Annotated in this window: 61 protein-coding genes, 1 tRNA gene, 1 CRISPR repeat array and 1 other annotated feature (2 of these 64 running past the window's edge); of the genes, 9 read left to right on the top strand and 53 right to left on the bottom strand. The window is 38.2% G+C overall.

Annotation, left to right across the window (positions count from 1 at the left end; translation table 11 throughout):
• The 5 genes from dprA to gyrA all read right to left on the bottom strand — a co-directional run.
• Positions 1-764: the 5' portion of a DNA-processing protein DprA gene (dprA, locus tag QM857_RS05780; RefSeq protein ID WP_414264209.1), read on the bottom strand. Its footprint begins 94 nt before the window's first position; 764 of the gene's 858 nt are visible here — the first part of the coding sequence; its start codon is at positions 762-764; the stop codon falls past the left edge of the window.
• A 109-nt stretch (positions 765-873) separates the two neighbouring features.
• Positions 874-1809, bottom strand: a complete 936-nt coding sequence (gene dapA, locus QM857_RS05775) for a 4-hydroxy-tetrahydrodipicolinate synthase (RefSeq protein WP_414275345.1) — start codon at positions 1807-1809, stop codon at positions 874-876.
• Positions 1810-2043: 234 nt separating this feature from the next.
• On the bottom strand, positions 2044-3120 hold the full coding sequence (locus QM857_RS05770; protein ID WP_414275344.1) for an aspartate-semialdehyde dehydrogenase: 1077 nt from the start codon (positions 3118-3120) through the stop codon (positions 2044-2046).
• Between the two features lie 155 nt (positions 3121-3275).
• Complete coding sequence (locus QM857_RS05765) at positions 3276-4022, bottom strand: class A sortase (protein WP_414275343.1); 747 nt, start codon at positions 4020-4022, stop codon at positions 3276-3278.
• Positions 4022-6490, bottom strand: coding sequence for a DNA gyrase subunit A (gyrA, locus tag QM857_RS05760; protein WP_414275342.1), 2469 nt, complete (start codon positions 6488-6490; stop codon positions 4022-4024). Before gyrA ends, QM857_RS05765 begins: the two co-directional genes overlap by 1 nt.
• Positions 6491-6685: 195 nt before the next feature.
• Here gyrA and QM857_RS05755 point away from each other — a divergent pair, with 195 nt between their 5' ends.
• Positions 6686-7672, top strand: a complete 987-nt coding sequence (locus QM857_RS05755; RefSeq protein ID WP_247921451.1) for an L-lactate dehydrogenase — start codon at positions 6686-6688, stop codon at positions 7670-7672.
• A gap of 61 nt (positions 7673-7733) precedes the next feature.
• On the opposite strand, the gene sdbB is transcribed toward QM857_RS05755, so the two are convergent.
• The 10 genes from sdbB to QM857_RS05705 all read right to left on the bottom strand — a co-directional run bounded on the left by sdbB (position 7734) and on the right by QM857_RS05705 (position 15200).
• On the bottom strand, positions 7734-8297 hold the full coding sequence (sdbB, locus tag QM857_RS05750) for a thiol-disulfide oxidoreductase-associated lipoprotein SdbB (protein ID WP_414275341.1): 564 nt from the start codon (positions 8295-8297) through the stop codon (positions 7734-7736).
• Positions 8298-8309: 12 nt separating this feature from the next.
• Positions 8310-9017 carry a thiol-disulfide oxidoreductase-associated membrane protein CcdA2 gene (ccdA2, locus tag QM857_RS05745; protein ID WP_414275340.1) on the bottom strand — a complete coding sequence of 236 codons (708 nt, stop codon included), beginning with the start codon at positions 9015-9017 and terminating at the stop codon, positions 8310-8312.
• 126 nt (positions 9018-9143) lie between these two features.
• Positions 9144-10004, bottom strand: coding sequence for a methionyl aminopeptidase (locus tag QM857_RS05740; RefSeq protein WP_414275339.1), 861 nt, complete (start codon positions 10002-10004; stop codon positions 9144-9146).
• Positions 10005-10019: 15 nt separating this feature from the next.
• Complete coding sequence (gene spxR / locus QM857_RS05735; protein ID WP_006148632.1) at positions 10020-11297, bottom strand: CBS-HotDog domain-containing transcription factor SpxR; 1278 nt, start codon at positions 11295-11297, stop codon at positions 10020-10022.
• On the bottom strand, positions 11290-11841 hold the full coding sequence (locus QM857_RS05730; RefSeq protein WP_414275338.1) for a GNAT family N-acetyltransferase: 552 nt from the start codon (positions 11839-11841) through the stop codon (positions 11290-11292). Before QM857_RS05730 ends, spxR begins: the two co-directional genes overlap by 8 nt.
• A gap of 17 nt (positions 11842-11858) precedes the next feature.
• Entirely contained in the window at positions 11859-13118 is a 1260-nt protein-coding gene (locus tag QM857_RS05725; protein WP_049496536.1) for a UDP-N-acetylglucosamine 1-carboxyvinyltransferase, read from the bottom strand.
• Between the two features lie 225 nt (positions 13119-13343).
• On the bottom strand, positions 13344-13637 hold the full coding sequence (gene rpmA / locus QM857_RS05720; RefSeq protein ID WP_000916509.1) for a 50S ribosomal protein L27: 294 nt from the start codon (positions 13635-13637) through the stop codon (positions 13344-13346).
• A 16-nt stretch (positions 13638-13653) separates the two neighbouring features.
• Entirely contained in the window at positions 13654-13998 is a 345-nt protein-coding gene (locus QM857_RS05715) for a ribosomal-processing cysteine protease Prp (protein WP_000613699.1), read from the bottom strand.
• A 15-nt stretch (positions 13999-14013) separates the two neighbouring features.
• Complete coding sequence (gene rplU, locus QM857_RS05710) at positions 14014-14328, bottom strand: 50S ribosomal protein L21 (protein ID WP_000109141.1); 315 nt, start codon at positions 14326-14328, stop codon at positions 14014-14016.
• 34 nt (positions 14329-14362) lie between these two features.
• Positions 14363-14450, bottom strand: a sequence feature (ribosomal protein L21 leader region).
• A 54-nt stretch (positions 14451-14504) separates the two neighbouring features.
• On the bottom strand, positions 14505-15200 hold the full coding sequence (locus tag QM857_RS05705) for a YoaK family protein (protein WP_414275337.1): 696 nt from the start codon (positions 15198-15200) through the stop codon (positions 14505-14507).
• A gap of 146 nt (positions 15201-15346) precedes the next feature.
• On the opposite strand from QM857_RS05705, the gene QM857_RS05700 reads away from it, so the two are divergent.
• Both QM857_RS05700 and QM857_RS05695 read left to right on the top strand, forming a co-directional pair.
• Entirely contained in the window at positions 15347-16324 is a 978-nt protein-coding gene (locus QM857_RS05700) for a Gfo/Idh/MocA family protein (RefSeq protein WP_414275336.1), read from the top strand.
• Positions 16321-17403: a DEAD/DEAH box helicase gene (locus QM857_RS05695; RefSeq protein ID WP_414275335.1), complete on the top strand. Its 1083-nt coding sequence runs from the start codon at positions 16321-16323 to the stop codon at positions 17401-17403. Before QM857_RS05700 ends, QM857_RS05695 begins: the two co-directional genes overlap by 4 nt.
• Positions 17404-17582: 179 nt before the next feature.
• Here the strand turns inward: QM857_RS05695 and QM857_RS05690 are convergent, their stop codons facing one another.
• Complete coding sequence (locus QM857_RS05690) at positions 17583-17960, bottom strand: DUF1934 domain-containing protein (protein WP_414275334.1); 378 nt, start codon at positions 17958-17960, stop codon at positions 17583-17585.
• A 72-nt stretch (positions 17961-18032) separates the two neighbouring features.
• Here QM857_RS05690 and QM857_RS05685 point away from each other — a divergent pair, with 72 nt between their 5' ends.
• Both QM857_RS05685 and yidA read left to right on the top strand, forming a co-directional pair.
• Positions 18033-19337: an HD domain-containing protein gene (locus tag QM857_RS05685; RefSeq protein ID WP_414275333.1), complete on the top strand. Its 1305-nt coding sequence runs from the start codon at positions 18033-18035 to the stop codon at positions 19335-19337.
• Between the two features lie 12 nt (positions 19338-19349).
• Positions 19350-20156 carry a sugar-phosphatase gene (yidA, locus tag QM857_RS05680; protein ID WP_414275332.1) on the top strand — a complete coding sequence of 269 codons (807 nt, stop codon included), beginning with the start codon at positions 19350-19352 and terminating at the stop codon, positions 20154-20156.
• A 141-nt stretch (positions 20157-20297) separates the two neighbouring features.
• Positions 20298-21586: a CRISPR direct-repeat array (repeat unit 36 nt; unit sequence GTTGTACAGTTACTTAAATCTTGAGAGTACAAAAAC).
• A 69-nt stretch (positions 21587-21655) separates the two neighbouring features.
• Here the strand turns inward: yidA and csn2-St are convergent.
• The 11 genes from csn2-St to QM857_RS05625 all read right to left on the bottom strand — a co-directional run bounded on the left by csn2-St (position 21656) and on the right by QM857_RS05625 (position 30937).
• Positions 21656-22699, bottom strand: a complete 1044-nt coding sequence (gene csn2-St, locus QM857_RS05675; protein WP_414275331.1) for a CRISPR-associated protein Csn2-St — start codon at positions 22697-22699, stop codon at positions 21656-21658.
• Entirely contained in the window at positions 22696-23019 is a 324-nt protein-coding gene (cas2, locus tag QM857_RS05670; protein WP_135782170.1) for a CRISPR-associated endonuclease Cas2, read from the bottom strand. Before cas2 ends, csn2-St begins: the two co-directional genes overlap by 4 nt.
• A gap of 4 nt (positions 23020-23023) precedes the next feature.
• Positions 23024-23932 (bottom strand): type II CRISPR-associated endonuclease Cas1, encoded by a 909-nt coding sequence (cas1, locus tag QM857_RS05665; RefSeq protein ID WP_414275330.1) that lies wholly within the window; start codon positions 23930-23932, stop codon positions 23024-23026.
• Positions 23933-24111: 179 nt separating this feature from the next.
• Positions 24112-27495: a type II CRISPR RNA-guided endonuclease Cas9 gene (gene cas9, locus QM857_RS05660; RefSeq protein ID WP_414275329.1), complete on the bottom strand. Its 3384-nt coding sequence runs from the start codon at positions 27493-27495 to the stop codon at positions 24112-24114.
• 336 nt (positions 27496-27831) lie between these two features.
• A complete protein-coding gene (locus tag QM857_RS05655) occupies positions 27832-28722 on the bottom strand; it encodes a hypothetical protein (RefSeq protein ID WP_414275328.1) in 891 nt (296 codons plus the stop codon).
• Positions 28723-28836: 114 nt separating this feature from the next.
• Positions 28837-28908: transfer RNA gene (locus QM857_RS05650), tRNA-Arg, on the bottom strand.
• Positions 28909-28952: 44 nt separating this feature from the next.
• Positions 28953-29300, bottom strand: a complete 348-nt coding sequence (gene rplS / locus QM857_RS05645; protein WP_001068669.1) for a 50S ribosomal protein L19 — start codon at positions 29298-29300, stop codon at positions 28953-28955.
• A 118-nt stretch (positions 29301-29418) separates the two neighbouring features.
• Positions 29419-29748 carry a fluoride efflux transporter CrcB gene (gene crcB, locus QM857_RS05640; RefSeq protein WP_247921436.1) on the bottom strand — a complete coding sequence of 110 codons (330 nt, stop codon included), beginning with the start codon at positions 29746-29748 and terminating at the stop codon, positions 29419-29421.
• On the bottom strand, positions 29742-30116 hold the full coding sequence (gene crcB, locus QM857_RS05635; protein WP_414275327.1) for a fluoride efflux transporter CrcB: 375 nt from the start codon (positions 30114-30116) through the stop codon (positions 29742-29744). Before crcB (QM857_RS05635) ends, crcB (QM857_RS05640) begins: the two co-directional genes overlap by 7 nt.
• The gene (locus QM857_RS05630; protein WP_006148651.1) at positions 30113-30379 is read right to left on the bottom strand and encodes a chorismate mutase; all 267 of its coding nucleotides are present in this window, start codon (positions 30377-30379) and stop codon (positions 30113-30115) included. Before QM857_RS05630 ends, crcB (QM857_RS05635) begins: the two co-directional genes overlap by 4 nt.
• A gap of 114 nt (positions 30380-30493) precedes the next feature.
• A complete protein-coding gene (locus QM857_RS05625; protein WP_414275326.1) occupies positions 30494-30937 on the bottom strand; it encodes a flavodoxin in 444 nt (147 codons plus the stop codon).
• Between the two features lie 103 nt (positions 30938-31040).
• Between QM857_RS05625 and QM857_RS05620 the strand changes: the two genes are divergently transcribed.
• On the top strand, positions 31041-31979 hold the full coding sequence (locus tag QM857_RS05620) for a DHH family phosphoesterase (RefSeq protein ID WP_414275325.1): 939 nt from the start codon (positions 31041-31043) through the stop codon (positions 31977-31979).
• A 92-nt stretch (positions 31980-32071) separates the two neighbouring features.
• On the top strand, positions 32072-32314 hold the full coding sequence (locus tag QM857_RS05615) for a type B 50S ribosomal protein L31 (RefSeq protein WP_414275324.1): 243 nt from the start codon (positions 32072-32074) through the stop codon (positions 32312-32314).
• A gap of 212 nt (positions 32315-32526) precedes the next feature.
• On the opposite strand, the gene QM857_RS05610 is transcribed toward QM857_RS05615, so the two are convergent.
• From QM857_RS05610 to QM857_RS05595, 4 genes are all read right to left on the bottom strand, one after another.
• A complete protein-coding gene (locus tag QM857_RS05610; RefSeq protein ID WP_004253345.1) occupies positions 32527-32802 on the bottom strand; it encodes an HU family DNA-binding protein in 276 nt (91 codons plus the stop codon).
• A 107-nt stretch (positions 32803-32909) separates the two neighbouring features.
• Entirely contained in the window at positions 32910-33746 is an 837-nt protein-coding gene (locus tag QM857_RS05605) for a DegV family protein (protein ID WP_414275323.1), read from the bottom strand.
• A gap of 170 nt (positions 33747-33916) precedes the next feature.
• Complete coding sequence (locus QM857_RS05600; protein WP_414275322.1) at positions 33917-35149, bottom strand: tetratricopeptide repeat protein; 1233 nt, start codon at positions 35147-35149, stop codon at positions 33917-33919.
• Positions 35139-36302, bottom strand: coding sequence for an AI-2E family transporter (locus QM857_RS05595; RefSeq protein ID WP_414275321.1), 1164 nt, complete (start codon positions 36300-36302; stop codon positions 35139-35141). Before QM857_RS05595 ends, QM857_RS05600 begins: the two co-directional genes overlap by 11 nt.
• Before the next feature lie 188 nt (positions 36303-36490).
• Between QM857_RS05595 and QM857_RS05590 the strand changes: the two genes are divergently transcribed.
• Positions 36491-37504, top strand: coding sequence for a lactonase family protein (locus tag QM857_RS05590; protein WP_414275320.1), 1014 nt, complete (start codon positions 36491-36493; stop codon positions 37502-37504).
• Between the two features lie 45 nt (positions 37505-37549).
• On the opposite strand, the gene QM857_RS05585 is transcribed toward QM857_RS05590, so the two are convergent.
• The 12 genes from QM857_RS05585 to QM857_RS05530 all read right to left on the bottom strand — a co-directional run bounded on the left by QM857_RS05585 (position 37550) and on the right by QM857_RS05530 (position 48789).
• Positions 37550-37969: a F0F1 ATP synthase subunit epsilon gene (locus tag QM857_RS05585; RefSeq protein ID WP_006148659.1), complete on the bottom strand. Its 420-nt coding sequence runs from the start codon at positions 37967-37969 to the stop codon at positions 37550-37552.
• A gap of 10 nt (positions 37970-37979) precedes the next feature.
• A complete protein-coding gene (gene atpD / locus QM857_RS05580; protein WP_036757320.1) occupies positions 37980-39386 on the bottom strand; it encodes a F0F1 ATP synthase subunit beta in 1407 nt (468 codons plus the stop codon).
• Between the two features lie 191 nt (positions 39387-39577).
• Complete coding sequence (locus tag QM857_RS05575; RefSeq protein ID WP_178894906.1) at positions 39578-40456, bottom strand: F0F1 ATP synthase subunit gamma; 879 nt, start codon at positions 40454-40456, stop codon at positions 39578-39580.
• Positions 40457-40471: 15 nt separating this feature from the next.
• Positions 40472-41977: a F0F1 ATP synthase subunit alpha gene (gene atpA / locus QM857_RS05570; RefSeq protein ID WP_214261797.1), complete on the bottom strand. Its 1506-nt coding sequence runs from the start codon at positions 41975-41977 to the stop codon at positions 40472-40474.
• A gap of 14 nt (positions 41978-41991) precedes the next feature.
• Positions 41992-42528, bottom strand: a complete 537-nt coding sequence (locus tag QM857_RS05565) for a F0F1 ATP synthase subunit delta (protein WP_263393481.1) — start codon at positions 42526-42528, stop codon at positions 41992-41994.
• Positions 42528-43022: a F0F1 ATP synthase subunit B gene (atpF, locus tag QM857_RS05560; protein WP_254729863.1), complete on the bottom strand. Its 495-nt coding sequence runs from the start codon at positions 43020-43022 to the stop codon at positions 42528-42530. The genes QM857_RS05565 and atpF overlap by 1 nt, the downstream gene beginning before the upstream one ends.
• 18 nt (positions 43023-43040) lie before the next feature.
• Positions 43041-43757 (bottom strand): F0F1 ATP synthase subunit A, encoded by a 717-nt coding sequence (gene atpB, locus QM857_RS05555; RefSeq protein ID WP_178894902.1) that lies wholly within the window; start codon positions 43755-43757, stop codon positions 43041-43043.
• Positions 43758-43789: 32 nt separating this feature from the next.
• Positions 43790-43990: a F0F1 ATP synthase subunit C gene (locus QM857_RS05550; RefSeq protein ID WP_001054551.1), complete on the bottom strand. Its 201-nt coding sequence runs from the start codon at positions 43988-43990 to the stop codon at positions 43790-43792.
• A 229-nt stretch (positions 43991-44219) separates the two neighbouring features.
• Positions 44220-44531, bottom strand: coding sequence for a CHY zinc finger protein (locus QM857_RS05545; protein WP_178894901.1), 312 nt, complete (start codon positions 44529-44531; stop codon positions 44220-44222).
• Positions 44532-44544: 13 nt separating this feature from the next.
• Positions 44545-45831 (bottom strand): peptidase U32 family protein, encoded by a 1287-nt coding sequence (locus QM857_RS05540; protein ID WP_075228700.1) that lies wholly within the window; start codon positions 45829-45831, stop codon positions 44545-44547.
• 122 nt (positions 45832-45953) lie between these two features.
• Positions 45954-48164 carry a ComEC/Rec2 family competence protein gene (locus tag QM857_RS05535; RefSeq protein ID WP_414275319.1) on the bottom strand — a complete coding sequence of 737 codons (2211 nt, stop codon included), beginning with the start codon at positions 48162-48164 and terminating at the stop codon, positions 45954-45956.
• Positions 48148-48789: a helix-hairpin-helix domain-containing protein gene (locus QM857_RS05530; protein WP_414275318.1), complete on the bottom strand. Its 642-nt coding sequence runs from the start codon at positions 48787-48789 to the stop codon at positions 48148-48150. The genes QM857_RS05535 and QM857_RS05530 overlap by 17 nt, the downstream gene beginning before the upstream one ends.
• Positions 48790-49030: 241 nt before the next feature.
• On the opposite strand from QM857_RS05530, the gene ald reads away from it, so the two are divergent.
• The gene (ald, locus tag QM857_RS05525; RefSeq protein ID WP_414275317.1) at positions 49031-50143 is read left to right on the top strand and encodes an alanine dehydrogenase; all 1113 of its coding nucleotides are present in this window, start codon (positions 49031-49033) and stop codon (positions 50141-50143) included.
• Between the two features lie 50 nt (positions 50144-50193).
• Here ald and QM857_RS05520 read toward each other — a convergent pair whose 3' ends face one another.
• From QM857_RS05520 to tmk, 10 genes are all read right to left on the bottom strand, one after another.
• On the bottom strand, positions 50194-51180 hold the full coding sequence (locus tag QM857_RS05520; RefSeq protein WP_036752940.1) for a PhoH family protein: 987 nt from the start codon (positions 51178-51180) through the stop codon (positions 50194-50196).
• A gap of 84 nt (positions 51181-51264) precedes the next feature.
• A complete protein-coding gene (locus QM857_RS05515) occupies positions 51265-51480 on the bottom strand; it encodes a YozE family protein (RefSeq protein WP_006154472.1) in 216 nt (71 codons plus the stop codon).
• Positions 51481-51488: 8 nt separating this feature from the next.
• Entirely contained in the window at positions 51489-52343 is an 855-nt protein-coding gene (gene cvfB, locus QM857_RS05510; protein ID WP_414275316.1) for an RNA-binding virulence regulatory protein CvfB, read from the bottom strand.
• 60 nt (positions 52344-52403) lie between these two features.
• Positions 52404-52961 (bottom strand): ribosome recycling factor, encoded by a 558-nt coding sequence (gene frr, locus QM857_RS05505; RefSeq protein ID WP_006152642.1) that lies wholly within the window; start codon positions 52959-52961, stop codon positions 52404-52406.
• Between the two features lie 8 nt (positions 52962-52969).
• Positions 52970-53707, bottom strand: coding sequence for a UMP kinase (pyrH, locus tag QM857_RS05500; RefSeq protein WP_004253279.1), 738 nt, complete (start codon positions 53705-53707; stop codon positions 52970-52972).
• Between the two features lie 83 nt (positions 53708-53790).
• Positions 53791-55125 (bottom strand): methylenetetrahydrofolate--tRNA-(uracil(54)-C(5))-methyltransferase (FADH(2)-oxidizing) TrmFO, encoded by a 1335-nt coding sequence (gene trmFO, locus QM857_RS05495; protein WP_414275315.1) that lies wholly within the window; start codon positions 55123-55125, stop codon positions 53791-53793.
• 133 nt (positions 55126-55258) lie between these two features.
• Positions 55259-56137, bottom strand: coding sequence for a 16S rRNA (cytidine(1402)-2'-O)-methyltransferase (gene rsmI, locus QM857_RS05490; protein ID WP_414275314.1), 879 nt, complete (start codon positions 56135-56137; stop codon positions 55259-55261).
• A 2-nt stretch (positions 56138-56139) separates the two neighbouring features.
• A complete protein-coding gene (gene yabA, locus QM857_RS05485; protein WP_223332880.1) occupies positions 56140-56457 on the bottom strand; it encodes a DNA replication initiation control protein YabA in 318 nt (105 codons plus the stop codon).
• Positions 56458-56492: 35 nt separating this feature from the next.
• Positions 56493-57377, bottom strand: coding sequence for a DNA polymerase III subunit delta' (locus QM857_RS05480; RefSeq protein ID WP_414275313.1), 885 nt, complete (start codon positions 57375-57377; stop codon positions 56493-56495).
• A protein-coding gene (gene tmk / locus QM857_RS05475) for a dTMP kinase (protein WP_195183324.1) crosses the window boundary here: on the bottom strand, positions 57374-57444 show its 3' end. 568 nt of this gene lie beyond the right edge of the window; 71 of the gene's 639 nt are visible here — the last part of the coding sequence; the start codon falls outside the window, past its right edge — the gene reads right to left on this strand; it ends in the stop codon at positions 57374-57376. Before tmk ends, QM857_RS05480 begins: the two co-directional genes overlap by 4 nt.

The raw sequence follows: 57444 nt of genomic DNA, 5'->3' as shown, positions 1-57444 counted from the left end.
AAAATGGAACCTGGAATAGCAAAGACATCTCTACCTTCCTCCATGGCACGCTCACAAGTGATTAAACTACCAGATCTCATTTTAGCTTCTGCAACGATGACTCCTCGACACAATCCCGCAATAATTCGATTTCTGGCAGGAAAGTGATATTTCAAAGGTTCTTCTCCTGGACCGTACTCGCTTAGAAGCAAATGATGTTCTCCAATATATTCTTGAAGGCGTTTATTGGAGCGTGGATAATAGACATCTAAACCAGTCCCAATAATGCCAATCGTTTTGCCTCCAGTTTGTAGAACAGACATGTGGGCTGCTGTATCAATTCCTCTAGCAAGTCCACTCACCACAACTAATTCATTTTCCAATTCTTCAATGATTTTACGGACTGATTTGGTTCCTATTTGACTACAAGAGCGACTACCTACAACTGCTATCTTGGGTAATTTCAAGAGATTTAAATCTCCTTTATAAAAAAGCAATACAGGTGCATCATAAATTTCACTGAGTGAAATCGGATAAACATCATCCAAAATTGAAAATGATGGGAACTTTTCAAAATCTTTCTTCAAGCGTTCCATGCTTTCAAAAGTCAGTTTATGATACCGCTCCATAAAAACGACTGGATTACGACACTCCGATGCTTCAGCGATTTTCTCTAAACTCAATTCCTGATCATAAATTTCTCCATATTGAAGTACTTTCAGAACCTGCTGATTACTTAAACCTGCTTGCTTTAACTTATAAATCTCAAAATTATCAATCTTAATCTTCATTATTAACTCCTTGTCATCCTCTCTCTATTTATATATTCGTAGAAAAAGAAAAAAACTTCCAACAATTTTACTTGTTAGGAAGTTTCTATTTATCTTTGTTATGTTAGTAATCAGGTCGAAGAACTCCAGTGACAGTCGCTTTAGTTGCTTCGTAGTCTCCGTCAATAACAACCTTGATAATGCGTTTAGCATCCTCTTCAGGCGCAGGAACCAATGGGAGGCGAGTTGGACCAGCTTCAAATCCCATATAGTTGAGGACTGCCTTAACAGGTGCAGGACTTGGGTATGAGAAGAGAGCATTAACCTTGGGAATAAACTTACGTTGAATAGCAGCCGCTTTCTTCATATCACTATCTTTAATCGCAGTGAACATTTCATACATTTCATCACCATTGGTATGAGAAGCAACAGAGATAACCCCGTCAGCACCAAGGTTCATAGCATGGAAAGCATCTCCATCTTCACCAGTGTAGATCAAGAATTCTTCAGGTTTGTGCTCAATCAAATAAGCCATATTTGCAAGGCTAGTACATTCCTTGACACCAATGATATTTGGATGTTCCGCTAAGCGAAGCATGGTTTCTGGAGTCAATTCTACTACTACACGACCTGGAATATTATAGATAATAATGGGTAAATCAGAGGCATCTGCAATAGCTTTAAAGTGTTGGTACATACCTTCTTGAGATGGTTTATTGTAGTAAGGAACAATAGCAAGACCAGCCGCAAAGCCTCCAAATTCTGCTACTTCTTTGACGAACTCAATAGAGTCGCGTGTATCATTAGTACCAACACCAGCAATTAAAGGAACACGTCCATTAACAACCTTCTGAACAGCTGCAAATAGCTGTAACTCCTCATCGTGAGTAAGAGTCGGACTCTCAGCAGTCGTCCCAGCCAAGAGAATACCATCAGTATGGTGTGCCAATAAATGTTCAATCAACTTTGGAATCGCGTCGAAATTTATTGACCCATCTTCATGAAAAGGGGTAATAAAAGCAGTGATAATTTTACAATCTTTTAAATCTTGATAAGACATAGAAAAAACCTTTCTCTATATAAGAAAGAGGCTGGGGCTTACTTGCCTTTGCCTCCTGTTCTGTACATAAAATAAGAGGAAGAAATCAAACACTTCGAGTTACTGATTTCTGTTTCATAACGCAGTGGTTGATTGGAACTACTCATGTTTGCAACATTCGTACTTACTAATCAACTGTGCGGGGGCAAAACTACGAAATCAAACTCTTCGAGTTACTGATTTCTGTTTTGCTCCCTATTTCAATTCAAACTTCAACTCAGCTGTTGGGTGTACTAGACCACGTTCATGAAGGGTTTCTGCAATTTGAACTGAGTTCCATGCAGCACCCTTGAGAAGGTTATCAGATACTACCCACATGTGGATCCCTTTTTCAGCATCTAAGTCTTTACGGATACGTCCGACAAATGTATCACGTGAACCGACAGCATTGACTGCTTGAGGATAGATTTGGTGAGCAACATCGTCTTCAAGAACTGTACCTGGGAAGGCAGCAATAGCAGCTTTGACTTCATCGATTGGTGCTACTTCTTTAGTTTCAATATAGACTGACTCAGAGTGGGCGGACAAGACAGGAATACGCACGCAAGTTGCTGAAACAGCAATGCTATCGTCTTCCATGATTTTCTTAGTTTCGTTTGTCATCTTCATTTCTTCATAAGTGTAGTCATTATCAGTGAAGACGTCAATTTGAGGAAGGGCATTAAAAGCAATTGGATAGTGTTTCTTATCACCACCTGATGGCAAGATTTCCGCATGCAAATCACGTGGATTTACACCATCATTCAATACTTCACGCAATTCACGTTGTGTCTCAAGAATGGCTCCCATACCTGCACCTGAAACAGCTTGATAAGTTGAAACGATGATACGGTCTAAGCCCCATTTTTGACGAACTGGTTCAAGAGCTACCATCATTTGAATAGTTGAACAGTTAGGACATGAAATGATCCCGTTGTGAGCATCAAGAGCATGGGCGTTTACTTCAGGAACGACTAATGGCACATCTGGATTTTGACGGAAATAAGAAGTGTTATCTACTACTACTGCCCCCGCTTTAACAGCATAAGGTGCGTATTTTGCAGAAGTTGAACCACCAGCTGAGAAGAGAGCAATATCAACTCCTTCAAAAGCTTCTTCTGTTGTTTCTTCAATAGTCACATCTTGACCCTTGAATTTCAAGACCTTTCCTGCAGAACGTGCAGAAGCAAGGTAGCGAATCTTATCAATTGGAAGAGTTGATTCTTCCAACATTTTGATCATTTGAGCACCAACGGCACCTGTAGCACCGACAACAGCAACTGTGTATCCCATAACAAACCTCTTTTGGAATTTTCTAAAAATTTCTATAATAGAAATATTATACTACTTTTTAGAAAAATTGAAAAGTCTTTACCTTATCTATTTTCTGAAATTAACAAGAAAAAAGGTCGCTATCATTAGCGAACCTTTTTCCAAAAATTTACAAATTAATATCTTTGTTTATACGGTTTATTAAATGCTGCCAAGACATCTGACGGAGTTTCTGAATAAGATTTGATTTCTTTTAAATCTCCCTTTACGATAATCCGTTCGGTTGCATCATAGTCTACACAAGTCACCAAGGTAATTTCATTGATACCTTCACGATCATCAATTTCATCAACTCGATCTGGGGTTACGTGTTTCACTTCCCGAATTTCGTAGGTATAAACTTTATCCTTATCAGTCAGATAAATCTTCATACCTTCTTTAGCATTAACCAAAGGAGAAAATAGCATTTGGCTAGCATTCTCAGCTGTAAAGATATGGTGACTAGCTAAAGAATAATTTCCTTCACCCATTTTTTGATTTGGTTTCATGGTTCCTGCTCCGTAGAACAAGTTTACATTGTCCAAACCTTTAAAGATAGGCAGGTTGATTTCTACTTCGGGAACTGCAATTCCACCTATAACAGGCAACTGTTGTGCATCCCATTGGGATGATAAAACAGCCTCCGAAGAAATAGCTTTCACGGAATTAAAATCAAAATTTCCTTCTGCACCATTGTTCTCTTCAAGTTTCTCTTTAGAGACTTGACTAACTTGATACTTGTTAGTATTCCAAACCATAAAGATATTACGAATCTTTGAGTTAAAAATCAAAGCTAGAGACAAAAGGATTAGAAAACTAGCTAAAATATTAATCAGCAGATTCTTACGTTTATTTTTTTTACTCTTAGTTCTTTTTTGAGACATTATTCTTCACTTTCTGTTTCGTTTTCTGCCCCAACTTCTTCTTTCTCAGCTGCCGCAACTGTTGTAAAGGTTACAATCTTAGCGTTCTCATCTAGACGCATAACCTTAACTCCCATGGTTGAACGTCCAGTTTGAGAAATATTGGCAACATTTGTACGAATCATGACACCGGTATCTGTGATAACCATCAAATCTTCGTCACCTTTTACTGTGAGAAGACCTGCAAGTTGACCGTTTTTATCAGTAATATTAGCGGTTTTCATACCTTTACCAGCACGACCTTTAGTTGGATATTCAGTGGCAACTGTACGCTTACCATATCCTTTTTCGGTGATAATGAGGACCTCATCTTGGTCAGTGATTACTCTAGCTCCAACTACAGCATCTCCTTCACGAAGATTTACCCCTTTAACACCAGTAGCACTACGACTCATGCTACGAACGGAAGACTGGTTGAAACGAACTGCATAACCTAATTTAGTACCGATAATGATGTCAGTATCTTCTTGAGTAAGAAGAACATTAATTAATTCATCCCCATCTTTCAAATTCAAGGCTTTTAGACCATTTTGACGAATGTTGGCAAATTCTTTAACTCTAGTTCTCTTAACAATACCTGCTCGAGTCGTAAAGAAGATGTATGCATCATCACTACGTTCTGATTCGACATTAATGATGGTTTGAATGCTTTCTCCCTCATCCAGTTTCAAGAGGTTAACTACTGGCAATCCCTTGGCTGTACGACCATATTCTGGGATTTCATAACCTTTCAAACGATAGACACGACCTTTGTTGGTAAAGAAGAGCAAGTGATCATGGGTGCTAGTAGAAACCAACTCACGGACAAAGTCATCATCCTTGACTCCTGTTCCCTGTACGCCACGTCCACCACGTTTTTGAGCTGTGAATTCATCTTGATCCAAACGTTTGATGTAGCCTTTGTTCGATAGTGTGATGAGAACATCAGATTCTTCAATTAAGTCTTCATCTTCGAGCGTCAAAACCTCTCCCACCATCAACTCTGTGCGACGTTTATCAGCAAATTTACGCTTCACTTCATCAAGTTCTTCTTTGATAATTTGCGCAACACGTTCTGGTTTTGCAAGAATATCTGCTAAGTCGGCAATCAAAGCAATGAGGTCATCATATTCAGATTGAATCTTATCACGCTCCAAACCTGTCAAACGACGGAGACGCATGTCAAGAATTGCTTGACTTTGACGTTCAGAAAGCTTGAACTTGCTCATCAATTCTGCTTGAGCTTCTTCATCAGTCTCGCTTGCACGAATGATACGAATAACTTCATCAATATGATCCAGAGCAATTAGCAAACCTTCCAAGATATGCGCGCGTGCCTCAGCTTTTTCTTTATCAAATTGAGTGCGACGAGTCACAACTTCTTTTTGGTGCTCAATGTATGCATCCAAGATTTGGCGAAGCGATAAAATCTTTGGAACACCATTTTGGATAGCAAGCATGTTAAAACCAAAGCTAGTCTGCATCTGAGTCATCTTGAATAAGTTGTTCAAAATAACATTAGCTGATGCGTCGCGTCTAACTTCAATAACAAAGCGAACACCCTCACGGTTAGATTCATCACGAACAGCTGTAATTCCTTCAATACGTTTCTCTTGAACAAGACGCACAATATGTTCATGTACTTTGGTTTTGTTGACCATATATGGGAATTCAGTAACAACGATACGTTCGCGACCTGTTTTAGTTTCTTCAATTTCCGTACGAGAACGAAGAACAATAGATCCCTTACCAGTCTCATACGCCTTATGAATACCTGATTTACCCATAACTAGGGCACCAGTTGGGAAGTCTGGACCAGGTAAAACTTCCATCAAATCTTTAGTTGTAACTTCAGGATTATCCATGACGAGTTTAACAGCATCAATGGTTTCACCTAAATTATGAGGTGGAATATTGGTCGCCATACCAACGGCGATACCTGTAGCACCATTGACCAATAGATTTGGGAAACGAGCTGGTAAAACAACCGGTTCGCGCTCATTGGCATCATAGTTATCAACAAAATCAACAGTATTTTTATTGATGTCTCGAAGCATTTCAAGAGCAATCTTGCTCATACGTGCTTCGGTATAACGTTGCGCGGCAGCACCATCACCGTCCATAGAACCAAAGTTACCATGCCCATCTACAAGCATGTAGCGGTAACTCCACCATTGTGCCATACGAACCATAGCCTCGTAAATAGATGAGTCTCCGTGTGGGTGGTATTTACCCATTACGTCCCCTGTAATACGGGCAGATTTTTTATGAGGTTTATCAGGCGTAACTCCTAATTCGTTCATTCCGTACAAAATACGACGATGAACAGGTTTCAACCCATCACGAACATCAGGAAGAGCACGCGATACGATTACACTCATGGCGTAGTCGATAAAGCTAGTCTTCATCTCCTTGGTCAGATTGACATTCACTAGATTTTTATCTTGCATTAAAAAATGCCTCATTTCCCTATTAGTAACTAGATATATTATACCATAGTTTAGCTTATATTTCAGTCTCTGGACACACCTAAAACGTTTACATTGATAACTGGATGTTATATCCGTGACAAAGCTATTTAAAAGTGATAGAATGAAATCAGACAGGGTATTACCCTTAAAAAAACAAAGGAGATGTTTAGACTAATGACAGCAACTAAACAACACAAAAAAGTTATCCTCGTTGGTGATGGTGCCGTAGGTTCATCTTACGCTTTCGCTCTTGTTAACCAAGGAATTGCCCAAGAACTTGGTATCATTGAAATTCCTCAATTACACGAAAAAGCTGTTGGTGACGCTCTTGACCTTAGCCATGCCCTTGCTTTCACTTCACCTAAAAAAATCTATGCTGCTGAATACGCTGACTGTGCGGACGCTGACCTTGTAGTTATCACTGCTGGTGCTCCTCAAAAACCAGGTGAAACTCGTCTTGATCTTGTTGGTAAAAACCTTGCAATCAACAAATCAATCGTAACACAAGTTGTTGAATCAGGATTTAACGGTATCTTCCTTGTAGCTGCTAACCCAGTTGACGTTTTGACATACTCTACATGGAAATTCTCAGGATTCCCTAAAGAACGTGTTATCGGTTCAGGTACTTCTCTTGACTCAGCTCGTTTCCGTCAAGCCCTTGCTGAAAAATTGGATGTAGACGCTCGTTCAGTTCACGCCTACATCATGGGTGAACACGGTGACTCAGAATTTGCCGTTTGGTCACACGCTAACATTGCTGGTGTTAACCTTGAAGAATTCCTTAAGGACACTCAAAACGTTCAAGAAACTGAATTGATCGAATTGTTCGAAGGTGTTCGTGACGCTGCTTACACAATCATCAACAAAAAAGGTGCTACATACTATGGTATCGCCGTTGCCCTTGCTCGTATCACTAAAGCAATCCTTGATGATGAAAATGCAGTACTTCCACTTTCTGTATTCCAAGAAGGCCAATACGGAATCAAAGACGTCTTCATCGGTCAACCAGCTGTTGTTGGAGCACACGGTATTGTACGTCCAGTGAACATCCCATTGAACGACGCTGAAACTCAAAAAATGCAAGCTTCTGCTAAAGAATTGAAAGCTATCATTGATGAAGCTTGGAAAAACCCTGAATTCCAAGAAGCTTCTAAAAACTAATTATATTCAATTTTAAAAAAAGAAATGTCTAGACAAAACAGTCTAGACATTTTTTATAACTCTAATCCATTTGAGCAAAAGCTGCTTCCGCGTCTGCATTGCTAATCGCACCTAACTGAATCTTAGCAATTTTACCGTTTGAATCAATTAGATATTCTGTTGGGATACTTCGAATCTGATAAGCTTGGAAGGTTGTTCCCTGGGTGTCATACAAGACAGGTATATCCTTATATCCTTGTTCCTCAAACCATTTTGGAAATTGGTCTATGGTTTTTTCACCTTGAAGGCCTGGTGCAATAACAGATAATATTTCAAAATCACGATCTTCTTTTGCAGCAAGTTCCATTAGTTCTGGCATACTTTTTTTACATGGTCCGCACCAAGAAGCCCAGAATTTTAGATAAACTTTTTTACCTTTATAATCAGATAATTTGACTTCTTTTCCATCCATCGATTGGAGGGTAAAATCTGGTGCTTCGAATCCTACAGCTATTTGCTTAACCGTTGCTTGTTGCTGTGTTTGAGTCTTTTGATTTTCCTGACTTGATTCCTTCTCTTCCTTGCCACAAGCAATCAAAAGAAAGATAGATAAGAAACTAAGTCCAAAATAGATTGTTTTTTTCATAGATAACTCCTTTTATCCTAATATTCCAGATAAGACATTTAACTGTCCCAACATTAATAAAATTCCCATGAGAATAATTAGTAAACCACCAATTCTTTTCAGTAAGAGTAGGTGAGATTTAATTCTACTAAAATAAGGCATGATCAGACCTGATGCCAAAGCCAATACTAAAAATGGAAGCGCCATTCCAAGAGTATAAACTAGGGTTAATAAAGCACCTTGAAGAGCTCCATTTCCTCCTGAGGCAGCTAATGCTAAAACTGAACTTAAAACTGGACCAATACATGGAGTCCAACCAAAGCTGAAGCTGATACCTAATAGAAAGGCTGATAGATATTTACTCGGCTGTTTTTGATCAAATCTTACTGTTTTTTGGAACTCTAATTTTCGTAAATGAAGAATTTCCATCTGATGTAAGCCTAGTATGATAATAATACCACCCATAACATAACGAAACCAATCAGCATAGAGTAAGTTCCCGAGAAATCCTGCTCCAAACCCTAGAATAAAGAAAATCAGAGAGATACCTGCGATAAAACAGAATGTCCGAATTAATCCTGACCAGGCAACATTTTTACCTAAAAACCGAAATGTCTTTGACTGCTCTTGATCATCTAACAAAACACCTGCATAGACTGGTAACAAAGGAAATATGCAGGGAGAAAAAAATGACAAGATACCAGCTAAAAATACAGAGATAAAAAATATAATACTTTCCAATTAAGAACCTTCTTTCATATAGTCATCTTTTATTTTACTATAAAAGAAAACGTTTGTAAGATATCTGCTACGCAAATTTGATTTCAACTTTAACGAATAAAAAAAGGAGCTCAGCTCCCTTTTTGATTAATAAGTTCCCTCTTCACCTTGACTTGTCAAGATTACAGGTCCATCCTTGGTAATAACAAACTGGTGTTCATACTGACATGATAGACCACCGTCGATAGTTTTGTGAGCCCAGCCTGTTTTCATGTCTGTATCGATTTCCCAATCACCTGTATTAATCATAGGTTCGATTGTCAAAACCATACCTTCACGAAGGCGAAGGCCACGACCTGCGATACCATAGTTTGGAACCATTGGTTCTTCATGCATGGTTGGTCCAACACCGTGTCCTACAAGCTCACGAACAACGCCATATCCACGACTTTCAGCATATTCCTGAATAGCTGCACCAATATCACCAATACGGTTTCCTACAACAGCTTTTTCAATACCGATGTACATAGCTTCTTTGGTCACGTCCATCAAGTTTTTAACTTCTTCTGATGGTTTACCAACTGCGTATGCCCAACAAGAATCGGCTAATCCACCCGTAAAGTTTTGAGTATATTTTTTCATCTGCTCAACGTTGTTAAAATTGAGTTTAGAAACATTGAGGTCAGACTTCGCGATTGGCCCACCAAGGACCATATCAACCTTGAGAAGGTCACCCTCTTTGAGGATATAATGACGAGGGAAGGCGTGTGCTACTTCGTCATTGAGCGAGCAGCAGGTTGCATATGGATAGTCCATCATTGCCCCATCAACACCAATCTGTAGTGGAAGGAAATTCTCTTCTTTACAACGACGGCGAACATACTCTTCTACTTCCCACATATCAACACCTGGCTTGATGATATCACGCAAGCCAATGTGGATGCTTGCAAGAAAATCACCAGCCTTATCCATAGCTTCGATTTCTCTAGCTGATTTTAATGTAATCATGTTTACTCCTAGATTCTAATTAATTTTTACAGTTACATTTGCTTTTGATACAATTTGATGATTGAGATAAATGTCATAATCAATAATAGCCGATCGTCTCGTATGATGAATAATTCTAGCTTGAATCCGTAGAACATCATCAATCTGAACAGCCTGTAAGAAGTAAATCAACATTTGTTCAATGATGAGGTTACGCCCGCTATTAACGACCAAGTCTTGCGTCATATGAGTCAAGATTTCTGAAAGAACTCCATTAGCCAGAACACCATTTTTTTCTAACATAAAGGGTTCGACTGTAATAACAACTTCATCATGATGATAAGATAACTTCTGTCCAATCTGTTCTGAAAAGGTTGGTAAAGTTGAGACCTGAGAACGACTCATTTTTTCCATGACATCACGTCTAGTAATGACACCAAGCAAGGTTTGGTTGCTCCGTACAACAGGTACCATTTCAAAATCTTCAGCAATCATTCTCTGGCTCACGTTAGCAATATTTGTGGCTAAACCGGTCATGTAGACAGTTCTTGTCATGACCTTATCTATGGTAGTCCCTGGTGATTTATCTCCAGCATCACGCATGGTCACGACACCCACAACAACCTTATGCTGATTGATAACAGGGAATCGACTACTTCTATTCTTACGAACTAAATCTAAATAATCTTTTACAGTATCCGTTTCTTGTAAAAAACCATATTCATGACAAGTGCGATAGATTTTTTCAACTGTTAAAATATCTGTCTTTATTTGGACATTTGACAAAGCTCGGTTAATCATGGTCGCAACGGTAAATGTGTCATGTTTACTGCGTAACACTGGGATATTTTTCTTATTAGCAGCATCCAAAACATCTTTATGAACTTCAAATCCACCTGTTACCAAGACAGCATTTTCATTTTCAAGTGCCAATAATTGGATCCGTGTTCTATCTCCGACAATAAGTAGACCGCCATCATGAAGATAAGAAAGAATATTCTTTTCTGTCATGGCTCCAATGGAGAATTTACTGAATTCTCTCTCCAAACCAGCTTGGCCAGCTAAAACTTCTGAACCAGTGACTTCTGCAATTTCTGCAAAGGTTAATCTCTCAATGGCAACTTTTTTGGACTTGACACGGACAGTTCCACTTCGAGGACGTGTTTCAACTAAGCCTCTATTTTCAGCTTCTTTGATAGCACGATAGGCTGTCCCATCGCTTACTCCCAGCCGATTTGAAATACTTCGAACGCTAACCCGTTTTCCGACCGGTAATTCTTCTAAATAAGCTAAAATTTCTTGGTGTTTACTCATTTAGCTCTCCTTTTGTATAGCGAAATTCTAGATAATCCCGCATCTTACGAGTATAGCGGTCACTACCTTTAAACCTACGATATAGAACGAAGCCTGATTTTTGTGCAACCTTTTGACTAGCACTATTTTCTAAATGCGTCACAATAGAAAGTTGCTTTAATTCAAACTGATCCATAGACAAATCGCGTAATTTGGTAACTGCTTCCGTCATATATCCCTGAGACCAATAGTCTTTCCTTAAAAAATAGCCAATTTCTGCTTCTTTACGGATTTCATCCAACTTTTCAAACTTGATGGCTCCAATCATTTTTTGATCATTACGATCGCAAATGGCCCAAATTCCCAAGGGTGATTTCATAAAGTAGTTAGCAAGAGCATATTGGCTTTCCTCAATGCCGGCTTGCGTAGGAAAAATAAATTGGAGATTTTCAGGGTCTGATGCTAGAGCATGAAAGTCATCTACATCCGTAAAAAAGAATGGACGGAAATACAAACGTTCCGTCTCATAGAAAGAATACATTGCTAATTTCGTCCAGATATTCATTGTGTTCCTCAAAATGGCTAATCTTCGATTAGCTCAATATCTGCTCCAAGCTTACGTAATTTCTCAATAATATTTGAGTAGCCTCGTAGGATGAACTCGACACTAGTAATTTCTGTTCTACCTTCAGCCATTAATCCAGCAATAACCAAGGCTGCACCTGCACGTAAGTCAGTCGCTCTTACACTTGCACCGTGTAAAGAATTACCACCCTTATATATAATGTGATCATTAGTCGTTGTAATATCTGCGTTCATTTTAGCTAATTCAAAGACATGGTTCACACGTTTTTCATAAATGGTATCAATCAGTGTCCCTCGTCCTTCTGCTTTCAACAAAAGTGGTGTAATCGGTTGTTGAAGGTCTGTAGCAAATCCTGGATATGGAGCAGTCTTAATATTAACAGCTTTTAGATTTTTCTGCTCTTCAACAAAGATACTATCTTCAGAAACAGTCATATGAACACCCATTTCTTCAAGTTTCGCAATGAAACCTTCTAAATGTTCATAAAGTACATTGTTAATAAGAATTCCTTGTCCCACAGCAGCAGCTAAAGAAATATAAGTACCAGCTTCGATACGATCTGGAATAACTTGATGACGTGTGCCGTGTAGAGATTCAACACCATCGATAGTAATCATATCCGTACCTGCACCACGAATATGAGCTCCCATATTATTTAACAAAGTAGCTACATCAATAATTTCAGGCTCTCGAGCAGCATTTTCAATGACTGTACGTCCTTGAGCTTTTACCGCTGCAAGCATTGTGTTAATAGTAGCTCCTACACTTACAGTATCCATATAAATACTAGCACCCTGTAACTTAGAACCATTAGTTGAGAGATTCATATTGTCTCCCTCATAGGTTGTCTTAGCACCCATAGCTTCAAAAGCTTTCAAGTGCAAGTCAATAGGACGAGGGCCCAAGTCACATCCACCAGGCAAACCTACTGTTGCTTCACCGAAGCGTCCAAGAAGACTACCGTAGAAATAATAGGATGCGCGAAGACTGTTAATCTTACCGTATGGCATTGGTTTATTTTGAACACCACGAGGATCAATTTCTAGAACGTCATCATAGCGCTTAACACTCGCACCCATAATTTCCATAATATCAACCAAACTAGCGACATCGGAGATATCTGGAACACAATCCAAAATAACTACATCATCTGATAAAATAATAGCAGGAATCAGAGCAACTACACTATTTTTTGCTCCGCTAATGGTTATCTCACCCTTTAATGGACGTCCACCGTTAATGACTATTTTTTTCATTATTTTTTATATACTCTTTCACTATTTATTCATAAGGTCTCACCCTATATTATACCATATTTCTTTCTTATTATCTATCATAATAAATCAAATAAGCTCCTTAAGATTTTATTGATTTAAAACAGTTTCTGAAGTAAACTTAAAAAATTTCTGATACTAATATTGTTCAAGAAAAAAAGCTCTCCAAAAATCTTGGAAAGCCTTATTTAATGGTGTATAGAGCGATTATTTAGCGATTGGGTAAACAGAAACTTGTTTCTTATCGCGACCTTTACGTTCGAAACGTACTACGCCTTCAACTTTAGCAAACAAAGTATCGTCTCCACCACGTCCAACGTTTACACCTGGATAGATGTGTGTACCACGTTGACGGTAAAGGATTGATCCACCTGTTACAGTTTGTCCATCAGCTGCTTTAGCTCCAAGACGTTTCGCTTGTGAATCACGTCCGTTTGATGTAGAACCTCCACCTTTTTTGTGGGCGAAAAGTTGCAAGTTGTTAAGAGTCATTTTTAACATAATGTTTTCCTCCGTGTTAGTTTTCTGTGATAACTCTGGTTTGGACGAACTCAGAAGAGTTCTCCGACAAGTTTGCCATACCTAAGAAAAATGATTCAAAGAATAATTGTGTCATTTCTCTCTGGTGAGAAGGAAGATCTTTTGGAATTTCAACCATCAGATAGCCACCTTCATCTTCGTTTAATTCTAAGATTGGTTCATAGCCTGCAAATTTTTCAATGGAATTGATAAAGTTAATGGCAAGCGTAGAAACCGATGCACACACGACATCTAGGCCGTATTCGCCACTCTCGGCGTGTCCAGTAATCTCCGCACTCCTCAGCTCGCCATCTTCGGCTCTCTCAAAGACTGCTTGTATCATGTGTTCTCCTTAAAATTAAGCGTTGATTGCGTTGATGACAACTTTAGTATATGGTTGACGGTGACCTTGTTTACGGTGGCTACCTTTTTTAGGTTTGTACTTGTAAGTAACAACTTTCTTTTGTTTTCCTTGTTTTTCAACAGTTCCAACAACAGTAGCTCCAGCAACAAGTGGAGTTCCGACAACAGTGTTTTCACCACCAACAAGAACAACTTCGTTAAAAGTAACTTCTTGACCAGCTTCAACGTTCAATTTTTCAACGTAAACTGCTTGACCAACTTCAACTTTAACTTGTTTTCCGCCAGTTTTGATAATTGCGTATGTGCTCATTATGCACCTCCTATGATTTTTTGGGTTTCCCCGAATTTTTGTGAAGACTCGCCTAGCATCGTGGGACGAACCACTTAAACTTGAAGAATCAAGCAACGATGTTCGTGCGGTTGCACAGGACTGTGCATAGTCAACTCTACAAGTATAGCATGATTCCGATTTTTTGACAAGTATTTTCACTCAAAATGATGTGTTTTCTGGTACTTTTTTTGCAGAGAAGATAAAAGCATACTTAGATAAAAAATGCTCATCATGATTGGAACACCTAAAATCGTTTTTTCATTGAAAATAATGGTTAGGTAAGCTGAAAATACTACTCCTAGAATAAAGCTAATAAGTAGACTCACAAAAATCAAGCCCTCCATCAAAAAGGCTGTATGCTTGGTTCGAACATATTCACCAAAAGCCAACATAGTTCGTTTAATATTTCCCGTCATAAAGGCATTGTTATAGGCAATACCTGAAACCTCTCCAAAAGCCGTTGTCACCAATCCCATACAAAAAGCCAGCGGTGGAACAATAAAGATATTATCAACAGTCAAAGGCACAAATCCAATTATCAATGATAAAATGGCTAATGGTATAAGTGAGAAAATCGGTTTTTTAACAATTCGAAGTTTCTCCTTGTATATTGTCAGCAAGAATACCCCCAACATGAAAGATAAAAGTGTCAATATCTTTATTTCGGCATCAGCTAAATTTCTCTGAACGATTCCGACTGATAAAAACACCACATTCCCCGTCTGCCCGGCAACTAATGTATTCCCTCTTACAATAAATGTATAGGCATCTACATAGCCTGCACAAAAAGTCAAAAAAAGCGCCAATCTTTTTGAATGACGAGAAATTTTTCTCATAGGTAATAATCTCATACTAAACTCCTAAATTTACTGTAGCTATTGTACCATTTTTTCTAGAAATTTCGAAGTATCAAAGCAAAAGAATCATCTCAAGGTAACGAGTTGGCTCTTTCTATGATATAATGAAATCAATCATTACTTGTGGAAAAGGAGTAACTATGCTAAAACTTGGTATCATAGGAACTAGTTCAATCAGCCATCATTTTCTAGATGCTGCCCATACTAGCGGGAAATTTCAACTGAGTGCAGTCTATTCTAGAAAAATAGAAACCGCAGAAAAGTTTGTTGAACAGTATCAAGGCGTTAAGCTATTTGATCAGCTAAATGATTTCTTTAATGATTCATTCGAAGTGGTTTATATCGCTAGTCCGAACTCATTGCATTATAGTCAGGCAAAGATGGCTTTATCTACTGGAAAACATGTCATCCTTGAAAAACCAGCTGTTACCCAACCACATGAATGGCAGGATTTAGTTCAAACAGCCAAAGAGCATCAATGTTTTATCTTTGAAGCGGCACGTAACTACCATGAAGATGCTTTTGCCACAATTAAAGACTTTCTTGCAGACAAACAAATTCTTGGTGCAGACTTTAACTTCGCTAAATATTCTTCTAAGATGCCTAACCTACTTGCTGGCGATACTCCTAACGTTTTTTCAGACCGTTTTGCTGGTGGTGCACTTATGGATCTTGGTATTTATTCTATTTATGCAGCTGTTCGCTTATTTGGAAAACCGACTCATGCAACCTATCAAGCTCAGAAACTAGATAATAGCATTGATTTAAATGGGGATGGCATGCTCTACTATCCTGACTATCAAGTGCATATCAAAGCAGGAAAGAATATCACTTCTAATCTTCCTTGTGAGATTTATACTACTGATGGAACCTTGACACTTAATACAATCGAGCATGTCCAATCAGCTACTTTTACAGACCATCAAGGAAATGAAGTTCAACTTCCTATCCATCAGGCTCCTCACACTATGACGGAGGAAGTTGCTGCTTTTGCACATATGATTAACCAACCAGACCAGACTCTCTATCAGCAATGGCTTACTGATGCAACAGATGTTCATCAAGTTCTTTATACCATGCGCCAAGATGCTGGCATTAGATTTGAGGCAGAAAAATGAAAACCAAACTACCTACCGAATGGCAAGAATTGATTGACCAACTCGGTTTCCAAGAATTCACCCCCATTCAAATTCAACTTTTTGAACCGATAACAGAAGGTGAAAACCTACTTGGAGTCAGTCCAACTGGTACAGGGAAGACTTTAGCCTATCTCCTACCTAGTCTTCTCAAACTGCAAAAGAAAAAAGCCCAACAATTATTGATTTTAGCACCTAATACTGAGCTTGCTGGACAAATTTTTGAAGTCACTAAAACCTGGGGGGAGGCCATTGGATTAACAGCTCAGCTATTTCTATCCGGTTCGAGCCAGAAACGCCAAATTGAACGACTTAAAAAAGGACCAGAAATTCTAATTGGAACACCTGGTCGTATCTTTGAACTCATTAAATTGAAAAAAATCAAGATGATGAATGTGGAAACAATCATTCTTGATGAATTCGACCAACTCCTTGATGATTCTCAAATTCATTTTGTTGAGAAGATTACCCACTACGCACCTCGTGACCATCAACTCGTTTACATGAGTGCCACTACCAAATTTGACCAAGAAAAGATTGCACCTAACACGCGCGTCATTGATCTATCAGACCAAAAGTTAGACAATATTCAACACTTCTACATGCAAGTAGACCAACGTCACAGAGTAGATATGCTTCGTAAACTGGCACAGGTTGAAGATTTCCGTGGTCTTGTCTTCTTTAATAGCTTGTCAGACCTTGGAAGCGCCGAGGAAAAATTACAATATCGTGATGTTTTAGCAGTTTCGCTAGCTAGCGATGTCAACGTTAAATTTAGAAAAGTTATTCTAGAAAAATTCAAAGATAATCAACTGACACTACTTCTTGCCACAGACCTTCTCGCTCGTGGTATCGACATTGATAGCTTGGAATGCGTGATTAACTTTGATGTCCCTAGAGACACGGAAACTTACACTCACCGTGCGGGTCGGACAGGACGCATGGGTAAAGAGGGTTATGTCATCACTCTTGTAACACATCCAGAAGAACTAAAAAAACTTAAGAAATTTGCAAGCGTACGTGAAATCGTCTTGAAAAATCAGGAACTGTATATCAAATGAGAGTGGGGCAGAAATCGGTAATTCGTTAGAATTCGATTTCGTCGTCCCACCTCCGCACAGTTGAGTAGGGCTGTAAAAGCTGATGAAATCAGCGTAGTAGAGCCCACTCAACCACTGCGTCTTGCTCGACAATCCAAAGCCAATTGAGAGGCTAGGACTTTTGTCCCAGCCTCTTTTTCTTATCCCCAAGTAATTTCTAAACGGTAGTTGGCAAATGGAACACCTTCTTTGTTTTGTAGTTGATAGGCTAGTTCAATCTTCTCTTCACCAACTTCGTAGTGGCTTGTTTGGATGATAAACTCCTGCATGCCTATAGGTGTCGGAATATAGGCTAAACTATCAGAATCCTTCAGAAAACGCATGATTGTCTTGGGATTTGAGAAACGTGTCATGACAAGCTCTTCTTCCTGAAACTTAATCACAACCTTTTCTTGTTCCTCATTGTAAAACAAAAGATAGGAAAAATCGCCCTTTTCCCGTAATTCAACATCATAAAGTTGGTCGATTACTTCCAATTGTTCATCGAACTTGATGGTATTTCTCATTCTAATCTTCACAACTATTCCTCTTTCTTCTCACTTATCCCTACTATTTTACCAAAAAGGCAAGGAATTTGCTATAATGGTCTTATGAATGAAAAAGTATTTCGTGACCCAGTTCACAACTATATCCACGTTAATAATCAGGTTATTTATGACCTGATTAATACCAAAGAATTTCAACGGCTCCGTCGCATCAAACAGCTTGGGACATCTAGCTATACTTTCCACGGTGGAGAGCATAGTCGCTTTTCTCACTGCCTAGGAGTCTATGAAATTGCTAGGCAAATTACGGAGATTTTTGAGGAGAAATATCCTGAGGAATGGGATTCTAACGAGTCACTACTAACCATGACTGCTGCTCTTCTACATGATCTCGGACACGGTGCCTACTCTCATACTTTTGAAAATCTCTTTGACACCGACCACGAGGCAATTACCCAGGAAATTATCCAAAGCCCTGATACAGAGATTCATCAGGTTCTTTTGCAGGTTGCACCGGACTTTCCAAAAAAAGTAGCCAGCGTTATCGATCACACTTATCCCAACAAACAAGTGGTTCAGCTCATTTCGAGTCAGATTGATGCAGACCGTATGGACTATCTCCTACGCGACTCCTACTTCACCGGTGCTTTTTATGGCCAGTTTGATCTGACACGTATTCTTCGTGTCATTCGTCCTGTTGAAAATGGCATCGCCTTTCAGCGTAATGGGATGCATGCCATCGAGGATTATGTCCTCAGTCGTTACCAGATGTACATGCAGGTTTATTTCCACCCAGCCACACGTGCCATGGAAGTCCTTCTGCAAAATCTTCTCAAACGTGCTAAGGAGCTCTATCCTGAAAATAAGGACTTCTTTGCCCTTACATCCCCACATCTACTACCATTTTTTGAGAAGAAGGTAACCTTATCTGACTATCTTGCACTTGACGACGGGGTAATGAATACCTATTTCCAACTCTGGATGACTAGTACAGATAAAATTCTAGCCGACCTTTCCCAACGATTTATCAACCGTAAGGTCTTCAAATCTATTACTTTTTCTGAGGACGACCAAGACAAACTTGAGATCATGCGGAATTTAGTAGAAGAAATTGGTTTTGACCCCAACTATTACACAGCTATCCACAAGAATTTCGACCTTCCTTATGATATTTATCGTCCAGAGTCTGAAAATCCAAGAACTCAAATTGAGATTGTCCAAAAAAATGGTGAACTAGCTGAGCTTTCTAGCCTATCGCCTATCGTTCAATCTCTTGCAGGAAGCCGTCATGGTGACAACCGTTTCTACTTCCCTAAAGAAATGCTTAAGCAAAACAGTATTTTCACGAATATCATTCAACAATTTTCCCATTTAATTGAGAATGATCATTTTAATCCAGATAAGAAATAACAGAGGAAATTTATGAGTATAAAACTAATCGCCGTCGATATAGATGGTACCCTGGTTAATAGCAAAAAAGAAATTACTCCCGAAGTTTTTGTAGCTATCCAAGATGCCAAAGCAGCTGGAGTCAAGGTTGTCATTGCAACAGGACGCCCCATCGCTGGTGTTGCTAAACTCCTTGACGACTTGCAGTTGAGAGATGAAGGTGACTATGTTGTAACCTTCAACGGTGCCCTTGTCCAAGAAACCACTAATGGCCATGAGATTATCAGCGAATCCTTAACTTACGAGGACTATCTGGACATGGAATTTCTCAGCCGTAAACTGGGAGTCCACATGCATGCTATTACCAAGAACGGCATCTACACTGCCAATCGCAATATCGGAAAATACACCGTACACGAGTCAACTCTCGTCAGCATGCCAATTTTTTACCGTACACCTGAAGAGATGGCTGATAAAGAAATCGTCAAATGTATGTTTATCGACGAACCTGAGATTCTCGATGCTGCTATTGAAAAGATTCCAGCAGAATTTTACGAGCGATACTCTATCAACAAATCTGCACCATTTTACCTAGAACTCCTTAAAAAGGATGTAGACAAGGGTTCAGCCATTACGCACCTAGCTGAGAAACTTGGACTAAGCAAAGATGAAACCATGGCGATTGGGGATGAAGAAAATGACCGTGCCATGCTCGAAGTCGTTGGAAACCCCGTAGTTATGGAAAACGGAAACCCAGAACTCAAAAAAATCGCCAAATACATCACCAAAACAAATGATGAATCAGGTGTTGCCCATGCCATTCGAACTTGGGTCTTGTAACATTAAAAACCACTCTCTTGAGTGGTTTTTTTCTATATTTTCCTTTGTAGGATGGGGCAATAGTTTTGTCAATCATGTGTCAATAATAGTTTAAAAGAAAAACAATTTTTTCATTCGAATGAGTCCCAAATATCTTAACAAAATGTACAGTTACTTAAATCTTGAGAGTACAAAAACCGTGAAAGTCTGTTTATGGCAAGCCCCACAGTTGTACAGTTACTTAAATCTTGAGAGTACAAAAACTAGCGTGTAAGGACTTGTTCCCGCTATACAGTTGTACAGTTACTTAAATCTTGAGAGTACAAAAACGTCAAGAGGATTTTGACCAGTCAAACGTAGTTGTACAGTTACTTAAATCTTGAGAGTACAAAAACGACAGCACACAACAATATCAAAAACTAAAAGTTGTACAGTTACTTAAATCTTGAGAGTACAAAAACTAGTTCAGTCTATTATGCATTAAGAAGCGCGTTGTACAGTTACTTAAATCTTGAGAGTACAAAAACGAGCGCGAAAAGGGGAAATTTTAGCTCTTGAGTTGTACAGTTACTTAAATCTTGAGAGTACAAAAACCTGGAAACACTCCACAACCACAACCACTATGTTGTACAGTTACTTAAATCTTGAGAGTACAAAAACCGGCATTCCTGGTCGTTTCTGTTGCAGAAGGTTGTACAGTTACTTAAATCTTGAGAGTACAAAAACAGAAGCCACAATAGCCCCGAGCTCATCGATGTTGTACAGTTACTTAAATCTTGAGAGTACAAAAACGTAGCAATGTTTCGACCTTCTTTAAAGTTGTTGTACAGTTACTTAAATCTTGAGAGTACAAAAACCACTTGACAAGGTGAAAGACAAAGATGGGCGTTGTACAGTTACTTAAATCTTGAGAGTACAAAAACTATCCATGTTAGGCTTATTATCACGATTCAGTTGTACAGTTACTTAAATCTTGAGAGTACAAAAACCGGCTGTGTTACCCATAACAACATTTTCGCGTTGTACAGTTACTTAAATCTTGAGAGTACAAAAACAATAGGTTGATTTCATCAAATCCCATTAGAGTTGTACAGTTACTTAAATCTTGAGAGTACAAAAACGAACGCAAAGACGGGATTTCTGATTATGACGTTGTACAGTTACTTAAATCTTGAGAGTACAAAAACTGACCTTACAGGAACAACTAAGAACATCACGTTGTACAGTTACTTAAATCTTGAGAGTACAAAAACTGTTTGAAGAAACCGCTTTGACGGTTCAAGGTTGTACAGTTACTTAAATCTTGAGAGTACAAAAACGATAGCGTACAAGGTTTCCAAGCTGGAACAGTTGTACAGTTACTTAAATCTTGAGAGTACAAAAACAAATTGAATTGTATGATATCTACGGGAATTGTTGTACAGTTACTTAAATCTTGAGAGTACAAAAACCTCAAATTCGTCAATTTTGGTTTTTGTAGCTCAAAACCATTATAAGGTCTTAGACCTAACTCGTCAATACTATTCTTCTAAATACTTTAATAACATTGGATTGACTGGCTTAATATGGAAATCTATTTTCATCTCATACTGATATAAATCGTTTAATATCCTCAATGCTACTTGATCTTCAATTGATAAACTCATATGGAGAATATCAGAACTAAATAAATAAGGTCCGATTTTTCTTATAGAGGATAAAAAATTTTGCTCATCAGGTATTTGATTTATTGGATATTGATTGGTAAATCGCTCATACATAAATTCTAAAGAATAAAAATGTTCAACGTAATCTGAAATAATGTTAATCTCCTCTAGTACTTCTTTCGTTACATGAAGATAACCTTCATTTGAAGGAAATGAAATAGTGAATAACATGCTACTATGATTGGTTAATCGCTCTAAGTGTTCACAGCACTCAACGAATTCCTTATAGGATAAATAATCATTCATATTTCGGAGCACAAGCAATACCTTTTCAGATTGATCCGTAATCACTACTTCCAACATCGAAAGAAATAATAAAAATTTTGTCTTATTGTCAACAAATTCAAAGGATATATTTTTATCGTTTTGTCCAAAATAGGGCAGAAAATTTTTTTGAATCAGTTGATCTGTATTAAAATATTTCGCTTCTGTATGATAGTTTATTTCATCTATTTGTAAATTCAAATTCTGATTTAATAGCAATGAAATCCTATCGAGATGATCATTGATATTTTCAATTTGCTCCATCATCTCCACTGTATTAATCTTTTTCTTTATATAATCATAAGCTACCGTACCTTTTTTATACACCATCTGTTCAATTAAATCATTAATATTCGATAATTGAATTATCCTGAATTCTGAACGGGAAACCACCGTATTGTCTATTAAGATTATAGGTTCATTTTGTTCGAAAAGAACTAAATCTTCCTCACTATATTTTTTTCCTCCAAAATACCATAACAGGATTTGCCAAATATAGTACTTTAATTGTTGATCTTGACCCACAACTTGAGTAAATTGTCCAAAACTCAATGTAATATTATCCTTGTATGGATGACTGACGTTCATTTTCATATAACTACCAACTTTTTATCACTGACTATTTCCTCTTGTTTTGTTTTCCCACCAATGATCAAAACCATTTCAGAAAACTGTTTCTCAGTAACCGCTAGTAAACGGACATTCCCACTAGGCAAATTACTTTGACTTAATTTTTTATAGAATTTACTAGCAAAACTTCGATTTGGACACGTTCTATAATAAACTGAAAACTGCAACATTTCAAAACCATTAGCAATCAGATCTTTCCGAAAATTACGATAGATTCTTTTTTCTTGATTCGTATCCATAGGAAGATCAAAAAAACACAATAATCTCAATGCTTCATACCTCATTTCTTTAGCTCCATTCTACACTCGAAACAATAGGACAGTAGAATTTACTAGTATCCTTATCTGATATACATTTTAGAAAACCTTTGACATATTTATCCATTGCTACTGTTACAGAACAAGTTTCTTTTCCATAAAGAATTTTTGCATTCAATGTATCTGTTAAGGCCAATCTGAACTCATATTTTAAATATTCTTCATCCCGTAAGTTTTGATAAACCCAAACATCAATAATCTGTCTAAAAGGTTCCATTAAGTCATCTACCAAATTAAATTGATTGTATTCGTTTTTATGAAAAATTCCGATTAAGGGATTTAACCCATAACCAGCAATAATACGCGCCATCTGCGCTCTCATAATTGCATAACCATAATTTAGACCTGCATTTATAACATCAGTTTCCTGTTGGGTAAGACGAACGAATTTCTTTCCAAATAATTCATTGAAATAAACTTTTGCCGCGTGTCCTTCGCGATTGGTTCTATCTCCAAATTCAATATGATCTTTATAATCTGCTAATAGCTGAATACAATCAATATTTTTCTCAAACATCGAGAGTACATCTTGCTGATTGTTTATTTTGAAGTAGGTCACTATTTGCCATAATTTATCTTTTTGATCCTGCGTCCACAACAATTGTTCCTGTAACTTTTTATAGGCTCTAAAATGGCCATTTTGCGAATGGTAAATACCTGTTGGCAAATGCTCGTTATCACAGACAATCAAAGCAATATTATACTTACTTAAGGCGCTTAACAATCTTAGGGTTACAACCGTTTCTCCTCCTTCTGCTACAATGATAGAAATATCGCTCAAGGGTATAATATAATCTTCGCCCATCTTCTTAATCAAAAGATTATCCAATTTTAATTGCATCTTTTCACTCTGACAAACATGTACAATTCTCCAAGTCATTATTTTTATCCTCTTTACAAAACGAAAACACCCCGCCATAAATGACAGGGTGTTGAATTCGGCATGAAGCCTTATCTTTGTAGCTTCTGCAAGATTTAAGTAACTGTGTAAGGCGTCCCTTACAGTTAATATTATAATACATTGTAAAAGCGTTTGCAACTCTTTTTTAAAAATATTTTTTAAAATTTGAGTTTTGGTTCTTCACCCTCTTTTTTAATGAAATGTTTATTTCCCAAAACATCTGTTTTAATTTTATAGATGGATAGATTACTTTTACCTAATCCTTTTAAACAGCGACCATTAGATGTAGTATCAAACACTTTGATTATTTCTTTACCTTCAAAATTCCCTTTGTCATAAGGCTTTAATTCTACATAATTTTTTTGATTAGGCATTGTTCTCGATAAAAACCTAAATATTTGTTCTTCATTTTTTGGGGTATCCTTAATCAGAAGTAAGTCATTTTTGTATAATGTAAATTTGAATTCTGATTGCTTGCTAACTCCTTCTTTTTCTTTAATTTCATTATATTTATCAATAGTTATAGAATAATTACCAGTCCTCTTTTCAAATTGCAGATCTGCATATTTTAATCCAAGTAACTCATACTTCTCTGTCTGATGATTAAAATAGACATCTGTTCTCCAAGGATTTAATTGACGTAGGATTACTTTATTTTTACTATTAGAAGGAGTTATGTTAATAAATGATTCTGGAATATTCTTATCATAGTATTTCAGACTTTTAATTTCCGGACCATTACCTTTTCTGCTATATTTTCTGATTGGTCCATTTTCGTGTCTATATTTCTCAAAAGGATTGCAAGGAACTTCTTTATTCTTATCGTTCAATTCTTTAGAAGGATAAGTTCTTAAAATTTCTTCAATTACCTTCTCAAATGTTTGTGGATCTTTGTGATACATTAAGAATCTACTTTTATCTTTATTGTAAATTTTAATGAATGCATCATATCCTGCTTGACTATAAATATCTTTAATCTTACCTAGAACATAAGTTTCTTCAGATTTATCTTTATCTAATTTCGCTTTTCTTGTTGCATAAATGGTTGCATCTGAAATTTTACGGTTATATTTTGAATCTACTTGATAAGAAAATAGAATGCTATCCTCAAATTTTTTGGACTTCAATGTATCAACAAAATGATCATATGGAGCTTTAAATACTAACTCTTTGTATTCATCGTCACTCAATGAAATAATTTCGCCAGTTACTTGATCCACGAATTGACCTTCTTTGTAAGAGATCAAAGGATTATTTTGTTTTTTCCATAATCTTAATTGACTAGATGCAGCAATGATCAAAGCATCTACAGCATGATGGTGATAGGTCTCACGAGATTTTTCAAGTCCCCACTTTCTTCTAAGCTGTGAAGTAAATTGTCCACGTACCACTGAAATAGTTGTATCGAATTGATGCTCCTTATAAAAATCTTGTAGTGCATTTAAAACAACGCGAGAAGAATAACGAGTATCTACTAAATTTCGTTCAATAAATTTCTGTTTCACCTCAATCTTACTAATGTCTTCTTCCGTTAAAAGATATTCCTTCTTTTTATTACCTAATAATTTTGAATCTTTTACATATGATTTGAACTCTCTGTAGGACCAAGCATCATCCATACTATCTAAAGCTTGAAATGGTGTCCGTTGCCCTTTTTCTTGATTCGCTGTAGCAAGTACTAAGACTTTATTAGATAAACTATCATCGAACGATAAAGATAGAGGTAGAATATGATCAATTTCATACTTGTACCGATTTTGAATCAAATCTGAAATTGGAATATTCTTTCCAGTGTAAAGACACTTTTCACCCTGTTGATGCCACAAACGAATCTTAGTTGCTAATTCTTTATGTCCATGAAAAACGTTATCCGGTAATTCTTTTTTCCCATTGTATTGGAAAGCCGCTTTTTCCATAGCAGCATTTTTCTCGTCTAGATTTGCTTTTTGACGCTTGATATACTCTTTCTTTGCATCATCCTCATTATTATCACGTGCCATTTCAATAACGATATTATCAAAGATCCCATATCTTTTTGTTGCTTCATTGATAATCTTTATAGCTTGTCTGACAGATTTTGCCACGACAGGATTATAGATTTCTTCTGTTAATTCTTTTTCATCTATGTACTTGGTTCGTTTTGATGTCTCTTTAGATTTTTGTTTGCCTAATCGAGTAAGAATTGTCATTTGCTCTTCCGAAGTCTCATACAATTCTGGAATCAACTCCATCATAAGTTTTAGAGAAAAATTATGCCATCCCTTACTAAATAGACTGCTGTTATTTTTTCTAAATTGAACCAATTCAAGTACTTGATCCTGACTAAATGTATCTTTTAGCTTAGCGTTAATCGCTTCTTCTATCCCCTCCCTCTCCGTATTTAAAGTTAGAATATGAGCGAGCTCATCTATGACCTTTCTCGGTAACTCTTCCACCTTGATTGTTTCTAATGATTGCATTTTTCGATAGACTTCAAAAGTGTGCATCTCAGGTTTTTTATTGGGATCAATACGGTATCCATGTATCTGATCAACTGAAGCACCAATCAATTTAGCGATGTACTTCAATAGTGTTGAAGCACCTAATGTTTTAGCTGTCTTAACATACTCGATAATTGTCTTCTTTTGTTCCTCACTTAGTTTCTTGGTTTCTGTTGGAACGGTTAAATTATTTAAATCATTTAGTAAGTTGAACTCTTGTGCAGTATAGGAAGCTTTTGAAGCTCTATATTCATCAGGATAAAATGTACATTTACCAATTAAAACACCAAAAATATTATCTAATGTTATGTACTTACCTTCAGAATCTTTTTTAGTAGTATACCTTCCATAATCAGTCCGTGATTTTTCATTTCCTGGCCCATGGTAGTATTTTCTTTTATCCGTAAGGATAGTTAAATAATCTTCTATAAACTCATCAGTAATCTTATTATTGAACTCTTGCTGTTTTCTAAGAATTCTTTCAGCTTCTTTTCTATAAGCAGATGTTGAAAAAACATTGATTAACCGGCGTTTTTCACTATTTTCTAATACAGTGAAATCTCCTCTAAGCTGACCGTATTTTTCGAAACGATCTAGTTGGATTTGACCAGGGGTTTGTTCAGAAAGCAATTTTCTATTTTCTTCAACTGCCTTACCATAATCAGATGATACTGTACTGCCATCTTCAGAAGCATCATCTAAGTAGCTAATACCACGTCTCTTAACAATATTCTTTAAGGCTATAAACAATTCTTCGTTAGTTAATTGATTATCCAAGCCTTGTACACGCAGTCGATAAGGATTTAAATTAATTGAAACCTTAGAAAAATCAGTTAATAAACCATATTCTTCAAATAGATCATGAAGGCGAACACTACGATGTTTTTTGCGGCGAGTTAATCTTCGTCCACCTCTAAATCCCCTTCTCTCAACATTATTGTCAGCTGTTGCAGCTGGAAAAAGACGAGAATTCGTATGAACAATCTCACCAGTAACCTTGTTTAGAATACCTACTCCAACTGAAGCAATACCAATATCCAAACCCAAAACTAAACCATTCATAATAAAACTCCTCACCAGTCATTATATTAATTTTATTTTACTCTTTCCCCCCTCAAAAATCAAATCATTATAAAATATTTTTAGCAAAAATAGAATATAATTTTTTTAAAACATGTTTCTTCATTTTATAAAACTAAAAAAGCGTAACTTACGCTTTATTCTATCAACTTCTTCTCAATACAAGAATATAAATATACTTGAGAAAAACTTATTAATGGGAATTTTGTTAACTTAGTACAATATTTGATTGAACTTTTATTTTCTTTTATATTTAGATGATTTTGTTTATCGAAAATTTATCAAGTAATTAATTCCTCTTATTTGTATAAATGTCAGTTATTGATAAAGCAACTCCTGCTGTAAATCTTTGATAAAGGCAACAACTTGACGGTTTTCAATCCTAACATGGTATCCACCGCTATTATTGACAAGTTTATCCCCTTCATATCTATCAATCTTTACAGCATAAAGACCGCTTGGAAGGGGTTGATTGTTAAAAAACTCTTTCATTTGCGATTCAAGGTCTTCAAGATAGGCATCATATAACTGATCCTTCTTGTCTTCTGGAGTGTAGTATCGAAATTGAAATTCTGGTATAAAAATATCTTTTTGGAAAAGATATTGAGCATCCATGGGATACATCCCTTGTAATGCTTGTCCTTTTCTTTGATTTTCCTCTAATATTTTATCATAAAGATACATGTTGCCAGATTTACTATTAAATTGAAAATCAATCCCTTCGTACTTCAAAGCAGTCATTTTAGGATCTGTTATTGAAGTGTCCAATGTTTTTAAAAACTCACTGGTGCCTGGACTTATTTCAATCCCTAGATAGGCTAATTCTGGAAAAGCCTGGTAAATTTTTTTGTTTTGTTCATAATCTACTTCTGCATCCGTCTTTTTATACTTTTTGTTTTCCGAAGGACGAGTATAGTATTCAAAGCGAGAATTAGCCTGATAGGTTTTACCATCTATATTTTCAGTGTAAGTACCATGGATTACAAATCCTCCTACACTTGTATAGTTTTTTTCGTATTTTTCTAACTCAAACTGACCTTTAAGACCGTAGTTCTTATAAGAACGATGTACAGCTTGCTCAAGTTCATTCCAACTTGCATGGGCAAATAGACCCCACATATCCATCATTGCAAGAATAGGACTAAGTATTATGAATATTGCAAATAGTATAGCCATGGATAAGCAACCAATTAATAAGCCTTTTTTCATCTCTTTCTCCTAAACATTCTACGCCTATTATACCACACCATGGATATCTTATGAATGGGTCAATATCTGGTCAAAGAAAAAACACTGGTTATCCAGTGTTTTTGTGACTAGTTTCGCTCCCTGCAGGAATCGAACCTGCAACTACTCCTTAGGAGGGAGTTGTTATATCCATTGAACTAAGGGAGCTAGAGAAAAACCCTGCCGTATGAGCAGAGTTTTTGTTCATCGAATTAACGACGGATTTCTTTGATACGAGCTGCCTTACCTTGAAGAGCACGCAAGTAGTACAATTTCGCACGACGTACTTTACCGTAACGAACAACTTCGATCTTTTCAACACGTGGAGTGTGAATTGGGAAGATACGTTCAACACCTACACCGTTAGATATTTTACGAACTGTGTAGTTTTCTGAGATGCCAGCACCTTTACGTGCAATAACAACACCTTCAAAAATCTGGATACGTTCACGGTTACCTTCGACAACTTTCGCGTGTACACGAACAGTGTCACCAGGACGGAATGAAGGGATATCTGTACGAAGTTGACCTTCAGTCAAGCTTTGGATTAATGGATTCATTTTATTCTCCTATCTTTGTCAATCTTGAGGAAACTTCCTCAGCGGATAAACTGTATTTTTGTGCGTCCATTACACACAAGATACAGTTTATCAAAATTCCTAGAAAAAGTAAAGAAATTTAAAGCAAAATTCCCAAAAAAATTGCAAGAAAACCAAGCAAGTAGGTTAATAATAAATAACTATAAAATGCCTTCTTGTCATTGATCAGTCTTTGGAGTTCATCATTCAAAGTTGAGAAAGTAGTCAAGCCACCACAAAAACCTGTCGCAAGGATAAGATAGATTTCTTTTGATTCCACATGATTATAAAATAAGCCAATCAGAAAACAGCCAAGAATATTGGCTATGAGAGTTCCTAGAGGCAGTACTGAACCCTGATTATAACGGGAAAAAAAATAACGAACAAGAGCACCCAGTCCACAAGCAAGCGCTAGATAAAATACTACCATTTCTTCCTCCCTAGACAATAAGCTAATAATAGTCCGCCACCGATGCTCAAAATTAAATACGTCACCAAACTAAGGTACCGTCCTGTGTCCAGTAATTTCACAGCATCTAATAGGAGACTAGAAAATGTCGTTAAGCCGCCACAGAATCCTGTTCCAAGCGCTAGAATGGTGCCTTTACTACTTCCCTTATAAACCAGATAACCTTTTACAAGGTAGACAAGGAAAAAAATTCCTAAATAGTTGACTACTAGTGTTCCCCAAGGGAAGTCTGGACTAGATGGCAACCATCTCGAAATCTGAAAACGCACAATTCCTCCCAGCATACCAGCTAGAAAGATTCCTAGAGGGTAAAATTTTTCTTTTTTCATTTGATTGTTTTATCCTGATAATCACGTGAACGTTTGAGAATATCTGAAAAAGTCTCAACAATTGTATCTTCGTATTTTTTATTGCCTACACGACTTTTGACTTTCTCAAAGATAACTTCTTCTCTTTTAGTATCTAGAATAGGTTTTCCTGAAGCTTTTTTATAGGCAACTACTCCCTCAACTAAATGCATCCTCTCTTCTAAAAGTTGAACGATTTGGTCATCGATTTTATCGATTTCTTGTCGAATATTATCTAAATCCATAGAGTCTCCTTTTTAATTGAACTATTGTACCAAAAAAGCACTAAATAGGCTAGTAAAGTCCTAATCCTGCTTAATAAAAACTGCACTGACAATTTTCATCAGTGCACTTCATGCTTATCCTACTTTAGCAGCTAATTCTTCTGCGAATTGCTCCAAGCGTTCAATATCTTCTTCCTCGGCAGAAAGGTCAACTTTAACGCACTCTGAACCCTTTTCAGCTCCAGTAGCGATAAATACTCGGTCGAAGTCATCAACAGCTTTACAGAATTCATCGTAGAAAGTATCACCTGATCCGACTACACCATAGATTTTACCGCTCAAGTTGAGGTCTGCTAGATCTTCGTAGAAGTCCATCATCTCATCTGGTAATTCTCCATCTCCGTAGGTATAGGTTGCGACAATGGCGATGTCTGCTTCTAAAAAGTCAGAAGCGTCAACGGTTGTACACTCATCAACTTCCACTTCTAAACCACATTCTCTTAATTTATCTGCTACAATATCAGCGATTTCTTCAGTATTACCGGTCATACTGGCAAATACAATTTTTGCTAATGCCATAAGGTCCTCCTCAATTAATCTTTCTCCATTATATCATATCTTTTTCATTTTAAAAATAAAAACTCTTGTGCTACAATGAAATGAGAAAGAATTGAGGTTATTTATGGAAATTTGCCATCAAATTTTAGAAAAAATCAAAGCATACAATACTATTATCATCCACCGTCATATGAAACCAGATCCTGACGCTCTGGGGAGTCAGGTAGGTTTAAAAGCCTTGCTTGAGCATCATTTTCCAGAAAAAACGATAAAAGTAGTTGGTTTTAATGAACCAACCTTAACTTGGCTTGCTAAAATGGATCAGGTAGAGGACACAGACTATCATGGTGCACTTGCCATTATCTGTGATACAGCAAACACAGCACGTATTGATGATAAACGTTATCTTAATGCTGAGACAATTATCAAAATTGACCATCATCCAAATGACGAAGTCTACGGCGATCTTGTTTGGGTAGATACTAATTCAAGCAGTGCGAGTGAGATGATTGCTCTTTTTGCTGAAGCAACTAACTTAGAATTATCCGACTACGCTGCTAAAATGCTCAGCGCTGGAATTATTGGTGATACCGGCCGTTTTCTCTACCCTTCTACTTCTGCACGTACGCTTCGTATCGCAAGTCAACTCAGAGAACATAACTTTGACTACGCTGAATTAACTCGTAAAATGGATACTATGAGCTTTAAGATTGCCAAACTCCAGGGTTATGTCTATGACCACTTAGAAGTTGATGAAAATGGTGCTGCGCGTGTTATTCTCACCCAAGAAATCTTGAAGAAATACGACGTTACTGATGCGGAAACGGCAGCCATCGTTGGAGCTCCAGGCCGTATTGATACTGTTAGCCTTTGGGGAATCTTTGTGGAGCAAGCAGATGGTCACTACCGCGTACGTCTTCGCAGTAAATTTGTCCCAATCAATGAAGTTGCAAAAGAACATGATGGCGGTGGCCATCCTCTTGCTAGTGGAGCAAATTCGTATAGTTTAGAAGAGAATGAGCTCATCTACCAAAAATTAAAAAACTTGCTGAAAAATAGATAAAAAGCTTGCCAAACTTTTCAGAATCTGATAGACTAGTATGGTAACAATCTATGGCTCGCAAAGAGACCATGGCAGAAAGGAAATATTGCAAAATGAAAAAAGATATCCATCCAGAATATCGCCCAGTTGTCTTCATGGACACAACTACTGGTTACCAATTCCTTAGCGGTTCAACAAAACGCTCTAGCGAAACTGTTGAGTTCGAAGGCGAAACTTACCCATTGATCCGTGTGGAAATTTCATCAGACTCACACCCATTCTACACTGGACGTCAAAAGTTCACTCAAGCAGATGGACGCGTGGATCGTTTCAACAAAAAATACGGTCTCAAATAATCAACCGCATCACTTGTATACGGTTAAACGAAAACAACTTCGATTCGGAGTTGTTTTTTTGTTTCTTTTATTTTTTCAAGCTTTAATTTTTTTATAGCTTATAATGGTCCTAATTCTTATTTCTACTTCTACTTTCGTAACAAGTCCTCTATAAAACAAAAAAACCTACTAACCAAGCTTGACGCTTGATTAATAGGTTTTTTATAAAATCATTATTTAACTGCTTCTTTAAGAGCTTTACCAGCTTTGAATGCTGGAACTTTAGAAGCTTTGATTTTGATTTCTTTACCAGTTTGTGGGTTGCGACCTTTACGAGCTGCACGTTTACGAACTTCGAAGTTACCAAAACCGATCAATTGAACTTTTTCACCAGCTGAAAGGAATTCAGTTACAGCTGCGAATACAGCGTCAACTGCTGCTGCTGAATCTTTCTTAGTCAATTCTGTAGCTTCTGCTACTTTAGCGATCAAATCTTGTTTGTTTGCCATGTTAATGAATCCTCCAAAATTATTTCTAATTAACACTTATAATCATAACCTAAAATTCCTTTTAGGTCAAGTCAAAAACACGTTTTTATTGATTTTTCTTCATTTTTTTAGGAATTATAGCGAATTAAGATCGCCCAGGCGTTTTCTCCGGTGTGAGTTTGGATAATTGAGCCCGTTTCTAGGACTGAAATCGGTTTTTCAACGTAAGGTTGTAGAACAGCTTTCATCTCGTTTGCAAATTCATTTGTACCTGCATAAGAAATACCAATCTCAGCTACTGAACGATTTGAAAGACTGGCTACTAACTCATCCAACCATTTCTTAAAGGTTTTTGAACCACGTCCTTTGACAATCGGTTGAAGCTCATGGTCTTTCATTTGCATAACTACTCGAATATTTAGTAAAGAGCTCAGCAAACCAGTAACACGGCCAATGCGACCACCTTTTACTAGATTTTCTAAAGTTGAAACACCGATGTAGAGTTCAGTGTGATTTTTTACGTCCTCTACATGGGTTAGAATAGTTTCAAGATCTTTTCCTTCTTGAGCTAGTTTAGCAGCTTCCACAACTTGGAACTTCAAGGCCTGATCTGTGAATGAACTATCCAAAACAGTGACATCTGCTGTTGACAAACTTGCTCCTTGACGAGCCGCTTCAACAGTTCCTGATAAAGCATGGGACATGTGAATAGCTAGAATCTGACTACCATCCTTACCCAAATCATCAAAAATTTCTGCAAAGAGTCCCACTGGTGGTTGACTAGTCTTAGGAAGATTTTTACTAGCTTGCATCAAGCGAAGAAATTCTCCTTCTTCAAGATCTGCATCTGAATAAAGGACACTATCAATCATGACAGATAGTGGAACAACAGTAATATCAAATTCTTTAACCACTTCCGGTTCAATAGTAACCGAAGAATCCGTTACAATTTTTACTTTTGTCATTTTGCCAATCTTTCTATTTTTACTATTGTTGATTATTCAACTTATAACTATAACAATTATATCAAAAAAATACTAAAAGTTCATACTCAATCCACCTAAATTTAAATCAATTTATACTTCTTTTTAATAAAAAAAGAAAATCACCTATGCTTGGTGATTATCTTTTGTATTTAAGATAAATAATCATACAAATCTTGCATTTGTAAATCATCTGGTACTAATTGTAGATAGAATTGAATGAAGTCTTTTGCTTCTTCTAGCTTACCTAACTCTCTTAACAAATAAATATACTGTTCCAAAAACTCTGGATTATCTTTGAGTTCAGTAGCAAGTTCCTTATAGAGATCATAGGCTGCATCTAATTCTTCAGTCTCTTGATAGCTTCGAGCAATCATCCATTTAGTCAAGAGGTTTTCAGGTTCATAGACTGCTAAAGCTAGAATATCTTCGTATCTTTCTTGTTCTTGGTAGATGGTAGCTAAGCGTAGCAAGATTTCTTCCTGGTCATCAGCATTTTCTTGTGCTTGAATCAGATAAGCTTCTGCTTGCTCAGTTTGATGCAACTCATAAGATAGCTGAGACGCAAGGAGTAAGAGCCGAGTTTCAAAAGGATTTTTTGACAAGCCCTGTTGAGCTATTTTAAGAGCCTCTTCTGTCTGATGCTCCTTATGCAGTGCTTGACTATAACCATATTCATAACCCTCAAAATCTGGAGAAATAGTGTCAAGTTGTTTAAAGTATAGTACGGCTTTCTGGTAGTCCTCTTGATCAAAATAGAGACTTGCAAGCTCAAAAGCTGTTTGGTCATCATATTCTAATTCTAAGGCTTTTTCTAAAAATTCTATTGCAGATTCAAACTTACCTAAACGTGCATAAGCAAGACCAATTCTCTGATAGGTCGAAATGCCTGTTTGATCATAGATAGCACGATTATCTAGTTGAGCATAGCCCTTAATGGCTTCTAAATCGTTTCCTAGCTCACTATCTAGTTCAGCTAGTCCAAATATCAGGAGAGGGTCATCAGAGTAGCTACGAGCTTCTAGAAGCTTCTCACGCGCAACATCTGTCAATCCTTCCATCTGATATAAATCTGCTTTTAAGGCAAGAGCTGATACGTACCATTCACTTTCTGGACCAATCTTCTCTAAATAATCAAAAGCTTCCTCGATAAGTCCATCCTCACCAGCTATTGCAGCTAGATTGATGTAGACTTCTGGAAATTTCGGTGCTAGTTTCTCATAGATTTGTGCAGCTTGTGGGAAGAAACCAATCCCTTCCAAATATGCAGCAAGTTCAAGAAGAACTTCATCTGAATCTTCTTCTAGGGCTTTTTGGAAAAAAGATTCTGCTTTTGATAAATCTTGTTGTTCTAAAGCTTCGAGCATTTGTTGACTATTGTTCACTATCAGTCTCCTCTACCGGTTCATAAAGTCCACTAATTTCTTTGTACCAATCAAAAATTTCTGAGATGACTACTTTTGCGGAAGCGTAGATTGGAATACCTAGCAATACACCCCAAATACCAAACATGGATCCTGAAGTTAATAGTACAAAAAGAATGGTAATTGGGTGAATATTTAATTGACTACCCAAAATCAGTGGAGAAACAAAACGTCCTTCAATAGTTTGCTCTACAATGAAAACGATAATAACTTTTAAGAGCATAACAGGACCAGCAATCAAACCCAAAACAAGGGCTGGAATCATTGCAAGAAAACTACCTAGATAAGGAACTAAATTGAGAATACCTGCAGTAACACCAAGCGCTACTGCATATCGAAGCCCAATTATCTTAAAGAAGATAATAAACATGATAGCTACGATTACAGCGACCGTAATTTGTCCTCTAACGTAGTTAGCAAGTTGTTGGTTCACATCTGATAGAACCTTACCTACTGGTTCTCTCAATTTATTTGGTAGGAATTGAGTAATATAGTCTCTAAGTCCTTTTCCATCTCGAAGGAGATAAAAGAGCATAAATGGCATGATGATCAGAGCGACAATGACCTGTGACGTTCCACTGATAAGAGCACTTACCCAGTTAACAGCTTTAGAAGAAATATTACTTGCCCAAGCAGTTGCTTGTGTTGAAAAATTAGCTAAAACTTGCTCCAGTTGGGGTCTAAAGTCATCTGGCAAACGCTTGGTTACAAGGTCATTAATGACTCTATCAGCATCTTCGAGATAACTTGGGACATTTTGCGCAAAAATTACTACTTGACGTTGAAGGTTTGGAATTGCAACGGCTAGTCCAATAATCAAGAGAATGGCAATAATGATAAAGATAACACTGATGGCTAAGACACGGTTAATCTTGTACTTCTCCATCAGATCTACTAGTGGATTTAAGAGGTAAAAAAGTAGACCCGATAAGATAACCGGCAACATCACTACTGATAAAAAGTCTATAACTGGGAAAAATAAAAAGCTAATTTTACTGAGAATAAAAATATTGAGACCTAATAACAAGGTCACCAAGAAAACAGTAATCGCTTTATTGTCTAAAAACCATTTAAAAAACCAAGATAAGGTAAAGTGTTTCTCTTTTTGTTCCATTTTTTCTTCCTTTCCTTTGTCCTAACATTATACCATGTTTTAAGAAAAATAAGGTTTTTTTATAGTCTTTTAGCAAGGGATAAATTTGTCTTCTTGACAAGGGAAGAGCTATTTTTTCTGACTTAGATTTTTCATCTAGCAGGCCTTTTTATGATATAATTGAATTATCTTTTTCTAGAGGTATGAATATGAAAGAAATAGTATATTTTGGAACCTATACACGACGTATTTCTCAAGGGATTTACAGGGCTGATTTTGATACTGAGACTGGCAAACTCTCAAATCTAGAACTCTTTGCAACCGAGCCAAGTCCAACCTACCTAGCCTTTGATCAGCATCAGCATCTCTATACTGTCGGAAGCCATGATGACAAAGGTGGAATCGCAGCATATAAAACTGATGGTGTCCTCCTGAATCACGTCGTTGAAGAAGGTGCTCCTCACTGCTATGTTGCAGTCGATGAGACACGGAGTCTAGTCTATGGCGCTAACTATCATAAAGGTCAAGTTCTAGTCTATAAACGTAAAGAAGATGGCAGTCTTGAATTGGCAGACAAAGTTCAACACACTGGCCATGGTCCACATGAAAACCAAGCTTCTCCCCACGTACACTACACAGATTTAACACCAGACCAATATTTGGTAACTTGTGACTTAGGTACTGACGAGGTCATTACCTATGATATCAATCTAGAAGGAAAGTTGACTAGACTAGCAACTTATAATTGTAATCCTGGTGCTGGTGCTCGTCACCTTGTTTTCCACCACCACTACAAGATTGCTTATCTCATCTGTGAACTCAATAGTACAATTGAAGTATTGATTTACGATGGTGTTGGAGAATTTGAACAAATGCAGGTCATCTCAACCCTACCAGACGACTATAATGGATTCAATGGTACTGCTGCTATTCGTCTTTCTAAAGATGGTAAATTCCTCTACGCTTCGAACCGAGGCCATGATTCTATCGCTGTTTATAGCATTTTAGCAGATGGAAGCTTGGAATTATTAGAGATTGTTCCAACCAATGGGAATAATCCACGTGATTTTGATTTGTCACCTGACCAAGAATTCCTTATCGCTGTTCACCAGGATTCTGATAATGCGACTGTCTTTAAGCGCAATCCTGAGACTGGTAGACTGGCAGAACTCTCTAATGAATTTCAGGTTCCTGAAGCAGTCTGCATAAGTTTCACTAAATAAGAAATAATAAAAAATGAACTTGATTTAACAAGTTCATTTTTTATTTTATAATTTATTTCCGACATTGATACGGTTAATAGCACGTTGCAATGCAATTTTAGCACGGCGCTCTTGGTCGATTAAGTGTTTGTCTTGTGCTTCTTCGATTTCACGTTCTGCACGAAGTTTAGCACGTTCTGCACGACTAACATCAATATCGCGCGCACGTTCAGCTGAGTCAGCAATAATGGTAATGACATTATTAGCAATCTCAATGATTCCTCCGTTTACTGCAATCCAGTTCACATGAGTATCATCATCGATGCGTTTAACCTTTACTTCATCAACTGCTAGAACCGCAATCATATTTTCATGTCGTGGCAAGATCCCCATCTCACCATCCAGAGTTCGTACCGATACAAAGCTGGCATGGTGATCATAGACGAGGCCATCTGGTGTCACGATCTGGACAGTTAAATGTGCCATAGATCACCTCTTAAAATCCCATTTTTTCAGCCTTAGCAATAACATCTTCGATTGAACCTACTCCACGGAAGGCATCTTCTGGAAGGTGATCGTATTTACCGTCGAGAATTTCCTTGAAGCCACGAACAGTTTCAGCTACTGGAACATAAGATCCTGGTTGACCTGTAAATTGTTCCGCAACGTTGAAGTTTTGTGACAAGAAGAACTGAATACGACGTGCACGAGCAACCAAAGTCTTTTCTTCGTCAGAAAGTTCATCCATACCAAGGATGGCAATAATATCTTGCAACTCATGGTAACGTTGAAGCACACGTTTCACTTCAGCAGCTACTGCATAGTGCTCTTCTCCAACAATTTCAGGTGCCAAGGCACGTGAGCTTGAAGCAAGTGGGTCAACGGCTGGGTAAATCCCCAATTGAACCAATTTACGTTCCAAGTTAGTTGTTGAATCCAAGTGAGCGAAGGCTGTTGCTGGCGCTGGGTCAGTATAGTCATCCGCTGGCACGTAGATGGCCTGGATTGAGGTTACAGAACCCTTCTTGGTTGACGTGATACGTTCTTGCAATTGACCCATTTCTGTTGCGAGGGTTGGTTGGTAACCAACGGCTGATGGCATACGACCCAAAAGGGCAGATACTTCTGAACCAGCTTGTGTGAAACGGAAAATGTTGTCAATGAAGAGAAGAACGTCTTGACCTTCTACATCACGGAAGTATTCAGCGATTGTCAAACCAGTAAGAGCAACACGCATACGTGCTCCTGGTGGCTCATTCATCTGACCAAATACCATGGCTGTTTTTTCGATAACGCCTGATTCTTTCATTTCCCAGTAAAGGTCATTCCCTTCACGAGTACGTTCCCCAACACCAGTAAATACTGAGATCCCACCGTGTTCTTGGGCAATGTTGTGAATCAATTCTTGGATCAATACGGTCTTACCAACTCCGGCACCACCGAAGAGTCCGACCTTACCACCTTTAAGGTAAGGGGCAAGAAGGTCGATAACCTTGATCCCAGTTTCTAGAATTTCTGAAGAGGTAGACAATTCATCAAAAGTTGGTGCTTTTTTATGAATTGGCTGACGCTCTGCATCTTCACCAAAAGGAGCTTCCAAGTCAATGGTATCTCCCAAAACGTTGAAGACACGTCCTAGAGTTTCTTTCCCAACTGGTACTGAGATTGGACGGCCTGTGTCCAATACTTCCAAACCACGGGTCAAGCCATCAGTTGATTCCATAGCGATGGTACGAATCATACCATCTCCCAACTCCAAGGCTACTTCAAGGACGATTTTTGTTTTTCTTTCGTCATTTTTGTAGACGACAAGTGCATTATTAATCTCTGGTAGTTTCTCACCTGCTGCAAACATGACGTCTACAACGGGACCGATAACCTGAGCAATTTTACCTGAACTCATCTACTTCTCCTATTCTGTATAAGATACTGTCGGTTCCTAGCTCAACTAGGTCCTAATACTCTTCGAAAATCAAATTCAAACCACGTCAGCGTCGCCTTACCGTACTTTAGTACAGCCTGCGGCTAGCTTCCTAGTTTACTCTTTGATTTTCATTGAGTATAAGTTCATTTTCATACGAGCTGGACTAGAGCCTATTCTAAAGCACTAGCTCCTGCTACGATTTCTGTAATTTCTTGTGTAATCGCCGCCTGTCTGGCACGGTTATACTGGATAGTCAAATCATTGATAACTTTTTTAGCATTATCTGTAGCTGTTTGCATAGCCGTCATCCCTGCCGCATTTTCAGCTGTCTTGGCATCAATTATAGCACCGTAAATCATACTTTCTGCAAACTGTGGCAATAGTTGATCCAAGATTTCTTCACGACTTGTTTCAAGCTCAAAGGTCAAGCTATAGTTATCATCTGCTTCATTTGGGTCTAAGTCGACAATTGGAAGCATCTGCTCCACACGCATTTGACTTGTCAGTGTATTCACGTGGTGGTTGTAGCAAACATAGAGCTCATCGAAAAGTTCATTTTGATACATTTCAATGGTTTTTGAAATAATCTTATGAACTTCATCGAAGCTTGGTTGACTGGCTAGACCACGCAATTCATAAATTGGCTGAATACCACGAGCTTTAAAGAAGTCTGCTCCCATACCACCGATACAGATGACTTCGAAATCATCACCTGAAGGATGGTATTCTTGTTGCAGCTCCATGACTGCCTTCAAGATTGAAGAGTTATATCCTCCAACAAGACCTCGGTCAGATGTAATGACGATATAGCCTGTTTTCTTGACCGGACGGCTAATCAACATTGGATTTGTTGATCCGCCAGCACCATCTCCGTGAAGGATGTCTGTAAGGAGTTTACGGACTTTTTGAGCATAAATCTGGAAGTTGCGTGCAGCTTCTTCAGAACGACCTAACTTAGCTGCAGAAACCATCTGCATGGCATTAGTAATTTGACTAGTATTTTTCGTTGAGGCGATTTTTGTTTTAATATCATTTAGAGATACTGCCATCTGACACCTCTATTCTTATTGGAAGCTGGATTGGTTGAGAAACTCAGTAATCGCAGCATCCAAGACTGCTTCTTCTGGCAAGTCTTTTGTTTCACGAATAGTTTCCAAAATCTCTGGATGTTGCGCATCAAAGAAGGCATGGAATTCTTCCTCAAAACGAACAATATCGTCAACTGATATAGTATCCAAGAATCCATGAGTCAAGGCATACAGAATGGTCACTTGTTTCTCAACAGGTAGTGGTTTATGAACTGGTTGTTTCAATACTTCTACGGTACGACGACCACGGTTCAATTTAGCCTGAGTAGCAGCATCCAAGTCTGAACCAAATTTAGTGAAGGCTTCTAACTCACGGTATGAAGCAAGGTCGATACGAAGAGTACCCGCAACCTTCTTCATCGCTTTAATCTGAGCTGAACCACCTACACGAGATACAGAAGAACCCGCATCAATAGCTGGACGGATACCCGCATTAAAGAGACTATCACTTAGGAAGATTTGTCCATCCGTAATAGAGATTACGTTTGTAGCGATATAAGCTGAGATATCTCCAGCTTGGGTCTCGATAAATGGAAGAGCTGTGATAGATCCACCCCCAAGTTCATCCGAAACTTTAGCAGAACGCTCAAGTAGACGGCTGTGAAGGTAGAAGACATCTCCTGGGAAAGCTTCACGTCCTGGTGGACGACGGAGCAAGAGAGAAAGTTCACGATAAGCTACCGCTTGTTTAGATAAGTCATCATAAACGATCAAAACATGCTTACCTTGATACATGAACTCTTCTGCCATAGCAACCCCTGCATAAGGTGCAAGGAAAAGCAATGGTGAAGGCTGTGAAGCCGAAGCTGTCACAACGATTGTGTAATCCAAGGCTCCGTACTGACGAAGTGTTTCCACTTGTGTACGAACTGTTGATTCTTTTTGTCCAATCGCAACATAGATACAAATCATATCTTGACCTTTTTGGTTCAAGATAGTGTCAATTGCAATCGTTGTTTTCCCTGTTTGACGGTCACCGATAATCAACTCACGTTGACCACGACCGATTGGAACAAGGGCGTCAATAGCTTTCAAACCTGTTTGCAATGGTTCTGAGACAGACTTACGTTGCATAACACCAGGAGCTGGTGCTTCTACTGGACGAGTTTTATCAGTGTGGATTTCTCCAAGACCGTCAACTGGACGACCGAGTGGATCCACAACACGACCAATGAGACTTTCACCTACTGGTACTTCCATGATTTTACCCGTGCGACGAATGGTGTCGCCTTCACGAATATCTGTAAAGTCACCAAGAATGATGATACCAACATCCGTTGACTCTAAGTTTTGCGCCATACCATAAGAGCCATTTTCAAAAATCAACAGCTCACCACTCATGGCATTTTCAAGGCCATGAGCACGCGCAATCCCGTCACCAATGTAGGTTACAACACCAGTTTCACTCACATCAAAATTAGGTTTGAAATTTTCAATTTGTTGCTTAATTAAAGCGCTGATTTCTTGTGCGTTAATTGCCAAAAGAACACCACTTTCTATTTCAAATTTTCCTTAACAACTTTAAGTTGTTGTTTAATACTCACATCAATTGTCTTGTGATTGGCAATAATAACAAAACCACCGATTAAACTATCGTCGATTTTTTCCTTAATACTGCGAACCTTTAAAGACATCTTCTTCTCGATTAGAGGAAGGAGGCGTTCTTTCTGTTCGTCAGTCAAAGGATGTGCAGACAAAATAGTCACTTCAAAACGATTGGTTTCTTTTTCAAGACGATTCAAGCAATCTACAATCACATCATAAAAAAGATTGGATCGATGATTGTAAAGTATAACCTCGATAAAGTTTTGCATTAAAGGTGACACAGAACCTTGGAAAAAACGAACTGTTTTTTCTTTATCCAACTCATCTACTTCCACTTGCGCTAAAAAAGTAGGTAAGCCAGTTTCTTCAGCAACTTGCTTGATTTGAGTCAAGTCTGAAAAAATAGAGTCTTCTTCTCCTTTTTCAATCACCAATTGGACAAAAGGCATGCTGTATTTTTCAATTACCTTTAAAGTCTTTTTGTCCATTAAGCTTCTCCTAGCTGATCGATATACTGATCAATGAGTTCTTTATGTGCCTGACTGTCAAGGTTTTTAGAGAGAATTTTCTCAGCTAGACTGATTGTTAAGTCAGCTACATCTCCCTTAACACTTTGTAAAGCTTCAGCTTTATTTTGAGCAATTTCTTGGTTGGCTTTTTCTTTTAAGCGCCCTGCTTCAAGTTTAGCTTCGGCTAAAATATCGGCTCTACTTTTCTCAGCAGTTCCCTTTGCATTCTCGATAATCGTTTTAGCTTCGGTACGGCTACCTGCTAACTCAGCTTCACGTTTGCTAGCTAGTTCCTCAGCCTTTTTACGGGCTCCCTCGGCACCATCAATATCTGAAGAAATCTTTTCAGCACGTTCATCTAAGATGCTGGAAATATTTCCCCAAGCATATTTCTTCACTAAAAAGATCAATAAAAGGAAGGAACCAGCGATAAGAATAAAGTCACCGATAATGGTACTAATAGTTAAATCCATCTTCTAATCCTCCTCTACTTACTCTTCCCCTTCATTTATTTTTTTACCAATGTACATTGATGACAACATGGTAAATACATAAGCCTGAATACATGAAATGAAAATTGAAAAAGCTGTCCATAACATGTTTGCGATAAAGGCGAAAGGATACCAATACAAAGCATTTTGTGACAAGGTCAATAGCAATCCAGCTAAGACCTCACCGGCAAAAATATTTCCGTAGATCCGAATCGCCAAGGAAGCAAAATTGGTGAACTCTTCTAAAATGTTCATCGGAGTCATAAAGCCAGGTGTAACAAATGCTCTCAAATATTCTTTAACGCCTCTACGACGAACTCCTTCTACATGGGCGATCAAAGTGATCAATAATGAGAGGGATAAATCGTATCCAAGGTTAGCTGTTGGGGAAGTCCACAAGTTATAACCGTTTGTTGTTTGTACTTTTGCCATTAAGCCAATATTGTTGGCAACCAAGATAAACAGAAATAGAGAAAACAGAAACAAGGAATAATCCTTAATATATGATTCTCCAATGTTTGGTTTGGTAAAACCAATCACAAAGTCATAAATCATCTCAAGAGCATTTTGTTTGCCCTTTGGACGGATGGTCATTTCACGACTTGCCCAGTAGACAAAGGCAAAAACCATCAAAACAGTTACAAGAGACATGGCAAGCAGGGTCAAATCAAAGGATATTGGTCCAATATTAACGGTTGGATTCAAACTTTCTTCCATGGTTTGACACCTCCATTTCTAAATAGAGTTGTCTATTTAATGACAAATGACATCGCCAAGGTTACAAAGAATGTTCCTTCGATAAAGGCAATCCCCATGATCATCAAACTACGCAATTGTGGGATGATATCTGGTTGGCGTGCTGCAGATTTGAACAAACCGTTCATCAAAAATCCTTCTGCAAGAGATACACCCATACAGGCAAGACAAAGTCCGAAAAATGTTAAATTCATGACGAATTCTCCTTTTTTAAATTAAATTTACCTCCCTAGTTTAGTCCTAAAATTTGCTTTTGTCAACTTTTTACTAGGAATGGAAGCGTTTTGAATCATTTATTTCCAATTTTACGATTTTCAAGACAATTATATAGAAAATTTTATTCCCTTTTCACGACCCTTTCACTATCTTTCTATGTTTTCTGAAAACAAAAATCCGAGTTTTACAACTCGGATTTGCTATTTCTTATTTAAAATAATATGAGTGATGATTTTGACAAGCTGGATTAAAGAGAGCTTCACAGTATGGACAAGTGCCCGTCTCTGTATACTCCTCATACGTTAGTGTTTCCCCACAGGATCCACATAAGATAGGTCTATCCTTTTTCAGATTTAAAGGATAGGGAGAAAATATGTGCGACTCCAGTTCATTATGACACTGATAACAGGCATAGTATTTCTTACACTCATAGCACTGTAAGGCTACGATATCCTTATCACTATGGTAATGAACACATCTGCTTTCATGATCTACTAGTAAGCCCTGAGCTTGAACCATTCTTTTTCCTTATCTAGGCACGAACTGTGACGCTTGTTCCATCTTCTTTGTAAAGATTGATGAGGCCTTCTTTCAAAGCACGTACCATGTCACCAGCTTCTACTGGTTGAGGAACCTTGATAGTCAAAAGTTCCATTGGATTTGGGGCGCGATCGATTTTATTTCCTTTAGCATCGTGAAGGTCTTCAATATAAGTCTCAAAATGACGGAAACCTGGACCGTAGAACTCAACTTGGTCACCTTCATTGATAACGTTACGTTGGCGAATAGTTGCTGTCTGAGTCGCATCATCATAAGCTACTACTTCAGCAACAAACTTGTATTCTGGAATCTTACGACGAGCTCCGAAAAGTTGCTCATTTTCAGATGGTGTTCCGTAGTAGAAACCTGTAGCCAACTCCCGTTGGGCAACCTTCCACATTTCATCAATCAAGTCTTGTTTAATAGCTTCAAACTTTTCAGGGCTCTCAAGATAGGCATCAACAGCAGCCTTGTAGCAGTTTGTCACTGTTGAAACATAGTGGATAGACTTCATACGGCCCTCAATCTTCAAACTATCCACACCATTTTCAATCATATCAGGGATATGGTCAATCATAGACATATCAACGGCTGACATGGAGAATTCTTCAGGAATTTCTCCCTTGAGACTCTTACGTTCTTTGCCAAACGGCATATCGTAAAGGTCGTATTTCCAACGGCAAGATTGTGAACATCCACCACGGTTGGCATCACGCATGCTCATATGGTTTGATAGAGTACAACGACCAGAGTATGAGATACACATAGCTCCATGGACAAAGGCTTCAATCTCAACGTCTGTACGTTTGCGAATCTCTGCCAATTCTTCCATAGAAACCTCACGCGCCAAAACGACACGCGTCAAACCAAGTTCTTTCCAGAATTCTAGAGTTTCATAGTTGGTAGCACTTGCTTGAGTTGAAAGGTGAATTTCAAGTCCTGGTGCTTCTGTTGCTGCAATCATGATCAAGGCTGGATCTGATACGATAACTGCTGCAATCCCAATATCACGCAACTTACGGAACCATTCGCCGGCCCCTTCTTCGTTTCCTTCGTGCATAACCATATTGGCAGCAACATATACCTTAGCTCCATACTTAGCAGCGAACTGTACTCCTTCTTCCATTTGTTCGAAAGTAAAGTTCCCTGCACGGCTACGAAGACCATAGGCCTGACCACCGATAAAGACAGCATCTGCTCCATATTGAACAGCTACTTTTAGTTTTTCAAGTGTTCCTGCAGGTGATAGAACCTCAGGACGTTTCAAAGTTTTTGTCATGTTTTCTCCTATTTGCAATATAAAAGTTTGACACTAATCTTTACCATTTTATAGCAAAAAGGTTCTAAAATCAAGTTTTGATTGATTGTTTAGACAATTTTAATTTTCTTGAAAAGCTAAGCTCAGCGAACTGTTTCTATTTGCCAAGCACTCCAACCTTTAAAACGAACGGCCCCCTTTTGATCCGTTTTGTAAATCGAATTCCCATATTCATGGTTGTTCTCCCCATTTTTTTCTTTAAATTTTTTCTTCTTGTCTACAGAAACGACAGTGATTTTAGGCTGAAAGATTTCGAAGACTTCGACATCTGTCTTTTTCTTCGATGCTTGCTGATGAGTTAGCACTACATCTGCTTGGATTTTTGGATAAGACTTGTTTAAGAACTTCTCCTCTATATTTCCAGTGACTAGAAAAGTTTGATTTAGTAGTTTTCCATACATGGCTATTGAGGTTTTACTATCACTGTTTTGATTTTCGATTACTTCTAAACTACTCCCAAAAATATATAACTGCTCCCCTGTTTTAATAGGACGTACTTTCAAGTTACTTTCCTTTAATTTATCCATAAATTCTCTTTTAGATAGAGTTTCTTCAGTTACTAGAATCTCTCCAAGATTGAAGGCTTTACTAATTTCTAGTAGATGGTCTAGCTGCTTAGGTTCACTATCCGTTAAAACAAGCTGATCAATCTTTGCCACTCCTCGACTTTTCAGATAGGGAATTAAACTCCGTTTGGCAATGCTCGAGGTGACTTTCTCCTGCCAAGCTTCTTTTTTCTCAACTGCTAACTTTTCACCGACATCCAGTAATATTGTCTTTCCTGTCATGTCTCTTAGGAAAATGCTCCGTCCCTGCTCCATGTCTAGGACTGTGATTTCATTTTCCAGGGGATGTTTGCTTACTAAGAAAAGTAAAATGATAAATAGGATAAGTATAGGTGCTTTCTTCAAATTTTTACGATAATCATAAATCAGCGCCAAAGAGACTAATAGACATACCAAAACCCAGAGATTAGGTTGACCAAAAATAAAGGGTCTAGTAGATAGCTGAGAAACATAGCGTATGATGTCCTCTAACCATTCAAAGAGAAAGTTAAACTGGGTAATAGGATATATCCATGACAGACAGAAGAGTATTGATAAAAGTGGTAGCAAGACCATATCAAATAAAAAAGAAAAAACAAAGGTTAAGAGTATGGACCAAGGTTGAAATTCAGAAAAATAGAATGATAAAATCGGCAGAATTCCTAAGGAAATAATGAAACTTTCTCTCACCAGACCTTTTATCCCTGCTACTTCTTCACCAGTCATGATCAGGATAAAGGCATAGGCACAGGAGAGCACTCCTCCAGCAGTTAGGAAGAAATTCGGCATCACGATAAACAAGACAAGGACCGTCAAAGCAAAATTATCCAGTCCCATGAAGCCATGCTGAGCCAAAAGTTTTTGTAAGAGACTACGAATAACAGAAGCTGAGAACCCTGTCAAACCTGCATAGACCAAAGAAAAGGGATAGGCAAGCCATTTGAACTTCTCTTGCGTCAAACCCAATCGTAAGAGTGACTTTTTAAAAGCATTCATGAAGAAACCAACCTGCATCCCTGACAAAGCAAAAAGGTGTATAATTCCTAGACTGGAATAGAGTTCATTCATTTCCTCAAAGTCGGTGTCCAAATGACCCAATAAGAGTCCCGTCATATAATTACGAATGGGGTCAGGAAAATTCCTTTTTATCCAGACAACTGCTTTTCTCCGCAGGCTGGATAGATTTTCTCCTATATCCCAGCTGGATGCTTTCTTTAATTCGACAATTTCCGATATAGTTAAGGTCTGATAAATCCCCTGTGTTTTGAGATAGTTTCGATAATCAAATCCAGCAAAATTATTTGCTCCTTGAGGAATAGCTAGCTTTCCTTTTACTACTATCTCATGCAGTTCTGATAACTCTTGAAATCTTTCCTTTTCAGCCTCTGACTGGAATTTATAATAAACCTGAAAGTGTCTCCCATCAGCCTTCCCACGAAAGGATAAACTATCTCCATTAACCTTGATAGTATCAGGCAAGATTCGTACCGTATTAACGGAGTCAACAAGATGTTGACTCGCTTCTTCTTGTTGCAATTTTTGAAATATAAACCAACTTCCAAATAGTCCACAAACAAAGAGAACCTTGACCACAGTCTTCCATGGAAATTGAAAAAAGAGGCAGAGCAGTAAAAAGACAAAGCCCAAGAGTGCTAAAAAGCTTGCTGAAAAGATAGCATAGTAGAGCCAAAGCAGGAGAAAACTAAGATAGATTTTGGGGATGGGAAATCGACTAATCCACTGTGACATACTCTTTTAACTTTTCTATCGTTTTTGCACCAATACCAGAAACCTTTTTGAGCTCATCAACTGACTTAAACTTACCGTTGGACTCACGATGGTCGATGATATCCTGAGCACGTTTGGCTCCCAACCCCTTGACTTGTTTCAGCTCCTCTAAACTGGCTTTATTGAGATTGACTTTCTTGTTTTCTTTGGTGTTGGAAGCATTTGAATGTGCCTCTTGGTTGGTAGCTTCTTCCTTAGTCGGAACATAAACAAGTGCTTCGTCACTAATTCTCTGGGCAAGATTGATAGACTTACTATCAGCATTATCTGTCAAGCCACCAGCTTTTTGGACAGCATCGTTGATACGACTTCCAACTGGCAAATCATAAATTCCAGGTGATTTGACCGCACCTTTTACATCAACAGTAATCAGATCTTGCTCCACCACTTCTTCCTTCTGATTTTTATCTTCCTTTTCCTCCGTCAAATCCTTTGAAACAGTTGTAACTTCTGTTTGTAAATTGCTTTCCTTAGCCGGTGTTTGAGCGACTGGCTTTAAGAGGAAAAATCCGCCTAAGACCAAGCCCAAACTAGCACAGATAACAATGATTTTATATTCTTTGATTTTCTCAATAAGTTCTTCCATATTTTCTCCTCTCTTAGCTTATTCGTAAGAGAAAGAAAAAACAGCTGAAAAATCTTTTTCAACTGCTTACTTATTTGCAAAATAATCTTCCTTATTCAAGACATATCTTAAGTAGAGAAATAAGTTTTTCTTGCAATTTATAGCGGTTTCATATAAAATAAAAACATCACAAGAAAAGACCGGGTTCTTCCTGTGATGATTTCGTATAAGAACCTAGATGTTAAATAAGGAGCTAATCTCTATGTTAATTGGAATTCCAAAGGAAATTAAAAACAATGAAAATCGTGTTGCTTTGACACCTGCTGGTGTACAGAGTCTTGTCGGTCGTGGTCACCGAGTCCTCATTGAAACAAATGCAGGACTTGGATCTGGTTTTGCTGATGCTGACTATGAAAAGCAAGGAGCTGAGATTGTCGCAACTGCTGCTGAAGCCTGGGCTGCAGAGTTAGTTGTTAAAGTCAAGGAACCCCTTGCTAGTGAGTACCAGTTCTTGCGTGAAGACTTGCTTCTCTTCACCTACTTGCACATGGCCGCAGCCCCAGAATTAGCGGATGCTATGCTTGTAGCGAAAACAACTGGTGTTGCTTATGAAACTGTACGCAATACTGAAGGTCAACTTCCTCTATTGGTTCCAATGAGTGAGGTTGCAGGTCGTATGGCTGTCCAAATCGGAGCTCACTTCTTGACGAAACAAGCTGGTGGTTCTGGAGTTCTTTTAGGTGGTGTCCCAGGTGTACCAAAAGGAAAAGTAACCATTATCGGTGGTGGTGTCGTTGGTACACACGCAGCACGTATCGCTCTTGGTCTAGGAGCTCAAGTAACTATTCTTGATATCAGTGCTAAACGTCTCTCTGAACTTGAAGATGTCTTTGGTCACCAAATCCAAACACTCATGTCTAACCCATTTAATATCGAAGCAAGTGTGCGTGAAGCAGACGTTGTTATCGGTGCAGTATTGATTCCTGGTGCTAAAGCTCCAAAATTAGTGACAGATGACATGGTTCAACAAATGCGTCCTGGTTCTGTCATCGTAGACGTTGCAGTAGACCAAGGTGGTGTTATTGCAACAGCAGACCGTGTGACAACCCATGATGAGCCTGTCTATGAAAAACACGGTGTTCTCCACTATGCAGTTGCTAACATTCCTGGAGCAGTTGCACGTACTTCTACTATCGCCCTTACAAATGTGACCCTTCCTTATATCGAAGCCTTGGCAGGAAAAGGATTTAAGAAAGCAATCCTTGAAGACGCAGGCTTGCTTGAAGGTGTAACAACTTACCAAGGTCAACTCACAAGTCAACCAGTTGCTGAAGGTTTAGAACGTGACTTCACACCTATCAGTGAACTTGTCTAATAAGAAATTCAAAAAAAAATTAAGAGCAGTTTTTCAACTGCTCTTTTTCTTTATTCTGTTTCTTCTTGATTTTCTTCAGCTTTGACAGGTCGAGGTTCATAGGCTCTGATAATCTGAGCAACAACTGGATGGCGAACCACATCCTTGGCTGAGAAGTGTACAAAGTCGATCTGGTGAATGTTCTTAAGTTTTTCCTGGGCATCAATCAGACCTGATTTAACATTACGCGGCAGGTCTATCTGGCTAATATCGCCATTGACAATCATTTTTGAATTGAATCCAAGACGTGTCAAGAACATCTTCATCTGCATGATAGTTGTATTTTGAGCTTCATCCAAAATGACAAAGGCATCATCCAAGGTACGTCCACGCATGTAGGCCAAAGGCGCAATCTCAATAATTTCTCGCTCCATGAGACGAGTTGTTTGGTCTTTCCCTAAGATCTGATATAAAGCATCATAGACTGGTCGAAGATAAGGATCTACTTTTTCTTTCAAATCACCAGGTAGAAATCCCAAGCTTTCCCCAGCTTCTACTGCTGGACGAGTCAAGATAATACGCTTTACTTGGCCACGTTTGAGGGCTGTAACAGCCAAGGTCACTGCTAGGAAAGTTTTTCCTGTCCCCGCTGGCCCAATCCCAAAGGTAACATCATGGTTCTTAACACTATCTACATAAAGTTTTTGACCCAGTGTCTTTACACGTATCGGCTTACCAGTATTGTCTTTGATAATCTCTTCTTCATAGAGGGCAACAAACTTATCGATTTCATTGTTTCTAACCATATTGATGGCAGTCACCACATCCGGAGTTCCTACTGTCATGCCACGATTGACCAAGACCATCAAGGCTTGAATTACTTGTCGTGCTTCTTCACAAGAAGACTCCTCTCCCAAGACTTGTACAATCTCTGTACGAGCATGGATGATAACATCTAACTCATCCTCCATCAAGCGAAGATGGCGTTCATTGGAACCAAAAAGATGAAATAGGTCATCTGGATGACTTAACTGAATGTCTATTGAATGTTCCTTCAAATAAAGAACCTCTCTAACTCTTTAATTTCTTTTTATTATAGCAAAGGCATTTAGAAATTGCTATCCCTAACACCTATGGTATCTTTAATGTTCTAAATATTCTTGCCAGATACGATCGAAGTCTCCCATATTAAAGGAAAAACTAGCATGTTCTTCTAAAAATCGACTCACCTGATCGAAATCATCCGTATGTTTTGGGAAGGCTGACTCCTCAAAGGCAAGATCCGCTAAAATTGCTTTGGGACTATGACTTTTAGGATTACGCTCAGTCATAAGCCATGTATAAAATGATTTTCGCATAAGCCTCCCTAAATTAACTCTGTACCAAATTGGTCTTGTTTAATCTTTCCAGCTTTCATTAAACCACCAAGCGCTTTTTTAAACTGACCTTTAGAAATACCAAAGGTAGCCTTGATGTCATCTGGTGATGATTTGTCATTTAAGGTCATAAATCCACCATTACTTTCCAAGTAAGTCAGAATCATTTGTGCATCATTTTCTAACATCTCAAAAGAGCGAGGTTTTAGTGATAGATTAAGAGTTCGGTCAACTTCACGGAAACCAATGACACGCACATCTAACACTTGCCCCAAACGTGGCTCTGCATAGCGCTCACTTGGGTGGATAAATCCAAGCATGTTGTTTTCTGGTAGATAGACAAAAGTTCCTGATAACTTAAGACGATAAACGATTGCAGGCCAGTTCTGATTTTGCATGTTGTTGTAGGCTGGACGAGCCAAACGTTGGAAGTCTTCCTGATAAGCCAAAACTCCCCAGATACGGTCTTTCTTATCTACTTCTAGACGAATATAAAGTTTATCGCCCTTCTTAGGCCAGAGCTCTTTCAGTTCAGGTAGGATATCAAGTGACACTACGATTTCCTTGTCAGGAAGCCCTGTATCAACAAAGACACCCAAATCCTTTCGAACCTCTGTTACTGTTCCCCAACCAAATTGTTCCTGAGTCGCAGTCACTTCTAAGGTAGTCAAGCGAAGTTTTTGCTTCATATCCGTGTAGGCAAATCCTTTAACAGTATCACCTATTGCATGCTGGCCTTCTTTCTTATCAAGAGCATAGGTCTGACCATCCTTTTGAACAAAGTAAAAACGGTCATTTTCATCGATGATAAGTCCAACGATAAAACTTGCAAGATTTGTATTCATGTTTCCTTCTTTCGAATAAAACTCAGCCAGCAATGCCAACTGAGTTTTTCTGTTTATTTCTTAGACTTCCAAGATTTCTTTTTCTTTATTGGCAGTCATGTCGTCGATGTGTTTAACAGCATCGTCTGTCGCTTTTTGAATATCTTTTTCAAGAGTCTTCAATTCATCTTCAGTGATTTCTTTAGCTTTTTCTTGTTTTTTAGCTTCATCCATAGCATCACGACGAATATTACGGATCGCTACTTTAGCATTTTCACCAACTTTTTTCACTTCTTTAGCGAGGTCGCGACGAGTTTCTTCTGTAAGAGCTGGGATTACCAAGCGAATAACAGAACCATCGTTAGCTGGTGTAATACCAAGATCTGAAGCGTTCAAAGCACGCTCGATATCCTTCAATGAAGATTTATCAAATGGTGTTACCAACAAGACACGCGCTTCAGGAATTGTGATAGAAGCGATTTGGTTAAGAGGTGTTTCGACACCATAGTATTCAACAGTAATACGGTCAAGCAAGCTAGCGTTAGCACGACCTGCACGGATACCACCAAACTCACGCGCAAGTGAGTGGTGAGATTGAGTCATTCTCTCTTTAGCTTTTTCTACAATTGCGTTAGCCATAATTTTTTTTATTCCTTTTCTTCGATATTGTTTGAAACAGTTGTTCCGATATTTTCACCAAATACAACACGTTTGATATTGCCAGGTTGGTTCATATTAAAGACGACCAAGTCAATATCGTTATCCATAGATAGAGTTGAAGCTGTTGAATCCATGATACGGAGTCCTTTATTAATAACATCACGGTGAGTCAATTCTTCAAATTTAACAGCCGTTTTATCTTTCTTAGGATCAGCATTGTAGACACCGTCTACACCATTCTTAGCCATCAAAATAGCGTCCGCTTCAATCTCAGCTGCACGAAGAGCCGCTGTTGTATCTGTAGAGAAGTAAGGTGAACCGATTCCCGCGCCAAAGATAACGATACGTCCTTTTTCAAGGTGGCGAAGGGCACGTCCACGAATATAAGGCTCTGCTACTTGTTGCATGGCAATAGCTGTTTGTACACGAGTATCAACACCAGCTTGTTGCAATGAATCTGCCATCACAAGAGCATTCATGACTGTCCCAAGCATTCCAGTGTAATCCGCTTGAACACGATCCATACCAGCTTCTGCTGCAGGTTCTCCACGCCAAAGGTTTCCACCACCGATAACCAAGGCAATTTCAATTCCTAGCTCGTGAACTTCCTTGATTTCTTGGGCCATACTTTGGACGGTTTTGATATCAATACCGACACCACGTTCGCCAGCAAGGGCTTCACCAGATAGCTTGATTAAGATACGTTTATACTTAGGTTCTACCATTTTCTCTCTCCTTTTTTCATCCTACCTATTTTATCACAATTTCAAGGATTTTTATAGTATCATGAACAATTCTTTCAAAAAAATTAGACAGATAAAAATTTCTCTAAATCAGACAAGGCACGTTCTGCAATTTTCTCATAACGAGCCTTTTTATCACGAATACGCTCACCTTCTAACTCCTTGATAATCCCGAAGTTAACATTCATGGGTTGGAAATGCTTGCTATCAGCATGGGTGATATAATGAGCTAAACTACCGATAGCTGTAGTTTCTGGGAAAATAGCCTCGCTTTCTCCTTTAAAAAGACGAGCAGCATTGATTCCAGCAACTAATCCTGAAGCAGCCGACTCAACATACCCTTCCACACCTGTCATCTGACCAGCAAAGAAGAGATTTGGCTGTTTCTTAGAACGGTATGTTTGCTCAAGAAGATTTGGCGAATCCATATAGGAATTACGATGCATGACACCATAACGGACAAACTCAGCATTTTCTAGTCCTGGAATCATTTGGAAGACACGCTTCTGCTCTCCCCATTTGAGGTGAGTTTGGAAACCAACGATGTTATAGAGACTACCTGCCGCATTGTCCTGACGAAGCTGAACAACTGCGTATGGCGTTTTAAAGTCACCATCACGAGGTCCCTTATAGTCTTCTGGATATTCTAGACCAACTGGTTTCATAGGGCCATAAAGCATGGTTTTAATGCCACGTTTAGCCATAACTTCAATTGGCATACACCCTTCAAAGTACTTTTCTTTTTCAAAAGAATTAAGGGGTGCTTCTTCTGCATTGATCAAAGCTTCATGGAAATCCATAAACTCTTGCTTGGTCATCGGAGCATTGAGGTAGGCAGCTTCTCCCTTGTCATACCTAGACTTGAGATAGACCTTGCTCATATCGATGGTGTTGACGTCGATAATAGGCGCTGCCGCGTCGTAGAAATAAAAGCCATCGCCGTCATTAAGGGCATGAATTTTCTCAGCCAGGGCATCGCTAGTCAAGGGACCAGTAGCGACAACCGTAATAACATCTGTCGGCAATTCTGTAATTTCATCACGAACCACTTCAATTAAAGGATGATTGGCAATTTTTTCAGTAACCATTTGAGAAAAACCGTCACGATCAACCGCAAGCGCTCCACCTGCAGGAACACGTGTAGCTTCTGCTGATTCTAAAATCACAGAACCAAGACGACGCATTTCTTCCTTGAGGAGCCCGACAGCATTTGTAAGAGCATCCCCTCGTAATGAGTTGGAACACACTAATTCTGCAAAATTATCTGTTTTATGCTGAGGTGTTGATTTGACACCACGCATTTCATAGAGTTTAACTGGAATACCACGCTCTGCGATTTGGTAAGCTGCTTCCGAACCTGCTAAACCCGCACCGATAACATTGATATAAGATTGAGACATGACACTAATACCTCTTTGGGTGGAACCTAAGTTCATATCAAAACAAGCTACTGGACTGTTTGACACCCACAAATCTTTCTAATTTTTCTTTTACTAGTATAACAAAAAAAGGGAAGAAGGCAAACTTCCCTGTTTAGTCATTTTCTTGATTCTCTTCCCATTCATGATAAGATGCATAGAGCTGGCTTTTGTTCCACTGATATATTTTTGCGACTTCCTTAATGGCTTGATTTTTCTTAACACCTTCTTGGATGCGCTCTTGGATTTCAGAGAATAAATCCTCTTCATCCTTATCTTCAACTTCTAGACTAGCACCTTCTACAATCAGAAGACACTCCCCCTTAAGTGGGGTTTCAGAGATACTTTCCAATAACTCAGTGATTTTCCCCCGTTGGTATTCTTCATAAATCTTAGTCAATTCTCGAACTAAGACAACTGAACGATCACCGTAAACCTCTAGCATATTTTCTAGGGTATCAGCTACACGGTGAGGCGATTCATAGAAAATCTGGGTCTCAGGATAATCTTTTTTTGATTCGAAAAATTGCTTTTGTTGTCCCGATTTTCGAGGTAAGAATCCATAAAAAATATGGGGTTGTGGAGCTAAACCACTGGCAATCAAGGCAGAAATTCCTGCGCTAGCACCTGGAACTGTGACCACTGCTATATCTTCTTCAATTGCCGCCTTGACCAAATCATGACCTGGGTCAGAAATGCTAGGTAGGCCTGCATCCGATACCTGAGCGATATTTTGTCCTTGTTTCAACAAATCAATCAAATCAGGAATCTTTTCCTTGGCATTGTGCTCATGAAAACTGATTTGTTTGGTTAAAATATTGAAATGCTTAAGCAATAGACCGGTATTACGAGTATCCTCGGCAGCAATCCAATCCACCTCTTTCAAAGTCTGAATGGCACGAAAGGTCATATCTTCTAGATTCCCAATTGGAGTTGCGACAAGAAATAACTTACCATAAGGTGACTGACCTTTAAAACTTTTTTGAATCTGCATGCTTACTCCCTAAACAACAATTCATCACAAAACATACATTCTGCATCTTGTTCACGACGTTGACCGTAAAAATCGCGACACACATGAAAACCATCGTCATAGATTCGGCTCACGTTTTCTCTAACATGCTTGGTCTTAGTAGGAGCTGTTTCTTCTTCCTCATTCAAGCGCTCTCTCAATTTATCGTTCTCTAAACGAAGAGCTGTATTCTCTTCTACAACACTCTTGAGATTTTTTTTGATAGCTTCGACATCTGCCAAGGTTGCCAACAACTGTTGAGAAAAATCATCTAAGGCATCAAATAGTTCTTTCTTGTTCATGAACAGCCCTTTCTTTTTCTGTTTTCATGTTCATATTATTGTAAAACTAGGTATTCTAAAGAATTTTGGAAAGACACATTTGCTTTCCACATTTTTCTGGCTTCGAGAAGGTTTTGCAAGATTGTACGTGCTGCATTTTTTTGAATCTCTTGACCTGCTAATACTTCTAGAATTCTAAAGACTTGGTCTTGTTTTTCTTTGTCATCAGCTAAACTAGCTAATTTTGAGACCTGTAAATAAGATTCCTTTTTCCCAGCATCTAACCAAGAATAGAAACGTTCACTTTCTTCAACTAAAGTCCAAAAACTTGTTTGATTTGTCAGTTTTTCGGCTTCTGCTTGCGATTGACTAAACTCAGCTAAAAGCCTTGCTTTATTTTTGACCAATCCTGCTTGTTCAAGTTGATTCCTAAGGCTTTCGACTTGTTTCTTAAACTGGAAAATTTGTGTCCGGCTTCGAATAGTTGGTAAAATCTGCTCTTGATCATTGGTTAAAAAGAAAATATAGATTTCACTCTGCGGTTCTTCAATGACCTTTAGTAGTGAATTGGCGGCATTGGCATGCATTTTTTCTGCTTGTTCAATAATAAAAACCTGCCGTTGATTTTCAATCCCTGATTGCGAAAATTGTCCAACTAGTTCTCTAATTCTTTCTGTTTTTATAATCTGATTAATGGGACGAATAATTGTGACATCATGAAATTCTTCTTGATTAATCAACTTACAGTTTCGACAAGACTCGCAAGGCAAGACACCCTTTTTTTCTGTACAGAACAAACTCTTAGACAGAAATAAGGCCATCTCCATGCTTCCGAAATAACCTGAAAAGAGATAGGCATGATTCAGCTGTCTTTGCTCTAAAATGTGAACAAAACGCTCAAATTGCTGAGGTTGACAAGCTTTTAATTGCTCTTGATTCATTCTGTCAGCCCCATTCTGTCAAACAAGACTTGCTTAGTATTTTCAATCACTTGATCTAGTGGTAAAC

The organism is Streptococcus infantis (genome assembly GCF_047463315.1).
GTDB classification, from domain to species: Bacteria; Bacillota; Bacilli; order Lactobacillales; family Streptococcaceae; genus Streptococcus; species Streptococcus infantis_AB.
The sequence above is the reverse complement of the archived record's forward strand: the minus strand, read 5'-3'. Positions and strand labels throughout refer to the sequence as shown.

What these genes read in the sequence shown, in the direction of transcription:
- dapA (WP_414275345.1), bottom strand. Translation starts at nt 1,809, where the DNA reads ATGTCTTATCAAGATTTAAAAGATTGTAAAATTATCACTGCTTTTATT.
- QM857_RS05770 (WP_414275344.1), bottom strand. Translation starts at nt 3,120, where the DNA reads ATGGGATACACAGTTGCTGTTGTCGGTGCTACAGGTGCCGTTGGTGCT.
- QM857_RS05765 (WP_414275343.1), bottom strand. Translation starts at nt 4,022, where the DNA reads ATGTCTCAAAAAAGAACTAAGAGTAAAAAAAATAAACGTAAGAATCTG.
- gyrA (WP_414275342.1), bottom strand. Translation starts at nt 6,490, where the DNA reads ATGCAAGATAAAAATCTAGTGAATGTCAATCTGACCAAGGAGATGAAG.
- QM857_RS05755 (WP_247921451.1), top strand. Translation starts at nt 6,686, where the DNA reads ATGACAGCAACTAAACAACACAAAAAAGTTATCCTCGTTGGTGATGGT.
- sdbB (WP_414275341.1), bottom strand. Translation starts at nt 8,297, where the DNA reads ATGAAAAAAACAATCTATTTTGGACTTAGTTTCTTATCTATCTTTCTT.
- QM857_RS05740 (WP_414275339.1), bottom strand. Translation starts at nt 10,004, where the DNA reads ATGATTACATTAAAATCAGCTAGAGAAATCGAAGCTATGGATAAGGCT.
- spxR (WP_006148632.1), bottom strand. Translation starts at nt 11,297, where the DNA reads ATGAGTAAACACCAAGAAATTTTAGCTTATTTAGAAGAATTACCGGTC.
- QM857_RS05730 (WP_414275338.1), bottom strand. Translation starts at nt 11,841, where the DNA reads ATGAATATCTGGACGAAATTAGCAATGTATTCTTTCTATGAGACGGAA.
- QM857_RS05725 (WP_049496536.1), bottom strand. Translation starts at nt 13,118, where the DNA reads ATGAAAAAAATAGTCATTAACGGTGGACGTCCATTAAAGGGTGAGATA.
- rpmA (WP_000916509.1), bottom strand. Translation starts at nt 13,637, where the DNA reads ATGTTAAAAATGACTCTTAACAACTTGCAACTTTTCGCCCACAAAAAA.
- QM857_RS05715 (WP_000613699.1), bottom strand. Translation starts at nt 13,998, where the DNA reads ATGATACAAGCAGTCTTTGAGAGAGCCGAAGATGGCGAGCTGAGGAGT.
- rplU (WP_000109141.1), bottom strand. Translation starts at nt 14,328, where the DNA reads ATGAGCACATACGCAATTATCAAAACTGGCGGAAAACAAGTTAAAGTT.
- QM857_RS05705 (WP_414275337.1), bottom strand. Translation starts at nt 15,200, where the DNA reads ATGAGATTATTACCTATGAGAAAAATTTCTCGTCATTCAAAAAGATTG.
- QM857_RS05700 (WP_414275336.1), top strand. Translation starts at nt 15,347, where the DNA reads ATGCTAAAACTTGGTATCATAGGAACTAGTTCAATCAGCCATCATTTT.
- QM857_RS05695 (WP_414275335.1), top strand. Translation starts at nt 16,321, where the DNA reads ATGAAAACCAAACTACCTACCGAATGGCAAGAATTGATTGACCAACTC.
- QM857_RS05685 (WP_414275333.1), top strand. Translation starts at nt 18,033, where the DNA reads ATGAATGAAAAAGTATTTCGTGACCCAGTTCACAACTATATCCACGTT.
- yidA (WP_414275332.1), top strand. Translation starts at nt 19,350, where the DNA reads ATGAGTATAAAACTAATCGCCGTCGATATAGATGGTACCCTGGTTAAT.
- csn2-St (WP_414275331.1), bottom strand. Translation starts at nt 22,699, where the DNA reads ATGAAAATGAACGTCAGTCATCCATACAAGGATAATATTACATTGAGT.
- cas2 (WP_135782170.1), bottom strand. Translation starts at nt 23,019, where the DNA reads ATGAGGTATGAAGCATTGAGATTATTGTGTTTTTTTGATCTTCCTATG.
- cas1 (WP_414275330.1), bottom strand. Translation starts at nt 23,932, where the DNA reads ATGACTTGGAGAATTGTACATGTTTGTCAGAGTGAAAAGATGCAATTA.
- cas9 (WP_414275329.1), bottom strand. Translation starts at nt 27,495, where the DNA reads ATGAATGGTTTAGTTTTGGGTTTGGATATTGGTATTGCTTCAGTTGGA.
- QM857_RS05655 (WP_414275328.1), bottom strand. Translation starts at nt 28,722, where the DNA reads ATGAAAAAAGGCTTATTAATTGGTTGCTTATCCATGGCTATACTATTT.
- rplS (WP_001068669.1), bottom strand. Translation starts at nt 29,300, where the DNA reads ATGAATCCATTAATCCAAAGCTTGACTGAAGGTCAACTTCGTACAGAT.
- crcB (WP_247921436.1), bottom strand. Translation starts at nt 29,748, where the DNA reads ATGGTAGTATTTTATCTAGCGCTTGCTTGTGGACTGGGTGCTCTTGTT.
- crcB (WP_414275327.1), bottom strand. Translation starts at nt 30,116, where the DNA reads ATGAAAAAAGAAAAATTTTACCCTCTAGGAATCTTTCTAGCTGGTATG.
- QM857_RS05630 (WP_006148651.1), bottom strand. Translation starts at nt 30,379, where the DNA reads ATGGATTTAGATAATATTCGACAAGAAATCGATAAAATCGATGACCAA.
- QM857_RS05625 (WP_414275326.1), bottom strand. Translation starts at nt 30,937, where the DNA reads ATGGCATTAGCAAAAATTGTATTTGCCAGTATGACCGGTAATACTGAA.
- QM857_RS05620 (WP_414275325.1), top strand. Translation starts at nt 31,041, where the DNA reads ATGGAAATTTGCCATCAAATTTTAGAAAAAATCAAAGCATACAATACT.
- QM857_RS05615 (WP_414275324.1), top strand. Translation starts at nt 32,072, where the DNA reads ATGAAAAAAGATATCCATCCAGAATATCGCCCAGTTGTCTTCATGGAC.
- QM857_RS05610 (WP_004253345.1), bottom strand. Translation starts at nt 32,802, where the DNA reads ATGGCAAACAAACAAGATTTGATCGCTAAAGTAGCAGAAGCTACAGAA.
- QM857_RS05605 (WP_414275323.1), bottom strand. Translation starts at nt 33,746, where the DNA reads ATGACAAAAGTAAAAATTGTAACGGATTCTTCGGTTACTATTGAACCG.
- QM857_RS05595 (WP_414275321.1), bottom strand. Translation starts at nt 36,302, where the DNA reads ATGGAACAAAAAGAGAAACACTTTACCTTATCTTGGTTTTTTAAATGG.
- QM857_RS05590 (WP_414275320.1), top strand. Translation starts at nt 36,491, where the DNA reads ATGAAAGAAATAGTATATTTTGGAACCTATACACGACGTATTTCTCAA.
- QM857_RS05585 (WP_006148659.1), bottom strand. Translation starts at nt 37,969, where the DNA reads ATGGCACATTTAACTGTCCAGATCGTGACACCAGATGGCCTCGTCTAT.
- atpD (WP_036757320.1), bottom strand. Translation starts at nt 39,386, where the DNA reads ATGAGTTCAGGTAAAATTGCTCAGGTTATCGGTCCCGTTGTAGACGTC.
- QM857_RS05575 (WP_178894906.1), bottom strand. Translation starts at nt 40,456, where the DNA reads ATGGCAGTATCTCTAAATGATATTAAAACAAAAATCGCCTCAACGAAA.
- QM857_RS05565 (WP_263393481.1), bottom strand. Translation starts at nt 42,528, where the DNA reads ATGGACAAAAAGACTTTAAAGGTAATTGAAAAATACAGCATGCCTTTT.
- atpF (WP_254729863.1), bottom strand. Translation starts at nt 43,022, where the DNA reads ATGGATTTAACTATTAGTACCATTATCGGTGACTTTATTCTTATCGCT.
- atpB (WP_178894902.1), bottom strand. Translation starts at nt 43,757, where the DNA reads ATGGAAGAAAGTTTGAATCCAACCGTTAATATTGGACCAATATCCTTT.
- QM857_RS05550 (WP_001054551.1), bottom strand. Translation starts at nt 43,990, where the DNA reads ATGAATTTAACATTTTTCGGACTTTGTCTTGCCTGTATGGGTGTATCT.
- QM857_RS05545 (WP_178894901.1), bottom strand. Translation starts at nt 44,531, where the DNA reads ATGGTTCAAGCTCAGGGCTTACTAGTAGATCATGAAAGCAGATGTGTT.
- QM857_RS05540 (WP_075228700.1), bottom strand. Translation starts at nt 45,831, where the DNA reads ATGACAAAAACTTTGAAACGTCCTGAGGTTCTATCACCTGCAGGAACA.
- QM857_RS05535 (WP_414275319.1), bottom strand. Translation starts at nt 48,164, where the DNA reads ATGTCACAGTGGATTAGTCGATTTCCCATCCCCAAAATCTATCTTAGT.
- QM857_RS05530 (WP_414275318.1), bottom strand. Translation starts at nt 48,789, where the DNA reads ATGGAAGAACTTATTGAGAAAATCAAAGAATATAAAATCATTGTTATC.
- ald (WP_414275317.1), top strand. Translation starts at nt 49,031, where the DNA reads ATGTTAATTGGAATTCCAAAGGAAATTAAAAACAATGAAAATCGTGTT.
- QM857_RS05515 (WP_006154472.1), bottom strand. Translation starts at nt 51,480, where the DNA reads ATGCGAAAATCATTTTATACATGGCTTATGACTGAGCGTAATCCTAAA.
- cvfB (WP_414275316.1), bottom strand. Translation starts at nt 52,343, where the DNA reads ATGAATACAAATCTTGCAAGTTTTATCGTTGGACTTATCATCGATGAA.
- frr (WP_006152642.1), bottom strand. Translation starts at nt 52,961, where the DNA reads ATGGCTAACGCAATTGTAGAAAAAGCTAAAGAGAGAATGACTCAATCT.
- pyrH (WP_004253279.1), bottom strand. Translation starts at nt 53,707, where the DNA reads ATGGTAGAACCTAAGTATAAACGTATCTTAATCAAGCTATCTGGTGAA.
- trmFO (WP_414275315.1), bottom strand. Translation starts at nt 55,125, where the DNA reads ATGTCTCAATCTTATATCAATGTTATCGGTGCGGGTTTAGCAGGTTCG.
- rsmI (WP_414275314.1), bottom strand. Translation starts at nt 56,137, where the DNA reads ATGCAGATTCAAAAAAGTTTTAAAGGTCAGTCACCTTATGGTAAGTTA.
- yabA (WP_223332880.1), bottom strand. Translation starts at nt 56,457, where the DNA reads ATGAACAAGAAAGAACTATTTGATGCCTTAGATGATTTTTCTCAACAG.
- QM857_RS05480 (WP_414275313.1), bottom strand. Translation starts at nt 57,377, where the DNA reads ATGAATCAAGAGCAATTAAAAGCTTGTCAACCTCAGCAATTTGAGCGT.